We start from the raw sequence: 57,671 nt of genomic DNA, 5'->3' as shown, positions 1-57,671 counted from the left end.
TTTTCCGTAATTCCCAAGTAAAAGGTTTTTGAAGTCTCCGGGTGCATTTCTGAAGAGCATGAGCAGTTCCTCCTGCTCATCCTTATCCATCGCATCAAAATCCAGAGTCTTTTCTTCAACGAATTTTGTCATGAGTTCGATTATATGCTTTACTCCTGCATCTCCGCGCTCCTTTGCATATCTGTTCACTATGCCGCTGCATGTAACCCACGTAATCTGGGAGCCGGGCGTGACATCAAAATACTTCACAATCCTGTTATAAAGTGACATCAGTTTCAGTATCGCAGGCATGAGATGAAGAAATTCGGCCTTTTGTGCCTGCTCAAATGAACTCGGGAATGCGCCTCCCGGCATCTTGTGGAGCGTCACTGTGTGGTCGTATCCCTTGAAAGGTGATTCAGCCCATTCGTAGTGTCCAATCCATTCCCTGACCTTTTGTACTGCTTCCTCAGCCTCTTTTCTGTCAATATGAACGGGGATGCCTGATTGCTCAAAATATGCCTGCACACTAAGAATGGGCGAATGCCCATAAAACCGCACAAGGGAATCTTCCTGCACATCAAATATCTTTGCACCTGCCTTTGCCGCAGCTAAAAATGCAGGGATTGCAAGCCCATCTGTTATATGCCGGTGGTAATTGATAACAAGCTCCGGATATTTCTGCTTTATTGCATCTATAAGGTTCCCTATCCTGTTGACATCTCCTACTCCGGCCATATCCTTAATGCAAAGGACTATCTCGTCAATTCCACCGCACAGACCGATAATGTCGCGCACAACGCCGAGATAATATTCGTTTGTTGCCCAGTCTGCTACAGTAAAGGATATTGTGGGCTCAAAGAGCCTTCCCCTTTTCATCACGACTTCTGCAACAGAACGCATGTTCCTTACATCGTTTAAGAAAGAAAAACATCTCCATACATCTATATCAACTTTTGATACAACATGCTCGATAACATTTTTAGGATAGGGTCTGTACCCGAAGAGATTTGTCTCACGTATAAGCGTCTGAAGAAGGACATTTGGCATCAGTTCCCTGAGGATATCTATCTCTTCAACAGGGCTTTCCCTCCTGTTCATTATCCCAACATGCCATCTTGCGCCGCCATGACATTCAGCGCTGAATAGTCCCATCCGGTTGTAGTATGGAGCAAGAGTCTTGAGGTCATATATCCTGTGCCTGTTCTTAAAATCAGACTGTCCTGCATCACGCATCCCCACAGATGTGAGGCATACACCCCTGAGAGAGCGCACTGCCTTCACAATCTCTTTAGGAGTCATCCCGGGCTTGACTAAAATGTTATTTTCTTTTTTCTTCTCTTTTCTCATTTTTAATTTTTAATTTTTTACTTTCAACTCTTAACTTTTTAATCACATCCACTGCCGAGGTCCAAGCGCAGATATCTCTGCAACATATCTTGCAACCTTTAATCCCTCATCTTCGCTGTTCTTCTCCTTAAACATGGAAATAAGTTCATCCATATGCTCCTCAATAAATCTTGTGGAGAACTCTCCCTCTATGAATTTGGGGTGCCTTATTATGCTCAGCAAAAGAGGGGCAAGGGTCTTCACTCCCTCTACCCGCAGGTTTCTGCTCAGGGAACGATCCATAACCCTTATTGCATCAGCCCTGTCTGCTCCTGCTGTCATTAACAGCATGAAAAGAGAATCATAGTACGGCGGGATATCCGCTCCCTCATACACTCCTGATGCTACTCTGACAGCCGGCCCCATTGGAACCTGCAGCCTTGTAATCGTACCGAATGACGGGCTGAAAGTCTTTGGGTCTTCTGCATTCAACCTCACCTCAAGAGCCCACCTGTTCGGTCTTATGTCAGACTGCCTGAAAGGAAGTTTCTTATTCATGGCAACATCAAGCATAATGCCCACTATGTCAAGGCCTGTTATAAGCTCTGTTATTCCGTGTTCAACCTGAAGCCTTGTATTCACCTCAAGAAAGTAAAACTTCTTCGAAGGCGCATCAAAGATGAACTCAACCGTACCTGCACTCGTATATCCAATCTCCCTCATAAGCCTTACAGCAGTTATACATATCTCCTGTCTCAGCCCCTCGTCCATGCTTGGAGAAGGCGCTTCCTCAATTATCTTCTGGTTTCGCCTCTGAAGGGTGCATTCCCTCTCAAAGAGATGAACTACATTCCCATAGTTGTCTGCAACTATTTGCACTTCAATATGCCTGCCCCGCTCAACGTATTTTTCAACGAGTATTGTTTCGTCTCCAAATGACTTCTTTGCCTCGGAACGTGCCTGTGAAAATGCCTGTGGAATCTGTTCATTGCTCTCTACCTTCACCATGCCCTTGCCGCCGCCTGCAGCCGCCTTTATCATAATCGGGAAACTTACATCCTCGTCGTTCATCCATTTCTTAATCTGTTCGACATTTGTTACATTGCTAATGCCCGGGATAGTAGGCACATTCGACTTTTGTGCAAGCGCCTTTGCCTTAATCTTGTCACCCATCATTTTAATGACTTCAGGAGAAGGCCCTATCCATATAAGTCCTGCATCTATCACCTTTTTCGCAAACTCCGCATTCTCTGCAAGAAAGCCCCATCCTGAATGTATTGCATCCGAACCGCTTCTAAGGGCAGCATCTATCATCTTATCCATATTGAGATAGGACTCTATGGGCGGCGCCTCGCCTATATGCACAGCAGTATCAGCCATGAACACATGATGGGCAAGCCTGTCAGGGGTGCTGTAAACAGCCGTGGTAGGAATTTTTCTGTCCCTGCATGTGTGCATAACCCTCACCGCAGGGACGCCGCGATTTGCAATCAAAACTTTCCCGATTTTTCTTTCCATAGTATTCCTTATAATTTGAAGTTATATATATAAATAATTCGCTTTAAAAATTAAAGGCTTTCAGTCCTTGCCTCCGAAATGGCTGAGTGCGATAAGCGCTGCAGAGACAATGGCAATCAAGATTAAATATTTACTTCTTTCAAGAATCCTATCCATACTTCAGCGCCATCCTTTCTTGATTTTGTAAGTTAGTCTTAACTCTTAACTTTCAATTCCAAACTTTAAACTGTTTTTCATGGCGGAGAGGGAGGGATTTGAACCCCCGGTGAAGTTGCCCCCACAACGGTTTTCGAGACCGCCCCATTCAGCCTCTCTGGCACCTCTCCATAACAACAGTTATCAGTGAGTAGTTTTTAGTTTAAAACAAAAAAGCAATTGAAGAATAGATGTATGGCAGGAATCTATCTGCGTTCCTTAAAAAACTTTATCAACACCTCTGCACATTCATCCTCAAGAACCCCTGAAACAACCTCAACCTGATGGTTAAGCCTCCTGTCATTCAGGAGTTTATAAAGGCTGTCAACTGCTCCGCCTTTTTCATCTTTACAGCCGTAAACAAGTCTGCCGAGCCTTGCATTCACCATTGAACCTGCACACATAATACACGGCTCTTTTGTCACATAGAGTGTGGCTTCACCTAACCGCCAGCTACTGCCCTTTTCTGCTCCGATTCTTATTGCAATAAGCTCTGCGTGCGCAGTAGGGTCTTTTGATGATTCACGGGTATTGTGCGTCCGGGAAATAACAACATCTTCAATAACAAGAACAGCTCCTACAGGGACCTCACCCTCAGAAAAAGCAAGACTTGCCTCTTCAAGCGCCAGCCTCATGAAAAATACATCTCTGTCGGTAATCATTGAAACCTTTTTCTGGCGCGCCCAGAGGGATTCGAACCCCCAGCCTGCGGATTCGTAGTCCGACGCTCTATCCAGTTGAGCTATGGGCGCATTGCCGGATTATCACTTCTTCACAGGCTCTTTAAGCATAATATTAAATCTTGCATGCTCAAACGGATGCATTGATTGGAGTTCTTTGCGGGACCACAGCCAACCCCATTGCTTTCCGGGAGCAGGAAATATTTGTTTATCACCATCTGTTACCTTTATACCGACAGCAGGATTATTAAGATTGGCTGAACCTGAAGTTATTTTACTTCCATCCATAATAAAATCAGGAAGAAAATCTCCAACAGTCACCTTCAAGGTGGAACCCGGTATTTTCCAATCGCTGTTGAGTTTAACCGTATATTCCTCTGTTTTTTTTGTCTCTTTATTCTCAACAATAAATTTTACTGAATCCCACTTGCCTTTTACATTCGCAGGGACAACAACCTCAAGCTTTCCACCTGACATCATCTGATGCCCCTGTGGCGCTGCCTGTTCTTGTGGAAGCACTCCCATCCCTTGCGGCACCGCCGGCGCCTTAGGAACAGGCTGTTGCTCTTTCTTTTTACAGCCTGCGAAATATACCAGCGCTAAACTTAACATTACAGCTATTACAATTTTTTTGTTCATATAACCCCCCTCAATCAAATTAAATTATAAGTTATGAGTTATAAGTTAAGAGTTCCTAAAAACTTTTAACTTTACACTTTTAACTCTTCACTTTTGTATCTGGCGGAGAGGCAGGGATTCGAACCCTGGGTAGAGGTTTTGGCCCCTACAACGGTTTAGCAAACCGCCGCCTTCGACCTGCTCGGCCACCTCTCCAAAAAATAGTTATAAGTTTATAGTTAAGAGTTGTAAGTTAGAAGTCAAGGGTTTCTGAAACTTTTAACTTTTCACTGTTTTTACAGAGCTTTATATTACCAGTCTGAAATTGAACTTGTAAACCCCATTAGAGGGTCTGAGCAAGGTAAAGGTCACCAGTTCTCAAAACCTTTTTTGATGGACCAGACTCTGCCTGTGACCGGATCATAGGCAAAAGGCAGATCAAAGGAATCAAGTATATTTTTATCTTTATCAAGAGAATACGGTTCAAGATACTTAGCCTTAAATATAGTATTATCTTTGTACGGTATGACAAAATGGCTTGTAACCAGTTCCTTGAGGCTTTCAGGATATCTGCCATTTTTTATCTTAAAGAACAGAATCGCCTGTCTCAGGTTATTTAATTCTGTCTTAAGCGCAACTTTTTTTGCCTCCTCTATGATAGTCTCATAGCGGTCCATCACCACCACGACCAGAATGCTGATGACTATAAGGACCAGCATGGACTCAACAATCCCGCTGCCTTTTTCATTAAAGCGCTTCAAAAATACTTTCCTCACCCTTGTTTCTTTTTACTCCTGTAATCTTCAATGGCTTTTTTAAGCGCATCCGCTCCTAAATTAGAGCAGTGCATCTTCTGTGCAGGCAGTCCGCCCAATTCATTTGCAACTGTATCCTTTGATATTGCTAACGCCTCATCAATCGTCTTGCCTTTAACCATCTCCGTAATCATGCTGCTTACCGCAATCGCAGCCCCGCATCCGAACGTCTTGAACTTTGCATCGACTATCCTGTCGTCCTTCACCTTTATAAAAATCTGCATCACATCCCCGCACGTAGGGTTCCCCTCTGTGCCGACACCGTCAGCGTCGGGTATCTCTCCCACATTCCTCGGATTTGTAAAATGGTCCATTACTTTTGCACTGTACATTCTCCACCCTCTCCTTTCATTCCCCATCCTTTTGAATAGGGGGACATCTCTCTTAATCTTTTTATCACCTGCGGAAATTCAGAAAGCAGGTAATCCATGTCTTCCTCTGTATTGCTCGTCCCGAGCGTAAAAACAATCGAGCCCTGAGCCAGATTTGAAGACACGCCCATTGACAGCAAAACAGGCGATGCCTTCAATGCCTTTGACGAACATGCAGAACCGGAAGCGGCATAAATGCCCTTTGCCGCAAGAAGCAGAAGCATTGCCTCGCCTTCTATAAATTCAACTGTAAAACTCGCATGTGCCGGAAGCCTGTTTTCGGGATGTCCTGTAAGATAAATGTTTTCAATGTCTGATACGCCCTTAATAAGTTTATTCCTTAATTTCTTAGCCTGCTCCATTCTATCAGCCATCTCATCTTTTGCAAGTTCTGCTGCCTTGCCCATTCCGACAATTGCAGGGACATTCTCTGTGCCTGCCCTTCTTCCGTTTTCCTGTATCCCTCCGTAGATGAGCGGAACTATTCTCATGCCCTCTCTCACATAAAGCGCGCCCGCGCCTTTAGGCCCGTAAAACTGATGCGCTGCCATGCTTAAAAGGTCCACGCCGAGTTCTTTCACATCAACAGGGATATTTCCTGCTGCTGCAACTGCATCCGTATGAAAGATTATTCCTTTTTCTTTTGCAATCCTGCCTATCTCTTTTATAGGCTCTATAGTCCCAACCTCACTACTTGCATGGATTACGGATATGAGCGTTGTCTCTTTTGTTATAGATTTTTTTACCATGTCGGGGTCAACTATCCCATATTTATCCACAGGAAGAAAAGTCACTACAAAACCCATCTTTTCAAGAAACCGCGCAGAATTAAGAATTGAATGGTGCTCCATCTTAGAGACAATTACATGCTTTCCTTCATTCTGCCTTGCAAGCGCAATGCCTCGTAGCGCAAAGTTATTTGCCTCGGCGCCGCTTGATGTAAAGATTATCTCTGATGACTTTGAATTAATGAGCGATGCAACCTGCGCCCTTGCGTTTTCTATTGCCTCTTTTGCCTTTGTGCCAAGGCCATAAAGGCTCAGGGGATTTCCGAAGTCCTCCGTGAAATAAGGCATCATGGCGTCAAAAACACGGCTGTCAAGAGGGTTTGTCGCAACATGGTCAAAATAGCACTTCCTCATTTTCGCTTCACCTTCTTCCTGATATAAAATTTATAAAAATCTTCTGTCTCACTCATCCCTAAAAATTCATTTCCCGTTTTTTCACACCAGCCGGGAATATCTTCAAGCGCACCGTCATAATCAGTCATTATCTCCAGTATCTGCCCGTCATCCAGTTCCCTGATTTTTTCCTCAAGTTTAAGCAGATGCATCGGACACATCATATAAACTATGTCTGTTGTTACATCCGCCTTAACGTTCTCTACAAACTTCATATCACTTTTGACTTTTAATTTTTAACTTTAAATTCTTCTTAAAAAGCGTTCCTGTAATTAAGTCCTTCAATGTGACAGTCCTGAGAAAGGCATCTATCTTCTCGCCAAGGGATTTCCAAAGCATATACGTTACGCATCCATCAACCCGCACGCATCCCTCCTCAGGGTCAAGACAGGAAGTTATGGCTACCGGGCCTTCAAGTTCATTAAGGATAGCGCTGATGCTTACGTCTTCAGGTTTCTTGCTTAACACGTAACCGCCGCCCGGCCCTTTAACGCTCCGTATAAGCCCCCCATTTTTAAGTTTATTAAGTATCTGCTCAAGATAGGCGACAGAAACAGCCTGTCTCTCAGCTATCTCTTTTATGGGAACAGGTTTATTGCCATGCCCTCTCGCTATTTCAAACATCGCCCTCACCCCATACTGTCCCTTTCTGGATAACCTCAGCATAAGAAAATCTTAAAATACCTTAGTAAAATTGTCAAGTATTAGAAAAGGCTTTGTCGTTGCAAGATGCTAATGTCATAAAAATAACAATTAAAACGGCGGCATCTGTCATGCTAAACTTCACTTTTCTTATGTTATACTTAGTTAAATGCCCATTGAAGATAAGCGAAGATTAAATGAAAAGAAGTTTCCAAACTGGGGAATATTACCTAATGGTGGCAGAAGATATTGGCTTGAAGTAACCGGAAAACATGGGTGGAAAGCGAGATATGTTAAAGAAGTAGATTCCATGGAAGAAACAGTTAAGTTTTATCAGGAGATATATGACGGTAATGGCAATTTAATAGAAATCCATGAAAAATTTCCTGTGGACAAAGGCCATAGGAAAATAAAGGAGGGATAACGATGGTTTTAACGAGAAAGATACTTGCAGAAATGCTTATAAAATACATAAACAGGGGAATAGACATATCAGGCATTGTTACTTGGGCGGAGGATATGATGAGGGAAGCTGACTTTGAAAGCAGCAGCTTTGAACTTATTAGAGACATTCTTGCCCGCATAGGACTTGCAGATGTCCGCGAGTTCGGTCTTACATGGGACGATTGTTATGACTACCTGCACAAACTGGGATATGATGTAAAGGTAGAGCTGGTAGAGGTGTAAATTTAACCCCATTTCTTGTTTTTTGCCTGCTATTCCCTCGCTGGGTTATGTGGTGTAGAATTTCCGGAGCTACGACATGAGCTATTCTTGCCGCGCAGCTATGTTACGTTCCTTGAAGCATTCACGCAAGAATTAAATATGGTGTCCCCTGAATTAGACCATGGAATTAGGCATTATGAATTTGCTTACATTTCTTTATTTTCGACTTCGCGACTAATATATTGATAATAAATGTATATTGCGCTCAGAGAGTAAAAAAAGAATGCAAATCCAACTATGAGAGCAACAGATATGCTTCCAGAAAGGACGTATATTATCAAAGAAAAAATCAGACTTGATATTATCCAGAAAACAGTTCTTTTTAATATTAGTTTCTTTATCCTATTTTCCATTTTTCCATTCTCGTCCAACTTAAGTGTAATCTCTATTCTTTAATGTAAAACTATCTTTGCCACATCAACTATATCGCCGTCTTTCAGTTCATGTCGCCCCTCTGCCGGAGCGCCGTTAATCTTAAGCTTCTTACTGCTTTCAGAGGGACTGATAAAGTTTTATCTTCTCTATGAGCCATCGGCAAACAAATATATAAGCGCCACAGTTATATTATCCTTACCGCCGTTTTTATTGGCAATATCAATAAGTGCGCTGCATACTCTGTCAGGTTCATCAGAAACAGCAACTGTAGAAAGGATAACATTGTCAGAAACCATAGTTGTAAGCCCGTCACTGCACAGGACAACCCTGTCGCCATCCATAAGGTCTATTTCGTCAAGGTCAACTTCCACAGACGAAGCGCTGCCGAGAGCCCTTGTAATGATATTTCTTGCCTCTGAACCTTCTGCCTCTTCTTTTGTGAGCAGTCCGCTTTTTACCTGCTCAGACACTATTGAATGGTCGTCAGTAAGCTGGATAATTGAACTTGTCCTGATAAGATAAACCCTGCTGTCGCCTGCGTGCGCTATGCTCATTTTACTGCCGTCAAGCAAGGCAGCGGCAATTGTCGTTCCCATGCCGCGCCATTTAACATTGCTCTGTGATGCCTCATATATCGCCTGATTGGCGAGCCTTATGCCTGAGGCAATCCTGTTTGATGCGTCAGAAAAACTTCTATCATAATCACCAATAAAAGGTTCATTCCCTGCAGACGAGCGCTTAACATGATCCCTTATTGTCTCAACTGCCATCCTGCTTGCAACCTCTCCTGCCGCAGCCCCGCCCATGCCGTCTGCAACAATAAAAAGGCGCAAATCATCGTCAACGCAAAAATTATCCTCATTGTTTTGCCTTGAAACACCCTTGTCTGATTGTCCTGCTGCAAGAAACTTCACTGTTTAACCTGCTTTTTCATATATGAATTATTTCTTTAACCCACTATCCCCTTAAAGTCATTTTCGCTGACAGGCCCCAGCGCTGTAAGCGCAATCTCACTCCCGCTTGTCAGTTTCTCCGCGAGTTCTTTAACCTGTGCGAGGCTTATGGAATTTATCTCTTTTATTATTTCCGAAGGCGAGTAATACCTGCCGTAATACATCTCCTGCCGTGCAATATTCTGCATCCTGCTGCTCGTTGATTCAAGGCCGAGGATAAGATTGCCCTTAAGCTGAGCCTTTGCCCTTTCTACATCAACATCCGAAAGCATGTCTGCCAAACCTCTAAGTTCTTTCAGCACAAGCTCTATCACCTGCAATACTTTCTTTTTCCCTGTTCCCGCATAGACAGCCAATACCCCTGTATCAGCGTATGATGATATATATGAATAAACAGAATACGCAAGCCCTCTTTTCTCCCTTATCTCATGGAAAAGCCGTGAACTGACGCCTCCGCCGAGAATTGTATTCAGAATGAACAATACATACCTGTCTTTGCTTGCCTGCGGCATGCCTTCAACGCCGAGACACAGATGAACTTCAGAGAGCTCTTTGCTGTGAACTCTGAGCTTGCTGCTAAACAGAGGCTGCAGTTCCTTGTCTGGCTCTGACCCTTTCCTGAGAGAACTAAAATTATGATTCAGCGCATCAAGAAGCCTGTCTGTTTCAAAATTTCCTGCGCATGATATAACAATGCCCTTTGTCCCGTAATGTTTTTTTGTGTGGCTGACAAGGTCTTCCCTTATGAACGATTTAATCGTCTCTCTCCTGCCGAGTATGGGCTGCCCTATGCCTGCACTGCCCCATATTGTCTGGTTGAAGAGGTCATATATGTAGTCGTCAGGCGTATCCTCAACCATCTTTATCTCTTCTTTGATAATCCCCTTTTCTTTCTCAATATCTTCTTCCGGGAACGTAGAGTGAATGAATATATCAGACAGGAGTTCTATGCCCTTATCAAAATATTCATCAAGGACTTTGATATAGAATGTTGTGCTTTCCCGCGAGGTAAATGCATTCAGGTCGCCTCCCATCGAATCAGTGTCAACGGCGATATCTCTTGCAGAACGTTTCTGCGTGCCTTTAAAAAACATGTGTTCAAGGAAATGAGATATGCCGTTTTTCTCAGGCAGTTCGTTCCTGGAGCCGACCTTAACCCATACGCCGAGGGCAACAGAACGGACATCCTTGACCTGTTCCATAACTACCGGTATGCCATTTTCAAGATACGTTTTTTTAAACATAATGTCCTTTCTTTAGGCACAATGGACAATAAGTAATGGCTTGTTCGCTTCAGAGCAATTTTTGATAGTAGAATAAAAGATAGGGCATGGTGTCCGAGCGGCTTATTTTGCCGATAGTCCTACAGTAAGCTATATAAAAATCATGAGGCAAAATCCTCGGAGCCCCGATACTATCGGGGCGAGAATGAGCGAGAATACTATGCCCTGTCTTTAAACTGAACCCTATTCCTTTACGGCATCCTTCTCCCGCATAGCCTCTTTCCTGCTAAGACGGATTTTGCCGGTTCTGTCTGCTTCCAAGACCTTTACAAGGACTTCTTCTCCCTCTTTGAGCACATCAGTGACCTTATCTATTCTCTTGAAGTCTATCTGCGATATGTGGAGAAGGCCTTCGGTGCCCGGCATTATCTCTACAAATGCTCCAAAATCGACAATGCGCTTTACCTTCCCGATATATATCCTTCCAATTTCCGCCTCCGCAATAATTCCGTTGATTATCTCTATCGCCTTCTGGGCTGATGTTTCATCAGCAGATGCAATGTTTATCACGCCTGCATCATCAATGTTTATCTTAACCCCTGTCTGCTCTATTATTCCCCTTATCACCTTCCCGCCTGTGCCGATGACATCCCTTATCTTTTCTTGTTTTATCTGCATTGTATATATCCTCGGCGCATGAGGAGAGAGTTGTTCTCTCGGTGCCGATATTGCCTCTTTTATTTTCGAGAGGATAAAGAGCCTTCCCTGTTTTGCCTGCTCAAGCGCCTTCTCCATGATAGAGTAATTTATACCGCCTGTCTTCACATCAAGCTGAAATGCCGTAATGCCGTTCTCTGTTCCTGTAACCTTGAAATCCATATCGCCGAGATGGTCTTCCAGCCCCAGAATATCCGTAAGAACAATATTTTTGTCGCCTTCCTGCACCAATCCCATTGCAATGCCTGCAACCAGAGCCTTTATCGGAACGCCTGCATCCATAAGCGCCAGCGTGCCGCCGCATACTGTCGCCATTGAAGACGAGCCGTTTGATTCAAGGATGTCTGAAACGATTCTTATTGTATAAGGGAATACTTCCTTAGAAGGGATTACAGACTTAAGCGCCCTTTCTGCGAGAACTCCATGTCCTATCTCACGCCTTCCCGGTGAACGCAGCGGCTTTACCTCTCCAACGCTGAAAGGAGGAAAATTATAATGGAGTATAAATGTCTTATAGCTCTCTCCCTCAAGCGAGTCAATCTTCTGTTCATCATCAGCGGTGCCAAGCGTTGCCACAACAAGCGCCTGTGTCTCGCCCCTCACAAAGAGTGCAGAGCCGTGAGCCCTCGGAAGCAGTCCCACCCTTGAACTTATATGCCTTATCTCATCGGGTTTTCTTCCGTCAGACCGTATCCCCTTTTCTATAATCATCCTTCTTACAAGGTCTTTTTCAAGTTTAAAAAAAGCGTCGGCTATATCTTTGCTCATATTTTTCTCAGGCGTATTGAAATGCTTTACAGTTTCATCCAGAATCAGGTCCAGTGTATCCTGCCTCACCAGCTTGCCCGGTATTTTTACCGCTTCTTTCATCCTTTCAATCACATGTTCCTTTACTTTAGCCCTCAGCTCTTCATCAACCACAGGAGGAGTTACCACGCGTTTCTCCTTACCAACAGCATTCCTGAGGTCTATCTGCACTGCAGCAATGCGTTTAATCTCTGCATGAGCATAATCTATCGCCTTAAGAAGCGCTTCCTCTGAAACCTCAGATGTTGCTCCCTCAACCATCAGAACAGAATCTTTGGTTCCCGCGACAACCAGGTTCATGTCAAGTTTCTCTAATTCCGATAAATCCGGATTTATAATGAAATCTCCGTTAATCCTCCCGACTCTAACAGCAGCGACAGGCCCGCCAAACGGGATATCGGAAATCATCAGCGCAGCAGACATGCCGGTTATTCCGAAGACATCGGATACATTCTCATCGCCGTATGAAAGAACAGAAACAATCCCCTGAGTTTCACAAGAAAACCCTTTAGGAAACAATGGACGTATAGGACGGTCTATAAGACGGGAGGTAAGAACTTCCTTTTCGCTCGGCCTGCCTTCCCTCTTAAAAAATCCTCCGGGAATCTTTCCTGCAGAATAAGCCTTCTCCTGATAATCTATAGTAAGGGGGAAAAAATCAAGTCCTTCTCTTGCGTTTTTTGCTGCGACTGCCGTCGCAAGCACTACCGTATCACCATACCTTAAAACAACCGATCCATCCGACTGCTTTGCAATCTCACCTGTTTCAATAATCAGCTTCTTTCCTTTAATCTCAATCTCAAATGTAGTCATCTATCCTCTCTTTTCTATTTTCTAAGCCCTAACCGCTCAATCACCTTCGCGTATCGTTCCTTGCTTGAGGCCTTCAGATAATCAAGCAGCTTTCTCCTCTGACTGACAAGTTTAAGAAGCCCGCAGCGTGAATGGTGGTCGCTTTTGTGGGTTCTGAAATGTTCTGTAAGATAATTTATCCTCTCACTCAGAATAGCCAGCTGAACTTCCGGAGAGCCGGTATCCTTTTCGTGAACTTTGTACTGTTCCATAATCGTCTGTTTCTTTTCTTTATTGAGAGGCATTAACTCACCACCTTCCTGTTTTTTGGTAAGTTAAAGGATAACATAACGTCTTTAATTCTGTAAACCCTGTTAGAAATAGAGGATTAAACCCTGCAAGACTTAGTGCTCTACAAAAGCGAAACAGGGATAATCCGAATTTTTCTAATCGACAAGACAATTAGATATTCTTTTGGGGGGCTGTGGGGTCAGGCTTTCTTTTGTGCATTTAAAATGATATAATTTTCAGCAAGATGGCACGGAAACCTCGCATACAATATGAAGGCGCTTTCTATCACCTCATTGTCAGAGGCAACCAGCGGCAGGATATTTTCTTAGACGACAATGACCGGCTCACCTATCTCGAAAAACTGAAAATTTATAAACAACGCTGCGCTTTTGAACTCTATGCTTATGTCCTCATGGACAACCATGTCCATCTCCTCATGGAGACGCCTAAAGCTCCGGTATTACGCATCATGCAGATGCTTAACTTCACGTATACGCAGTACTTCAATAAGAAATACGGCAAGGTGGGACATCTTTTCCAAGGAAGATACAAATCATATCTTTGCGATAAGGATGCTTACCTTTTGGCGCTTATTCGATATATCCACATGAATCCAGTACGCGCCGGAATAGTTAAGAATATTGATGCCTACAGATGGAGCAGCCATAGGGATTATGTGGCAGGAGGTTCCGGACTTGTTACTACTACGCAAGTATTACGGCTGTTTTCCGGTACGTTACAGACGGCAAGAAAACTTTATGGTGATTTCATGGGCGAAGAGGCAGCAAGCGATAAAAAGGGCATTTATCAAGTAGTTGATCAGCAGATAGTGGGTAATGATGAATTTATAGAAGCTGTGGAGCGGAGACTGAAGCGTAGCGCTCAACCATTGAGAAAGATTTCTATGGAGCGATTAATAAGAATGGTAGAAGAAGAAACCGGGATTGACAAGGCGACTATAGTTTCAAGGAGGAGAAGCAAGGCTCTGAGGATTACGAGAAGCGTCCTCGTGGCAGTAGCGCGAGAAATGGGATATACTATGACGGAGTTGACAGGGCTTTTAAAAAGAGACATATCGATTTTATCGAAACTGTCTAAAAACGCTACGGAGGATGAGTGTCAGGCATTGCATGAGCGCATCAGGATGTTAAATGCACAAAAGAAAGCCTGACCCTATCTACTCTCCTATCTACTCTCTGCTCAACTGCCGCATTATAAGTTACGAAATGAAACAGACATAATATGGCAAGGAAAGCAATCATAATTGGCGCAACATCAGGAATAGGAAAAGAGTTAGCCAAGGTAATGTCCCAAAATAATTATATTGTTGGGCTTGCCGGAAGACGTACTCACTTGCTTGATGAACTTAAGGAGAGTCTTCCGAACAATTCTTTAATCAAGCGCATTGATGTAGCGAAGGCTGATGAAGCAATAACTCAACTGAACGACCTTATTTCTGAAATGGGAGATGTTGATCTTATTGTAATCAGTTCAGGGGTTGGATTTATCAATGACGATTTGTGCTGGTCTAATGAAAAAGAAACTATTGATGTCAATGTCGCTGGTTTTACCGCTATGGCAAATGTTGCTATGCATTATTTTATATCAAACGGTTCAGGTCATTTGGTAAGCATATCGTCAATAGCAGCTCTCAGAGGTGATAGTAGTGCACCAGCCTACAACGCATCAAAAGCCTTTATTTCAAATTATATGGAAGGCTTACGAAAAAAGATTTCAAAATCAGGGATACCTATTGTCGTAACGGATATTCAACCTGGTTTCGTAGATACTGCTATGGCAAAGGGTGATGGTCTTTTCTGGGTGGCATCTCCTCAAAAAGCAGCACAACAAATTTATAAGGCAATCGAAAGAAAAAAGAAGCATGCTTATATCACTAAACGATGGAGACTTATTGGCTGGTTAATGAAAACCATGCCAGAATTTATCTATAACAGAATGTAGCATATGGAAAGGAACTTATAACAACCAGATGCACGTGAACGAGTGCCACAGGACACTTTTCAGATGAGCGGTGACTTGAGGTTTGCAAATCGTCTTTTTGCTCTTTAACATCTTTGGAGTGGCACTCGTCAGTGATCAGGACGTTCTCCCCTCGCTTCGCTCGGGGAGAACCATGAGTTCGAGACAGATGCCCTTCGGGCACTGCTCAACAGCCGCATTAAAAGCGCCGATATTGCTCATTTTTTTAAAATGACACAATTCTGGGGACACTATACACAAATTATTGACATGCGAACGAGGTTAAGCAGGGGGCTGGGGGGCTGTGGGGGGCTGTGGGGTCAGGCTTGAATTAATGAATATAGCCATAGTATAATTTGTCATGGCAAGACCTCCTCGCATACAATTTCCAAACGCCTTTTACCATGTAATTGTAAGGGGCAATCAAAGACAAGCCATTTTTTTAGGCGACAGCGACAGGATAGCTTATCTTGACCTGTTGAAACGGTACAAACAGAAGTGCGGCTTTATCCTCGACGCCTATGTTCTGATGTCCAATCATGTTCACCTGCTCATAGAAACCCCTGATGCTCCTATATCAAAAATCATGCAAATGCTCAGTTTTACCTACACTCAGTATTTCAACAGAAAATACGGCAAGGTCGGACACCTTTTTCAGGGGCGATACAAGTCGTATCTTTGCGACAAAGACGAATATCTTTTGGCACTTCTCAGGTATATCCATCTGAATCCTGTTAGGGCTATGCTTGCCGCAGCACCTGATGAATACAGATGGAGCGGACACAGCGATTACATAAACCGTGGAAGCGGGCTTATAGATGTTGACAGGGCATTGCGTCTTTTTTCTGAAAACAAATCTCAGGCAAGGCAGTTATACAACCGTTTTGTTAATGAGGCTATCAACTCCGGCAAGAACGATTCATTTTATAAAGCCACAGAGCAGCAAATATTAGGTGATGAGAAATTTATAGAAAAAGTGGAAAAAGAAACGGATCGGGCAGTGAAACCAAGGAGGAAGCCGTCAGCAGGGGCGCTATTCAATGCGTTGGAAAAGGAAACAGGCGTAGGGCGTGATGAGATTATTTCAAGAGGCAGAAGCGCGAAAGCTGTCTTTGCGCGTGGCTTGCTGGTAAGCCTGTGGAGGGAGTGCGGCTTGAAAATGACTGATTTGCAGCCGATTCTCAACCGTGATCTTTCTACACTGTCAAAATCGTCAAAAGTGGCTAAAAACATAGACGGACAAAAGGCTATAAAAAAATTAATGAGCAGTTTATATTCACTTTTTGTTCTCTTTTTGTTCTCTTTTTGTTCTCTTTTTGTTCTCTTTTTGTTCTCTTTTTGTTCTCTTTTTGTTCTCTTTTTGTTCTCTTTTTGTTCTCTTTTTACAATGACACAATTCTGGGGACACTATACACAAATTATTGACATGCGAACGAGGTTAAGCATATCTTTCACGTAGAGACGGAAACGGGGCCTGCTGATGCCCTACCTAAAAAACTGCTGTAACTGAGAAAACCCTTGACACATTATCGTTAAAACTTTATTCTTACAATGTATAAATGAAATAACAATATTTGCTGTCATTGCGAGCCGAAGGCGAAGCAATCTCAAAGTTTAGATCCCTCGCTGCGCTCGGGATGACAGACAGAGGTATTATGAAAAAACCATGGGCCGGAAGGTTTACCGGAAAAACATCAAAGGCCGCAGAGTATTTCACAGAATCAATATCATTTGACCGGAGGCTGTGGAAATACGACATTGAGGGAAGCATTGCCCATGCAAAGATGCTCGGCAAACAGAAAATCATCTCTCAGAAAGACTCAGCATCAATCATCAACGGCCTGAAGAACATCGCAGGAGAAATTGAAACAGGCAGATTCAGATTTGCAGTTGAACTTGAAGATATTCACATGAACATTGAGGCGGCGCTTATAAAAAATATCGGGGATGCAGGTAAAAAACTCCACACAGCACGTTCAAGAAATGACCATGTGGCCCTGGACCTGAGACTCTATCTTAGGGCTGAGACAAAGGAAACAATAGCGCTCATTAAAAATCTGCAAAAGGCACTGCTCAATGCCTCGGAAAATAACATCGGTATTATCATGCCGGGCTACACGCATCTGCAAAGGGCGCAGCCTGTTCTCCTGTCGCATCATCTCCTTGCCTATGTTGAGATGCTCCGTAGGGACAGGGAACGCTTTGAAGATTCTCTTAAGAGGATAAATGTCCTTCCTCTCGGCTCATGCGCGCTGGCAGGGACATCCCTGCCGGTTGACAGGCCTTATGTGGCGAAGCTGCTTGGATTTAAAGCCATTGCTGAAAACAGCATTGACGCTGTCTCGGACAGGGACTTCGCAATAGAGTTTTTAACAGATGCCGGCATACTCATGATGCACCTGTCCCGCTTTGCAGAAGAACTCATCCTTTGGTCCACAGAGGAGTTTTCATTTATTGAACTGCCTGACGCGTTCACAACAGGCTCAAGCATAATGCCTCAGAAAAAAAATCCTGATGTTGCGGAATTAATAAGAGGAAAAAGCGGAAGAATATACGGAAACATGATAGCGCTCATGACAGTGATGAAGGGGCTGCCCCTTGCATATAACAGGGATATGCAGGAAGACAAGACGCCTGTCTTTGACACCGTGGACACCGTCAAGTCATGCCTGACAGTCCTTGCACAGATGATGCCTCAGATAAAATTTATGAAGGAGAGAATGCGTGAGGCCGCAGGCAAAGCATATTCCACTGCAACAGATATAGCCGAATATCTCGTAAAAAAAGGCGTTCCATTCAGACAGGCGCATGAGATAACTGGGAAAATTGTCCGTTACTGCATTAAGAACAAAAAACAGCTTGGAGAAATTTCTGTCACCGAATTCAGGAATTTTTCTAATATTATTTCAAAAGACATCTACTCGCGCCTCAGCGCTGAAGATTCTGTAAAGGCAAAGAACTCAAGAGGCGGAACTTCTCCATCGGAAGTGAAAAAACAGATTAAGAGCCTGAAGCAGTTGATAAAATGAAGATATCCAGAATTCTTGCTGTTTACTGTTTACTATTTGCTGCTTACCTCATGCTTGTCTCCTGCGGCAAAAAAACAGCGCCTACACTCAAGGCATATGAAAAACCATCCGCGCCTGCGGCTGTTAAGGCAATACACAGAGAAGACAGAATTATCCTCTCATGGTCCTACACTTCAAAAAAAGAAAATCTGAAAGAATTTTATATTCTCAAGACAGAAGACAGCAGTTTTCAGAAAATAGCGTCTGTAACCAAGGAGGAAAGTTCCTACACAGATGTTAACTTTAAGACAGACACTCTTTATAAATACAAAGTCGTTGCCGGAAGCCTGAAAAAAGTCCTCAGCGACGATTCAAATATACTCATAATAAAGCCTGAAGTTGTCCCTCCTGCCCCGAAAAATATATCATTCAAGGTTGGCAATGATGCCCTGAACGTTTCATGGGACAGCGCAGGAGAAACCGTGCTTTATAACATTTACAGAACCGCTGAGAAAGGCAAATACAGCATCAACCCCATAAATAAAGAGCCGCTGACAGCGCCAAAATATTCTGACACTCTGGAAACAGACAGGCCTGTTTATTATACAATCCGCAGTCTTCTGAACAAGGAATTCCGGAGTGAAGGACAGGCATCAGTGGAAATAACAGTTGACCCTTCAACCTTTATCCCTTCAAAGCCTCAAGGGTTTCAAACAGTTGTCGCAGATGATAAAGTCGTTATTTCATGGAAAGAAAATCCTGAGCTGTGGGTGACAAAATACAGGATTTACGATAAAGTGAATGAAAAAGATGGATTCAAACTCGTAAAAGAATCCGTGACCCCTGCGTTTACCTTAAGAGAGAAAACAGGGACAAAGCACACATACAGGGTAACTGCTGTCGGACCGCTTAAAGAGAGCGAACCTTCAGAGACAGTTACATTTGATTTTTAGATTATGGGAAATCACAAGGCAGGACATGGTATCTTCGCTCATTCTCGGGCTGACGCCCTCCGAGGAATTTTGCCTCATTATTTTTCTTGTTTAAGTTTCAGGAATATCGGCAAAATAAAACCGCTCAAATACCATGTCCTGCCTGTGATGTTCAGACCAATCAGAGAGGAGCAACTATATGCCTAAAATAACCATTCAGGACTTTTTAAAGAAAAAATCAGAAAAGAAAAAAATAACAATGCTTACAGCATACGACTACCCGTTCGCACAGATAGTTGATGAGGCAGGCATTGATGCAATACTTGTTGGAGACTCTCTTGGAATGGTGGTTCAGGGGCTTGAGAACACGCTTCCTGTCACGATGGATGAGATGATATATCACACAAAGATGGTATCAAGGGCTGTAAAGAATGCAATGGTCATAGGAGACATGCCGTTCATGTCCTATCAGGCAAGCGTAGAAGATGCTGTAAGGAATGCAGGAAGGTTTCTGAAGGAGGCAGGCGCATCAGCAATAAAGATTGAAGGCGGAGCTGAAGTGGCAGAACACATCAGGGCCATGACAAAATCAGACATACCCGTTATGGCGCATATAGGACTTACTCCTCAGTCAATACACAGGATGGGAGGATATAAGGTTCAGGGAAAGACAGAGGAAGCGCAGAAAAAACTGATTGAAGAGGCGCACATAGCAGAAGATGCAGGAGCATTTTCACTCTTGCTTGAAGCCATTCCAATGAACCTTGCAAAAAAAATAACAGCAGAGCTTTCCATCCCTACAATAGGCATAGGCGCAGGCCCGTTCTGTGACGGACAGGTGCTTGTTCTTCATGACGTCATCGGGTTATTTGAAAGGTTCGTTCCAAAATTCGTAAAGAGATACGCTAATCTCAAAGAAGAGGCGCTGAAGGCAATAAAGGCTTACAAAGAAGACATAGAAAAAAGCGCATTCCCATCCGAAGAGCAGAGTTTTAAATGAAAGAAGGATTGAACCCGATTCTTTTGCTAAACACAGTTTAAATATAAAGGCTTTAAACAAAATGCGTATTTCTGCCATACGGTACAAGGCAAAAAATGTTATCAAGGCATTTCTGGCCGCAAACCTTCTTTCCCTCCGCAGTATAGCCGCTGCAGAAGAGAATGCTTCCAGTGTCAATCCTGTTATAGAACAGATAAAGAGCACGTTTCATTTGCTTTTCATTATCATTATCATACTGGCAGTTGTTGTTCTATTCTTTATCGGAAGGTTTATTTACAGGAACACTATAGGAAAAAAACTTCAGACCACATTGATAGAGGATTACAGGAAGGCGGCAGAGGCGCTAAAAAAAGAGGGCCGGTATGTTTCTGCTGCAGTTATTTTTGAAAATAGATTGAAGGACTTTGAGAGTGCGGCTTCATTATACGAAAAAGGCAGCGATTTTAGAAAAGCCGCTGAGCTGTATAATCTTCTTGGCATGAACGAAAAATCAAGGGAAATGTATTTAAAAGACAACAATTTGGATGCAGCTGCTCAGAGTTTCATTATAGATGGTGATTTCGAAAATGCTGCAAAGATATACGGCCAGGCCGGGAAAAAACTTGATGCAGCCATTGCGCTGGAAAAGGCGGGAAGGAGATTGGCTGCCTCAAGGGCATACCGTGAGGCAGGGAAATACAAACGCGCAGCTGAGCTTCTTGAGAAAGAGGGCATGACAAAAGAGGCTGTAGAAATGTTTGGACTTTATCTCATCGGAAAGGAGATAGATTCAACTAATATCAATGACTTTTATGCCTACGCCTCTAAACTTGAAAAGTCAGGCAAAACAGAGAATGCCGTCAAGGTGCTGGCCCTCATAGATAGATTCAATCCTGCCTATCTTGATGTAAGAGAGCGTCTTCATACTCTTACCTCTTTCCAAGGAGATAATATATCACTTGAAGGAAAAACAACACTCAGGGGCATGATAAAAGGGAGCAAAATCGAGCCAAAGCACTGTTTGAAACTTTGGCTGCAGATACTAAAAACACTCCAGAATGCGTACAAGGCGGACAGAGAATTAGGTCTCATTTCACCTGAAAATATCATAATCGACAGCAGCAACAATATGTCTCTGCTTCAGAGTATTCCATCCTCGGCATATACGTCTCCGGAAAAATTGAAGGGGATAGAACTTCAACCCAGCGCTGATGTTTATTCGCTTGGGATAATTCTTTATGAGATGCTTACAGGGAGTCTCGATGGGTTGGGCTATCAGAGGGTTACCGACATTAATCCTGAACTTCCTGATTGGCTCGATGAGATGATTATTAAATGCATAAAAAAGGTAAAAGAAGACAGGTATCAGCGCATAGAGGAGATATTAGAAGACATAAAGTTGCTTTCAAGAAGCAAAAAACAGGAATTGTAGCGGAAACAGATAGAAACTATTTTGTTGCTAATTATCCGCATATATGTTATTTTTAAAGCAGAGTTTCAGAAGTTTTTAGACCATTAACGGCTGCAAAGACTTTTAGCTTTGCGGTTGTTTTATTTGTGCCCTTCTGAAAGCTGAAAGGATACTTCAGGGGGCTCTGCTTTTTGAGAGGGAATCATAATGAACAGTAAGCTAAAGAATTCCGAACGTCTGCAAATAAAGCAGCAGAAAGCTGATTCAGGCCTGATGTCTGAACGCTATCCGAACGTTGCATCTGTCATTGTCGCCATGAACTACTATAGTGGAAGCAGCGAACAGGTGATTATGCAGCGCACAGTCAATTTCTTTCCTAACAGCAATACATATTTTAAGATGGAATGCATGAAACGTGATTGCATAGACGGAGGCTTTAACCTGGAGTCTGTTATTGCTAAAATGATGAAAGGCCGACTTAAATCAGGCAAAGGCGAACTTGCCTGCGCTGGAAAAGATTCATCAGGCCACGCACGGATAGACTACAAGATTTCCATAAAGTACAACAAAACTTCCCGTTAGGACAAAAAGTGTTGGTTTAATTTGAACGCCAGCCTGACAATAAGTTAATCCCGAATTTCTTCAGGCTATCGGTGAGATCAAACAACGGAAGCCCTACAACATTCAGATAATCTCCCTCTATCTTTTTCACAATCGCAGCTCCGCGCCCTTGTATCGCATAGGCGCCCGCCTTGTCAAGCGGCTCCTTTGTTGCCGCATATGCGGCAATCTCCTGAGCAGTCATTTTTTTAAGCCATACCTTTGTCTCCACTGAACGGGTGATTTTCTTCCCTGTCCCTGTGTCAAGAATCGCGTAACCAGTGATGACTGAGTGTGACTTGCCGTTGAGCATCGTAAGCATTTTTCGAGCCTCTTTAGATGTATGCGGCTTCCCTAAAAGTTTTCCTTTGAAAACTATAAACGTATCTGCCGCTATTATCAGCGCATTTTTGTATTTGCCCGCGACAGCCCTCGCCTTTTCGAGCGAAAGGCATTTTGCGAGATTATGGGGCTTGATTGCATGATCAAGAGTTTCCTCATAGTCAGATGGTTCAACCCTGAACCGCAAGCCTGTGAGCGCAAGAATCTCTTTTCTTCTTGGAGATGCTGAGGCAAGAACGATTTTTTTCATGAATCTCCCGTCATTATGCATACTGTCCCGCTGCGTAGCCTGACGCCCATGCCCAGTGAAGATTATATCCGCCAAGATGTCCTGTGACATCTATGACCTCACCGATAAAATAGAGACCGGTGACTTTCTTTGCCTCCATGGTTTTGGACGACAGTTCGTCTGTGTCAACCCCTCCAACTGTGACCTCAGCTGTCCGGTACCCTTCTGTTCCGGCGGGTTTTATAATCCACTCATGGAGTAGACGGGAAGCATCAAGCAGTTCTTTATCATTATATTGACAAAGCGGTCTTGAGGGAAGATAGAATTCACACCATTTATGCGCAAATCTTTTGGGTAAATAACGGCTGAGCATGTTTTTCATTTCTATCCTGCTTTGGCGATTGGACAGAAACATGCTGCGGGCATCAATATCGGGCAGAAGATTTATAATGATTTCTCCGCCATGCTCCCAGTATGAAGATGCCTGAAGAATGGCAGGGCCGCTCAGCCCTTTGTGCGTAAATAACATTTCTCCTCGGAATTCATGCCCTCCACACTTTATCACAGCCTCAAGCGATATCCCGCTTAGCTCACCAAATTTTTCGCGATCGTTGCGTGAGAATGTGAGCGGGACGAGCGCCGGTTTCAGCGGGACGATGCGAAGCCCGAACTGTGCGGCAATGCGATGGCCAAAAGTCGTTGCCCCAAGATTCGGATATGAAAGTCCTCCTGTTGCTACAACAAGGGATTCAGATGCTATCACTCCTGAATTCGTTCTTACGATGAACCTGTTCTTTTTGGCAATCTCTTCAATTTTACAGTTCAACCGTATTTCAACACCAGCAGAACTGCATTCCTTTTGGAGCATGTCCACAATCTGCCATGCACTGCCGTTGCAGAAGATGCATCCATTTTCTTTTTCTTGATAGCTGATGCGGTGTTTTTTTACGAGTGCAATAAAATCCTGCGGAGTAAACCGTGCAAGGGCGGATTTGCAGAAATGGGGGTTTGCAGAGAGGTAGTTCTCCGCCTGAATGTGCAGATTCGTAAAATTACATCTGCCTCCGCCGGAGACAAGAATCTTTTGGCCTATCTTTGAGGCATGGTCAAGAATGATAACCGGCCTGCCGCGCTTTCCTGCGCTAATAGCGCACATCAGACCCGCCGCCCCCGCGCCTATAATAATCACATCACTCTTCATTCACCGATATATTACAAAAAAAGAATAAATGCTGTAAGGTTTGAAATAGGTCAAAAGAAGAGAAGCAGCAGAGTACAAAAGTTTCAGAGTATCAGAGCAAACAACGATCCTCTTTACTCTTTCCGTATCTTCGGCCTTTTATTCACATCGAGCACTTTTTTGCGTAAACGAATGGACTGGGGCGTAACCTCAACAAGCTCGTCCTCTTTGATGAACTCAATCGCCTGCTCCAGGCTCATGATGCTGGGCGGAATAAGTTGCAGCGCCTCATCGGCATTTGACGCCCTGATATTGGTGAGTTTCTTTTCCTTGATAACATTTACGTCAAGGTCATTATCACGCGAGTTTTCGCCGATAATCATGCCTTCATAAACAGAGGTGTTCTCTTTTATAAAAAGGCCTCCGCGAGGCTGGAGATGAAAGAGAGCATAGATTGTAGATTTCCCTGCTCTGTCTGAGACGAGCGCGCCTGTCTGTCTCTTCGTGATCACGCCCTGCCACGGCTCGTAGCCGTCAAAAAGGTGATTAAGCAAGCCTGTTCCCCTTGTGTCTGTGAGGAACTGCGACCTAAAGCCTATGAGCCCGCGTGACGGTATCCTGAATTCAAGCCTCACCCTGCCGTAGCCGTTGTTCTGCATCTTCTGCATCTTCCCGCGTCTCATGCCAACCTGCTGGGTCACTACCCCAACATATCCTTCAGGCACGTCTATGACAAGGATCTCCATTGGTTCATGGACGACCCCCTTAATCGTTTTTGTGATTGTCTCAGGCATAGAGACTGCAAGTTCATATCCCTCTCTTCTCATCATCTCAATAATGATGGCGAGCTGGAGTTCTCCCCTTCCCATGACTGTAAAGGAATCGGTTCCTGAAAAATCAATTTTTATGGCAACATTGTATAGAAGCTCTTTTTCGAGCCTGTCACGAAGATTTCTTGATGTAACATAATCACCTTCCTTTCCTGCGAAAGGAGAGGTATTGACCTGAAAGACTATGGAGATAGTAGGCTCATCAACGGTAATGCGCGGCAACGGCATTGGTGTTTCGGCGCTTGTGATCGTATCGCCAATGGTTATTCCCTCTATACCGGAAAGCGCTACGATGTCTCCTGCACGGGCTTCTTTTGCGGCAATACGTTCGAGTCCCTGAAAAGTGTAGAGAGATGTGACCTTTGTCTTTGTTAGCTCATTATCTCCCTTGACCATTGCAACCATATCACCTATTTTCACTGTACCTGAGAATATTCTGCCGATTGCCAGCCTGCCTACATAATCGTCGTAGGCAATGTTAGTAACAAGAATCTGCAGAATATCGTTCCCGTTGTCCTCTGGCGCCGGAATTGTCTTTAATATTGTTTCGAAGAGAGGCTGAAGGTCTGCCGTCTCATCCGCCTTGCCGGACAAATCGGACATGTCTGTTTTTGCAGTGCCTTTCTTGGCATTCGTATACAGCACAGGAAATTCAAGCTGTTCTTCAGTTGCATCAAGATCTATAAAGAGATCATATACCTCGTTCATTACCTCCTGAATCCGGGCGTCAGCCCTGTCTATCTTGTTGATTACAAGGATCGGAGGCAACTCCAACTCAAGCGCCTTTTTAAGAACAAAGCGCGTCTGCGGCAGCGGCCCCTCGGATGCATCGACAAGGAGCAGCACGCCGTCAACCATCTTTAGTGTCCGCTCAACCTCTCCGCCGAAATCAGCATGGCCGGGAGTATCGACAATGTTTATCTTCACGCCTTTATACTCGACCGCTGTGTTCTTTGCCATGATTGTGATTCCGCGTTCGCGCTCGAGGTCTATAGAGTCCATGATACGCTCCTGCATTTTTTCAGGGGTGCGAAAGATTCCCGCCTGCTTAAGCATCCCGTCAAGAAGGGTTGTCTTCCCGTGGTCAACATGGGCGATAATCGCTATATTTCTAATATCCTCACGTTTCATATCCGTTTATTTCTCCATTTTGATATTCTTTGGTTGCTGCAGGGAAATGGCCTCCGGCAATACAACGCAGGGTTTTATTATAATCTAATCATTGTGATAAAAGATAGTTGCGAAGGGACAATGCCGGAGTAATAAAAAATAAAGGCGCACATTTAGAAGGTATCAATTTTTTCAGATAAAAATGTTACACTATCAGTTAATATGGGAAGGGCAAGAATTCTTCTCGTTGAAGACAGTAGAACTCAGGCAGAAACCGCAAAGGATTTTCTGGAGAAAAACGGCTATGAGGTTATACTGGCCGAAAACGGTAAAACTGCCATCAAGTCAGTAAAGACCACTTCTGTTGACATCATACTGTTAGACCTCGAACTGCCGGACATGAGCGGTAACGAGGTGTGCCGCTGGCTTAAGCAGAGTGAGGATACCAAGGGAATTCCCATAATCATGCTTACAGTCAAAGGGGAAGTGACAGACAAGGTTGCCGGACTTGAGGCTGGCGCTGATGATTATCTCCCAAAACCGTACAATAATGTGGAACTCAATGCCAGGATATATTCATGTCTGAGAACAAAAGCCTTGCAAGATGAATTAAGACAGAAGAATCTCCAGCTTCAAAACCTGTTAAAGCAGCTTGAAATTATGGCGATTACAGACCAGCTGACAGGACTTTATAACAGAAGACATCTTGAAACCATTTTGAAAGAAGAATTTAAAAGGACCTTCAGATACAAAACCCCTCTTACCTGCATGATGATAGACATAGACCATTTTAAGACTATCAATGATACATTCGGCCATCATGCCGGAGATGCAGTTCTTAAAGAGACAGCAAAAATAATAACAGAAAACGCAAGGGAAATAGATACTGTTGCAAGATGGGGCGGTGAAGAATTCATTGTAATTTTACCTCAGACAAAAAAAGAAGAAGCAATGCATCCTGCATCAAGGATACTCACGTCAATTTCAGAACATAAATTTACAGGTATCTCTGATGAAAAGATTACTGTAAGCATCGGCGTTGCGAGCATACCCCATCTTTCCTTAGATATAGACAGTAAAGAAAAACTGATTCAGACAGCTGACTGCGCCCTTTACGAGGCAAAGAGAAAAGGACGCAACAGAATAGAGATTGGCTGAAGCCAAAACAATGTACCTGAACGGACTCTGTTTTATCACCGGCAGAAAAGAATCCTGTCTGACTCTAAAAGAGAGCGTCACTGTTGTCCTCAGCTCCGGTGTTAGATGTATCCAGTATCGGGAAAAAGATAAATCACGCAGAGACATCTACAGAGAGGCATTGATTTTGAGAAAATTGACAAATGAATTCCGCGCCGTATTTGTCATAAATGATTATGCTGACATTGCCCTTGCAGTAAATGCAGACGGCGTTCATCTCGGGCAGTCAGACCTGCCTTTAAAAGAGGCGCGAAAGATTCTTGGCACAGAAAAAATGATAGGCGTATCAACGCACAGTATTGATGAGGCAATTGAAGCCGAGGCAGGGGGGGCTGACTACATAGGCTTTGGACCGATATTTCACACAGCGACCAAGGACGCAGGAAAACCAAAGGGCGTCGCAGCTCTGAGAGAAATCAAAAAACTAATTAAAATTCCTGTTGTTGCTATCGGCGGGATAAATATTGGGAATCTCAGGTCGGTTATTGATTCAGGCGCAGACGCGGTTGCCGTCTCGTCCGGAATCATTCAGGGCGATATAGCTGATAATGTAAAACGCTTCTTAGAAGTTCTTTACAGAGAAAATCAGATTGTTTAATATAATTGTTAAATTTAAAAATTCAGAATGATAAGGAGAAATCCATGAAGAAATTATTTGTGCTGTTACTCACACTTATAGTATCAACCTTGATATTTTCCGGATGTCAGAAAAAAGAAGACGTTATAAAAATCGGCGTTGCAGGCCCGATGACAGGCGATCAGGCAAAGATGGGAACCGATTTCAAGAACGGCGTCACGCTTGCAGTTGAGGAATGGAATGCCAAAGGCGGAGTGCTCGGCAAGAAGATTGAGATAATGGTTGAGGACGACCAGCATGAGCCCAAGCAGGCAGTTTCTATTGCAAACAAGATTGTGAATGCAGGCGCAGTTGGAATAATCGGACATTTCAATTCAAGCTGTTCAATACCCGCGTCAGACGTTTATAACAGGGCCGGCATTCCAATGATTTCCCCGGGCTCAACAAATCCTCTGCTTACGGAAAAGGGATACAAAGGTGTCTTCAGGGTATGCGGAAGGGATGACCAGCAGGGAAAAGTAGGAGCAGAATTCGTAATAAACAAGCTCAAGCTTAAGAAGATAGCGATAATCCATGACAAGACAACATACGGACAGGGGCTCGCGGATGAGTTCAAAAAGTTCATAACAGACAAGGTTGAGGTTATCTATTACGGCGGAATCATACAGGGTGATAAGGACTTCAAAACAGTCCTCACAGCAATGAAAGACAAAAAACCTGAACTCATATATTTCGGAGGCATTTATCCGGAGGCAGGGCTTATTGTAAGGCAGGCAAAAGAGCTTGGCATTAATGTTCCGCTCATGAGCGGCGACGGCACAATAGACCCAAAGTTTATAGAGATTGCGGGCGCAAAAGCAGCAGAGGGCACTTACCTTACATTCAGCCCGGATGCAAGAAAGATCCCGACTGCAAAGACATTTATTGATGCTTATGAGAAAAAATTCGGCGAGATAGGGCCTTATTCAATATATGCATACGATGCGGCAAACGTAATGCTCACAGCGATAAGAAAAGCCGATACAAAAGACGGCAAGGCTATTATAGAGAAACTTCACTCAATGGAATTTAACGGCGCAGTCGGCAAAATCAAATTTGATGAAAAGGGCGATGTAACCGTCGCGCCTTATGTTGTATGGATTACAAAAAACGGAAAATTTGAGGAATACTGGAAGCCGTAACTACTCCTTATACCCCACAACAGATATCCCTGCCTCATCAGCCTCCTTTATAATCTTCTTGCGCTGAAGGAGAATGCTCTTGTCTGCCTCTATTGCAAGGACACGGGCATTGACCTCTATCATGGACTTCAATGTATTCATGCCGACAACGGGAACATCAAACCTCATATCCTGCTTGGGCTTCGCAACCTTAATAACAACTGCGCCTTCTCCTGCAAGCTTACCGCCCCTTAAAATCGCCTCATCTGTCCCCTCTATCGCCTCAACAGCCATAACAGCCTGATCTTTCACAACAACAGTCTGCCCTATGTCCAGACGCCCGATTTCTTTTGCCATCTTCCATCCGAAGGCAATGTCCTTCCATTCGCTTTCGGAAAGCCTCTCCTCTGTGAGTATTCCCTCCGGCGTCATGAGAGATGAACTGAAATCAGTTGTGTTAAGAAGTTTGATGCCGTCTTTTTCAAGTTCCTTTGCAATTGCAAGGAGGATGGAATCATCACTTTTGTCTTTGAGGGAAAAAAGCAGCTTCACTGCCCTTAAATCAGGAATTACTTTACTTTTGAAGATCAGAGACTTGGGAACCTTCCCTGCCATCACAGCCTCTTTAATGTGGTTCTTCTTGAGGGTGTCTATTATCTCACCAAGCTTGCCTACGCTTATTCTCTTAACGCTATCAACATGGTCTGAAAGATTCTTGTCTGCCAAAGGTTCAAGTCCGATGGCAAAGACACGGTATCCCTTCTCCCTTGCCTCCTCAGCAACAAGCTTCGGCAGTTCACCCATCCCTGCAATCAATCCAAGTGTTTTCATAACTGAGAGTTAAAAATTAAAAGTTAAAAGTTGTAATTTTTAATTCTCAACTCCTAACTATTAACTTTACGCTATCTGCATATTCCCCTTTTATTCTTCTCAATAAACTCCACAAGGTGTTTCATCTCATCTGTCTGGGGCAGTTCTTTATGAACCTTTTTGAGAGCATCCTTCAGCGTATGTTTCTCCCTGAACAGTATCCTGTATGCCTTCTTAAGATCATTGATTGTTGAATCAGGAAAATTGTTCCTCTTAAGCCCGATTGAATTAAGCCCGAACAGCTTTGCCCTTGGGCCTGACGCCATTGTATAGGGAGGTATATCCTGTCCCACACCGCTGAAGCCCCCCACCATGGCATAAGCGCCAATCCTTGTAAACTGATGAATTGCAACAATACCACCAATAAATGCATAGTCCTCCACAACAACATGTCCTGCAAGTGTGGCCAGGTTTGCCATGGCAGTATTGTTACCAATTTTGCAGTCATGCGCTATGTGGACATAAGCCATCAGGAAATTGTTGCTGCCGATTTCAGTTATTCCGTCTCCGCCGACTGATGCCCTGTGGATTGTTACATATTCCCTGATGATGTTATTGTTTCCTATTTTTACGCCTGTTTTTTCATCTTTGTATTTAAGATCCTGCGGCGGAAGCCCGATGCCTGCAAAAGGATGGATTGTGCAGTTTTCGCCAATCTCTGTATTGCCTTCTATTATTACATTTGATATTAACCTGGTACCTTTCTTCAATCTGGCGCCCTCGCCTACAATGCAGAAAGGGCCTATCTGCACCCCTTCATCTATTAATGCCTTTGGATCTACGATTGCCGTTTTATGTATTCCGGTCTCCATTATTTTTCCTTTGCCATGACCATTGCCGTAAACTCCGACTCCGACACAACCTTCTCATCAACAAGAGCATGTCCTGAAAATCTCCATACATTGCCTCTCTGCTGAAGCACTTTAATCTCAAGCTTTATCTGATCTCCGGGCACAACGGGTTTTCTGAACTTTGCCTTTTCTATGCTCATAAAATAAACCGAACTGCCCTGCATTCCTGAACTGAATGCAAGCACACCTGCAACTTGCGCCATTGCCTCAACAATGAGAACGCCGGGCATTATCGGGTTTCCCGGAAAGTGCCCCTGAAAGAACGGCTCATTAACAGTTACATTTTTTATTCCAACAGCTCTCACATTCGGCTCCATCTCCACAATCCTGTCAACCATAAGAAAAGGATACCTGTGCGGAACCATGTTTTGTATTCCCATAATATCCATCATCTCTTTTCTCTCCTTTCAATATTTTCAATTTTATCTTCAACTTCTTTTATCTTCTTATTAAGCTCAGGGAGTTTTGCAAATATTGCCATTGCCTTAAGCCAGTCCCGATGAGGAATCATGGGCGAGCCTGAATAGATGCCTTTTTTGACATGTCCCATTGCTCCTGACTGCGCTCCAACCATGACACCGTCATCAATCTTTGCATGGTCGGCAACGCCGACCTGCCCGCCCAAGATGACATAATTGCCTATCTCAGTGCTCCCTGCAATGCCGACCTGAGCTATGACAATAGAGTTTGCTCCTATCTTTACATTGTGTGCAATCTGAACAAGGTTATCTATCTTTGTGCCGCTGCCTATTATGGTATTGCCTGTCGTTGCCCTGTCTATAGTAACATTTGCTCCTATCTCAACATCGTCTCCGATGATAACGCCTCCGACCTGGGGGATTTTATAATGTATCCCTTTCTCCATCACATATCCAAAACCGTCAGAGCCTATTACAGCTCCGGAATGGATTATCACCCTGTTTCCTATCTTTACATTCTCTCTGATTGTGACATTTGGATAAATTATGCACTCATCTCCAATGGAAGAATTTTCACCTATGAACACACCGGGATATATCACTGTCTTACTGCCTATTGATGCCCTGTCAGAAACAAACGCCAGTGGATATACAGATACATTTTCCCCTATTTGGGCTTTATCAGATACATATGCCTTATCACTTATGCCTGACGCTATAAACGGCTTTACATAAAAATGTTCAAGAAGCCTTGCGAATGCATACAGCGGGTTTGAAACCTTAAGCTGAGGTTTTTTTATCTCAGGGACAGTATCTTTTACTATTACCGCTGACGCCTTGCTCTCAATGCATTCACTGGTAAGTTTGGCTGTTGCGAGAAATGTAATATCCCCGTCTTCTGCATCAGATATTCCGGCAGCCCCTTTTATTTCTATGTCAGGGTTGCCTGCAAGCTCTCCACCAAGCAGTTCTGCAATCTCCCGCAATTTCATTCGAAATCCTTTCACCCTTTTATTTTTACAGGTGAGTCCCTACAAAACGATAGAGAAAGAATACCATATAGGAGATTTGCTTGACAACAAAGATTAAATGTTATTTTCTCTCATATATATTGCCCTTCCAGAAATCATCTTGTCCCTGAGGGGTAAAAACATCTCCCTGAGGATAATTACTCGTAAGGAGGCTGGGGTTGTATTGAGGCAATCCGCCTGAGGCGGAACGGGTCTGTTTTTGAGCTACAGAGCAGTAGAACAGCGGTCCAGTAGTCAAAAACAAGTTTCACTAAAAACTACTGCTCTACTGAGCTGCTGCGCTATTGCTCTAATGTTAAGGTAGTTTAATATTGCCGAAGGACAAGCTCAGCCTCCTTATACATAATAAAGGGGGGAGAGGGGCTTCCGGGGGGACGGAAGCCCCTTTTGGGGGGAAACACCTATATTACTTTTTGAACTGTTTTTCTCATAAATGCAGGCACATCAAGCGGATCCTCATAAGGCATGAGTGCCGGTATGTCCTGCTCACATCTGGCAGGCAGAGGCAATGCCGAATAGTCAGGCTTAAGGCTCTTTGCAAGAACCCTGTCTGCGCCCTTAAAATTTGAGAGTTCTTTTACAGGATTCCACTTTTTGACCTGAGGAAGTTCTACCTTCTCTTTCCTTTCCTGAAAACCTGTTGCAATCACAGTTACCCTGACCTCATCTTCAATGTCTGGATTAATCACTGCTCCGAATATTATATTCGCCTCATTATCTGCAAGGTCATAGATAAAGCCGGCGGCGTCCTGAACAGAACTCTGCGACAGATTAAGACCTCCTGTAATATTGAGAATAATTCCTTTTGCGCCTTCAGTTGAAGAATCTTCAAGCAGAGGATTTGAAATAGCCTTTCTCGCTGCTTCAAGCGCGCCTCCGTCTCCTCTTCCAAGACCTATACCCATTACAGCCCTTCCTGCGTCTGCCATTACAGCCTTCACATCGGCAAAATCAAGATTTATAAGCCCGGGTATTAATATCAAATCCGATATTCCCTGAACAGCCTGTCTGAGGACATCATTCGCCACGGCGAATGATTTTAGCATCGGCGTGCCTTTTTCAACGACAAGCCCTATCCTGTCATTTGGAACAACGATGAGGGCGTCAACACAGCCCTGAAGCTCTTTCATGCCTATGTCAGCATTGATGGCCCTTTTCCTTCCTTCATAGAAAAACGGTTTTGTAACAATAGCAACCGTAAGCGCGCCTAATTCTCTTGCAACGCTTGCGACAACAGGTGAAGCGCCTGTGCCTGTTCCTCCGCCCATCCCTGCTGTTATAAATATCATGTCAGCTCCTCTTATAGATTCTGCAATCGCCTCCCTGTCTTCAAGAGCTGCCTCCCGTCCTATATCAGGGTTTGAGCCTGCTCCGAGACCTTTTGTAATCTCCAAGCCTATCTGCACCTTTGCAGTGGCAAGCGAAGTCTCAAGTATCTGGCTGTCGGTATTAACTGCTATGAATTCAACTCCGTGGAGGTTAGAGGCTATCATGTTATTAACGGCATTGCCGCCCGCGCCTCCTACACCTATAACCTTAATGTTTGCTCCCTGCCCTCTCACTTCTTCCATTTCAAACATAAAACACCCCCTTTTTATTTTTAGTTAAAAGTTTAGAGTTAACAGTTAAAAGTTTTCGGAAAAGAATTTGAACCTTTAACTTTTCACTTTCAACTTTTAACTTGTTTATATTCATATCCTCTGCCTCATTGACACTGCCTTGCCTCTCAACTCATGACCATTAACACCAAACAGATTTCTTACCCATTCCTTCATCCGGTCAAATATCCCGTTAAACATATCTCCATTAATCCCGAAAGCGTTCGGGACAGGCTCTCCATCTATGCTGTGGAGAATGAGGCCTACCCCTGTTGAATACATCGGATTATTTACCCCGTTTAGAAATTGAAGATTTCTAACGGGGTTTCCATCGCCCTGCAAATCAGGTAAATGTGAAATATGGTTTGACTCTATTCCATCAGGCATTCCGATTCTCACCGAAAGTCCCAGATTTGCCTCCATTAACCTGTCAAGCCCTGCAAGCAGGGATGCTCCGCCTGTCAAAATAACCCCGGACAATCCGGGCTCAAGTCCGGAACTGTTTTCTATTTCACGCCTTATCAGTTCTGTAAGTTCCTCACACCTCGGCTGGATAATCTCTGCGATATACCGCCTCGGTATTTTCCTTACCTGTTTGTCTGCGCCTGCAACATCCATCTCTTCTGCCTCGTCAACCATAGTTGTAACTGCACAGCCGTATTTTTTCTTTATCCTCTCTGCCTCCTGTACAGGGATTCTCAATCCAATGCCTATATCATTCGTAAAATGATTGCCGCCAAGCGCAAGAACCGCTGTGTGCCTGAGGCTTCCATCTTTATATATCGCGATGTCTGTTGTTCCTCCGCCTATATCAACGAGCGCGGCGCCGAGGTCTTTCTCGTCTTCCGTAAGCACTGCCGCTGCAGAGGCAATGGGCTCAAGCACAATATCAATGACATCAAGGCCTGCCCTCTCACAGCACTTAAGAAGATTCTGCACAGACGACACCGCGCCTGTAACTATATGAACCTTTACCTCAAGCCTGACCCCTGCCATGCCAACCGGGTCTTTTATCCCATCCTGTCCGTCAAGTATAAATTCAGTAGGGATTATATGAAGAACCTCTCTGTCAAGCGGAACATATACCACGCTTGCAGAATCTATGGCGCGCTCAACATCCTGAGGCTTTACTTCTTTCCCTTTTATGCCAACTGCCCCGTAACTCTCAAAACCCTTTATATGCCCTCCGGCAATCCCGACATAAACAGACTTTATTTCAATGCCTGCCATTGCCTCGGCATTTTTTACCGCTTTCTTTATTGCATCAACAGTTGACTCGATATTTATCACAACGCCTTTTCTCAAACCAGTTGACGGCGCCGAACCTATGGCTATAATATCAGTCTTGCCGCCTCTAACCTCGCCTACAATGGCGCATATTTTTGTTGTGCCGACATCAAGCCCGACAACAATATTTCCTTTTCGTCCAAGCGGATCTCTTATCCTCATCTTATGACCTCGTTTATCGGTTTAACTATGACCTTGTTTGCGAATCTGAGATCAATATAATCAACAGGAATTCCCCTTCGCATTATCTCATCTTCAAGCTCAAGCAGCCTCTGAAGTTTCTCCTCATATTCTCCATGCCCGACTTTTACGAGCATGCCGTCAACCTGCATGGAAATATCCTCTGGCCCTGCTCCACGCGGTATTATGATCTCTATGCGATCCTTCACAGCGATGAAACCTTTATCCTTCATGGTCCTTACAAGATTCAATACCTCAGAAAATACACTGCTGTTTTTGAACGGGTCCCCTGAAATTACCGGCAAAAACGGTATGGCTTCTCCCTTTAACTCTTCAAGCCTATTTCCCTTATCATCAATAAAGAATGTGCGGCCGTTCCTCTCAAGAAGCGCATAGGGCGTTGACTCCTCAATCCTGACCGTAAATCTGTGCGGAAAATCCTTTCTGAAGCTGACTGCCTTTATCCATGGAGATTTCAAAAGCCTTGCCTCAAGTTCTTTTGATGATAATCCAAAAAGGCTCTCATTTCCGTTAATTCCCATAATCGCCTTTAGCTCGCTCTCGGAGATATGTTTGTTGCCTGAAAACACGATTTCTTTTACAGGGAACAGCGTCTTGCGTGCAGTATCAATGGCATACTTAGCGCCCCAGTATGCGCCTGTTATAAGCAAAAACAGCGCAAACAATTTAAGCAGACAGCGCCGTTTTTTAATCCTGGGCGCTGCTGTTTGCTTATTTATCCTTCTGTTATTCCTCATAATGCCTTCTCTGCTCTCTTTCAATTGCGTCTTTAAGAATCTCCTCCACAAGCGCAGGGAAATCAAACCCCGCCTCCTTTGCAATCTTCGGCAAGAGGCTTGTTTCTGTCATGCCCGGTATTGTGTTAACTTCAAGCACATAGGGATTGCCGTCATTATCAATCCTCAAATCAACCCTTGTCGCTCCTGAACAACCGAGCGCTCTGTTCGCTGAAAGGGCAATATCTTTTGCCTTCATATACAGTGCTTCATCTATTTTAGGAGGGAGTATATATTCAGTTAAACCTGCTGTGTATTTTGCCTCGTAGCTGTAAAATTCAAGTGATGTCTTTACCTCAACACCTCCGAGCGCCCTGTCATTAAGAATCCCTACATGGACTTCCTTGCCCTCTATATATTTTTCTATGATTATCTCGCTGCCGTATGAGAACCCGGTCTTGAGCGCGCTTTCAATCTGTCCTTTATCTCTTGCTATGCTCACCCCAACGCTTGACCCTTCACATACAGGTTTGACAACCCACGGCATTTCAAAGCTGATAGCTGATAGCTGACAGCTGACAGCCTTCTTATCAAGAACTATGAATGGCGGCGCTGGAATTCTGTGATAAAAGAATATCTTCTTTGACGCCGCCTTGTTCATTGCAATCGCCGAAGAAAGGACATCAGACCCTGTGTAAGGAATTCCCATAACTTCAAGAAGCCCCTGTATAGAGCCGTCTTCTCCCCAGCCTCCGTGAAGAACAAGAAATGCTATATCAATCTTCTCCTTTTTCAACACCTCGCATATGTTTGACGCCGCATCTATCGCAACAGCGGTATACCCGAGTTTTTTCAGGGCATTGAAAACCGCACTCCCGCTTCTCAGCGAAACCTCTCTCTCTCTGGATATGCCGCCCATTAAAACGCCTATCTTTCTATCAGTCAGCATAAGTATTCAAGTGACCAAAAAATAGACATAGAACTATAAACGCTTGAATTACCTGTCATTGCGAGAACTCGAAGGGTTCGTGGCAATCTCATCGCAAAAGGCGAGATTGCTTCGTTTCACTCGCAATGACAATTTTCTATGTCTATTTTTCGGGTATATCATTCCTTCCCCACTATCCTTATCTCCGGCTCAAGCTCCGTGCCGAAAACTTTCATAACCTTTTTTTTTACCTCATCCATAAGCTTCAAAAAATCCGATGCCTTCGCATCGCCTTTATTGATAAAAAAATTTGCGTGCATTCTGCTTACTTCCACATTTCCGACTCGCATGCCCTTGCAGCCTGCTTCATCTATCAGCCTTCCTGCGGATGCGCCTTCAGGATTCCTGAATACGCACCCTGCCGACATTTCTGACAGCGGCTGTGTTTCGCGTTTCTGCTTAAGGAAAGAATCTATCCTTTTTGCTACGTCTTCTTTAACGTCCTTTTTCAGCCTCATGTTTGCGCTCAGGATAACAGTATCTTCAGGTATCTTTGACGCCCTGTATTCAAGCCCGAGTTCAGAGGCGCTCATCTCGTATATCCCCTTATCAGGGTTCATCATCCTCACAGAGACAAGCGCATTTTTTATTGAATAGCCGAAGGCCCCCGCATTCCCTGCGATTGCACCTCCGACAAAACCGGGTATGCCGGCAAGGCCTTCAATGCCGGAGTATCCTTGCTCTTTTGAAAAACTCACAAGCTTCTGAAGCGGGGTTCCTGACTCGGCAAAAAACATGACCATATCCTTCTCTTCCTTTGCAATGTCACTGCGCCTGAAATTCTTTAATGAAATAACCGCTCCATATATCCCTTCGTCTTTCACAAGGATATTAGTGCCTCCGCCAACTGTTACAAAAGGGATGCGTTCTTCATTCAGCGCCGCAAGAGTGTTTTCCAGAGACACTGTGTCACGCGGGCATGCAAAGACATCTGCCGGGCCGCCTATTTGAAGATATGTATGCGCCTTCATAGGCTCCTTGAACTTCACCTCGCCAGAAAAGCTGTCCGGAGAGATTATTTCTTGCCATAACTGTTTATCGATAATGTTTCTCATTTCACTCTTAACTCTTAATTCTTAATTCTTCCAATATCTCCTCGCCGAGTTTCCAGACATCTCCTGCGCCGAGAGTGAAAACCACGTCTCCGTTTTTCAATCTCATAAGAAGATTATCCATGAGTTTCTCTCTGTCGTGAAAATAAGCGGCATCCTTATGCCCTGTTTTTTTGATGCGGTCAAGCAGCGCATTGGAATCAATGCCATTTATCGGTTTTTCACCCGCAGAATATATGTCCATCAAGCAAAGAATGTCAGCTTCAGAAAAACAGGATGTAAACTCATCCATAAGGTCTTTGGTCCTCGTATATCTGTGAGGCTGGAATATAACAAATAATCTCCCTGCGCCCTGCCGGGCCAGAAGGCCATCTTTTGCCGCATTCAGAGTCGCTTTTATTTCGGTAGGATGATGTCCATAGTCGTCAAAAACTTTTATCCCTTTTTCCTCTCCTTTTAATTCAAATCTCCTCTGTATCCCGCTGAATTTTTTCAGAGCCTCTTTTATTACGCCTGTCTCTATCTTCAATTCCCTTGCAGTTACTATTGCTGCGAGACTGTTGAGGATGTTATGCACGCCGGGCACAGGCAGGCTGAAATTGCCGAGATTTTCCCCTTTATACACGACGTCAAAACTCACTGTCATAAACCCTTTCTTTATATCAGCAGCATACACATCAGAGTCAGGCGAGAGTCCGTATGTGATATATCGCCTGTGCACATAAGGCAGCAGTTTACAAAGCTCCTCATTTTCAATGCATACTATCGACACTCCATAAAACGGGACTTTATTTATGAAAGACAGAAAAGCATCTCTCAATGAATCCATTGTCTTAAAGAAATCCATGTGTTCCCTGTCTATATTCGTCACAACTGCGATGGTCGGAGAAAGCCTGAGGAATGAACCGTCGCTCTCGTCAGCCTCTGCCACAAGGAAATCTCCCTGCCCCAATCTTGCATTGCTTCCTGTAGACCTGAGCTTTCCTCCTATAACAACTGTAGGGTCAAGGCCGCTGCTTGCAATCACTGTTGCGATTAACGAAGTCGTTGTTGTCTTGCCATGCGCGCCTGCTACCAGTATCCCGTATTTCATCCTTGCAAGTTCAGCGAGCATCTCAGCTCTCGGGATTACAGGGATTGACTTTCTTTTTGCCTCCATCACCTCGGCATTGTCCTTAGAAACAGCAGAGGATATAACCACAACATGGGCATCATCAACATTTTCCGCTCTGTGTCCGATATCTACCTTTATGCCGAGGCTGTTCAGCCTGTTTGTCGTATCAGACTCCTTAACATCCGAGCCTGTAACTTCGTAGCCGAGGTTATGAAGAACCTCTGCTATCCCGCTCATCCCTATTCCTCCGATGCCGACAAAGTGGATTATCCTGTATTGCTCAAACACGCCCGCTCCTTCTAAATTAAAAATTAAAAATTAAAAGTGTGCAATTAACGAATTCCTTATTTTTGAATTTTTCTTTTTGCATTTTTATTTTCCTTCGCAAGGCTTATCGCAATATCAACTACTCTCTGAGCAGCATCCGGTCTGCCAACGGATCGGCTTTGCTTTTCCATCTCATGCCTCAGATATTTATTCTCGTAAAGCTCTCTGATATGTTTTGCAAGGATTTCTCCTGTTACTTTATGGTCCAGTATCATCCTTGCGGCCTTCATCTCAAGCAGCTTGCCTGCATTAAGCTCCTGATGATGTCCTGCTGCATAGGGATACGGAATTAAGATTGCAGACTTGCCGATAGCGGTGAGTTCAGCAAGGGTTGTTGCGCCTGCTCTTGATATTACGAGGTCTGCAACTGCGTACGCCTCTGCCATCTGATATATAAACGGCGTCACCGTACCCATGAAACCCCACTTCCGGTAAGACTCCCTGACGTGCTCGTAGCCGTGGTCGCCTGTCTGGTGCAGAAACTGTATCTTCTCCTTGAGATCCAACATATGATTAAAGGAATCCACCACTGCGCGGTTTATGTTCCTTGCGCCGGAACTGCCGCCAAAGACGAATAGCGTAAACTTATTTCTATCAAGTGAAAAGATGTCATAGGCTGCGTCCCTGCTTCCTGTCAGAATGCGCATCCTGATAGGGTTCCCTGTAAAAAATGTCTTGGCCCTCGGGAAAAACGCTAGGCTTTCCTGATACGTTACCCCTATGGCGCCGACAAACTTCCCAAGTATCTTATTCGCAAGTCCGGGCACAGAATTCTGTTCTACTATCATTGCGGGTATTGACATCATGGATGCCGCAAGCATTGGGCCTACAGACGCATAGCCTCCCACGCCTATCACGATATCAGGAGATACCGCCTTAAGAATTCCGTAAGAGTCAACAATTGAAAACAGCATCTTCCATAAAGCTCTAATCTTCCTCAGCAGAGATACGCCGACAAAGCCTTCTGCCTTCAGAAATTTTATCGGATACCCTTCACGCGGAATAATCCTCGCCTCAATTCCGTGTTCCGTGCCTACGAATATCACTTCTGTCTTATCCTCTCTTCTTTTTAATTCCTCTGCTATGGCTATGCCCGGGAAAATGTGCCCTCCGGTGCCTCCTCCTGCGATAATCACCCTCATAGCGGCAAGTGAAAAGTGAAGAGTGAAAAGTGAAAAGTTTTCAGAACTTTCAACTTTAAACTTTCAACTTTCAACTTAAAATTGTTTGTTCCCATATACCGCCCTTAACGCCTTTTTTCTCATTACCAGTTCTTTTGTCCTGTCAACGACTCTTCTGCTGTCTTCCCCTTTTGAAAGATTAAGAAGAATGCCTACTGCCGCCATATTCACGAGCAGAGCTGACCCCCCATAACTTATAAACGGCAAAGGAAGCCCCTTTGTAGGAATCATCCCTGTTACAACAGAGAAATTTATCAGCGCCTGAAGCGCAATCATTATTGAAAGGCCAAAAGACAGATAATATACAAAGCTGTCCTTAGCCTTGTTAGTCACGGCTATCCCCCTCACAAACAACATCACGAACAGCAAAATAATTACACCCGCGCCTATCAGTCCGAGTTCCTCGCCGACAAGCGAAAAAATAAAATCAGTATGGGTTTCAGGCAGGAATAACAGTTTTTGTTTGCTTTCACCAAGACCGACTCCTTTAATGCCTCCGCTGCCGAGGGCAATAAACGATTGTATAAGTTGAAAGCCGCTTCCCTGAGGGTCCTCCCATGGATTAAGGAAAGATGTAACACGCTTCCATCTGTACGGTTCTTGCACAAGCTTTACTATTACAGGAATTGCGAACACTGTTAGGGACAGCAGATATCTCATCCTTATGCCTGAAAAGAACAACATGGCAAGTGTAATAATACCGAGGCTTATAGCAGCGCCAAAGTCAGGCTGTTTGAGAAATATGGCCTGAAACACTGCCATAACTGCAATAGGTTTTGCAAAAGAGACAAAGCTGTCTGTCCTGTAATTATATGCCGACATATATTTAGCAAGGAATATAACCATTGAAAGTTTGACCAGCTCGGAAGGCTGAAAGGTTGACGGCCAGAGTCTTAACCATCTTTTTGCTCCGCCTGCCGATATTCCCATTCCCGGCACAAAGACAAGAACAAGAAGCAGAAAGGAAAATATAAGCAAAGGCACTGCTGTCTTATTCAGAGTCTCAGTCCTCAATCTGTAAGCGGAAAACATTGCCGCAAATCCGAGCAGCATCGTAAACAGATGCCTCTTAAAATAAAAAAACTGCGTCACATCTTTTTTTGACATGGCCGGGGATACAACTGCCGTTGAACTGTATATCATGAGCGCCCCCAGGCCCAGCAGGAAAAACGTGATTAACAAAAACCATCTGTCATACGTTTTATTCATCTCAGGATAAACCCTTCACAATCTTTTTAAACTGCTTTCCCCTGTCTTTGTAATCCCTGAACATATCAAAACTTGCGCATGCGGGAGAGAGGAGCACAACATCGCCTTTTGACGCTGATTTTCTGGCTAGCATCACAGCTTCTTCCAGATTATCCGCAAATATGGTCTCTGTCAGTCCGCCGAGAAATTCTTTTATTTTTTCCCTTGCCTCTCCGATGAGAACGAGTTTTTTTACTCTGCTTTTTATGAGAGAACTCAGAAGAGAAAAATCTCCGTCTTTGTCTCTTCCGCCTGCAATCAGGATTACAGGCCTTGAAAAACTCTCAAGCGACTTTACCACCGCATCCACATTCGTGCCTTTTGAGTCATTGATGTAATCCACGCCTTCAAATTCCCTGACAAGTTCAAGACGGTGTTCAAGCCCCTCAAAATCTTTTAAGGCGCTTACAACTGCCTCTGCCGGACATCCTGCAAGGAGAGCCATGGCCGAAGCAGCCATGGCATTCTCCATGTTGTGAACACCTTTAATGTTTATCTCATCAGCACGAATAAGTTGAGAGTTAAGAGTTAAGAGTGAAGAGTTGAAGTTAGAATAAATAACTCCGTCTTTAAAGTAGACCCCTTCTACCGCTTTCTTACGGCTGAAGAAATATACATCAGGTAATCTTGAATCTTGAATCTTGAATCTTGAATCGTATAATCTCATCGTTTCTATGTCATCCGCATTAAGGACCAGGAAATCTCCTTCCCTCTGGTTTGCGAATATCTGCGCCTTTGCGTCTTTGTATTTTTCCATTGAATGGTATCTGTCCATATGGTCAGGCGTGATATTGAGGATAGCTGCTCCGGCAGGCCTGAACATCTCTATTGCCTCCAGCTGAAAACTTGACACCTCAACGACCACGTAGTTAAGAGTTGAGAGTTGAGAGTTAAGAGTTATCAGAAAATCATCATCGGTTTTCTGACTTCTGACTAATCCAAATATCTCTTCTGTCAGGGCATTCCCTATATTCCCTCCCAGAATTGTCCTGAAGCCTCCTTTATTTAACATCTCGTTTAATAATGTTGTAGTGGTTGATTTCCCATTAGTCCCTGTTATTGCCAGAAATTTTGAACTTTGAATTTTGAACTTTGAATTTATCACTTGATACGCAAGTTCAAGTTCGCCGATAATCCTTATCCCCATCTCCTTTGCCTTCTTCAACGGCTGGATGTCAGGCGGCACACCGGGGCTTAGCACTATCATATCCACGCCTCGCAGTATCCCATCAGGATGCCCGCCAAGACTGAGCCTTACCGCAGGCAGAAGCCTTTCAACATATTTTATTAACGCTTCCTTTGGTTTACTGTCAGTAACCGTTACCTTTGCGCCAAAACGTGCAAGCAGATTTGAAGCGCCAACACCGCTCTCTGCAAGGCCGAAAACAAGTATATTCTTATCCTTTATTTCCATATGCCACGTTTTTAGCAATACCTTGATCCTTTGCTTTTTTGCTCTCCTTTGCAGGACTATCATTGTCCTTTTTAGTGGTCTTTGCCTTATTCAGCTTCTTTTTTGATGTAACTTTGGCAGACCTTTCTTTATCAGTTTTCTGATACGACTTTATTTTTGCAGTCTTCTTATAATCCGCCTTTGTGAAATAAACAACCGGCTGCTCATTGCTTGCAATAACGGCAAAACCTTTTGTTTCGAGCTTCTCTGCCTCATTCCATAAAAGCTCCCTGCTCTGCGCTCCAAGAAGAGCGACTATCACCAGCTCGCCTTCTTTTTCACCGGCGTACACAAAACAATGCCTTGCCGCTTTCGTATATCCTGTTTTGCCGCCGACTGCTCCGTTATCAGACCATAGAAGTTTGTTCGTATTTTCAAGGGCTATAGTCCTGCCCTGTTTCGTGGATATCTCTGCCTCTTTCTTGCCTATAATCTCTTTTATCACAGGATATTTAAGGGCATGTCTCATTATCTTTGAGAGGTCATATGCTGTTGTATGCTGGCCTTTCCCGGGAAGTCCTGTAGTATTTATAAACTTTGTATTGGATGCTCCGATTGCAATAGCCTTTCTGTTCATAAGCTGCACGAATTTTTTCTCCGAGCCGGCAACAACCTCTGCAAGCGCAAAGGCGGCGTCATTTGCCGACCTTATAAGCGCTGCGTAAAGAAGAGTCTCTACAGTCAAAGTCTCTCCTGCCCTCAGTTTAGTCTCCTTGAGCGAAGGCACATTCGCCGCTGCCTCGCTGATTGTCACTGTATCGCTCATCTTAGCCCTGTCAAGAACAACCATGGCAGTCACAAGTTTAGTTGTGCTTGCAGGAGGCAGTTTCAGATTTGGATTTTTTGCAAACAGGACCCTGCCTGTTGAAGCCTCCATAACAAATGCTGCCTTTGAGGAAATCTCATCAGCAAGGCAAGTTGAAAGTTGAAAGTGAAAAGTGAAAAGTGAAAAAAATAAAATGAAAAAAATTCTTTTCTTAACTTTTAACTCTAAACTCTTAACTCTTAACTTTGTTTTCATAATCACCTCAGCTTTAATGTTGCAAGGCTCAGAAGAGCCAGCATTATTCCGACTATCCAGAATCTGACTATAACTTTCGGTTCAGGCCATCCCTTGAGTTCAAAATGATGGTGTATTGGAGCCATCCTGAACATCCTCTTTCCTGTTAACTTGAACGCTGCGACCTGAAACACAACCGAGAGCGTCTCTATGACAAAAATTCCTCCCACAACCGCAAGCACTATCTCCTGTTTTGTTATTACAGCAAGCGTTCCGAGCACGCCGCCGAGAGACAGAGAGCCGACATCTCCCATAAACACATCCGCCGGATATGAGTTATACCAGAGGAAACCGAGAGATGCTCCAAGAATAGCGCCGCAAAATACAGTCAGCTCTCCTGTGCCCGGGATATAAAGAACCTGCAGGTATTGTGAAAATTTGAAATTGCCGGATATATAAACAAGTATCCCTGTGGCAAGCACCGAAATCCCGACAAGGCCCACAGCAAGGCCATCTATGCCGTCCGTGAGATTGACTGCATTGGAGGACCCTACGATAACAATAATAGAAAACGGCACATAGAACCATCCGAGATCAAAAAGCCATTTTTTAAAAAACGGAATGCTCAGAACATCATTGTAAGGGTCTTTAGGGTTCATGTAAATAAACATGCTTATCGCTAAGGCAAGAAGCGCCTGCGCCCCGAATTTATAACAGCCGCGCAGCCCTTTAGGATTTCTCTTTACAACCTTAAGATAATCATCGATAAAGCCTATCGTTCCGAAACCCACAAGAGAAAAAATCATTGTCAGTATATATTTATTGGTAAGGTCGCCCCACAGGAGAACGGTGACAAGTATAGAGATTATTATGAGGACTCCGCCCATCGTGGGGGTCCCTGTCTTGCCAAGATGCGTCTGAGGACCGTCATCTCTCACCTGTTGCGTTACACTGAACCTGCCGAGCCTTTTTATAACCTTCGGCCCGAGGATAAATGTAATAAGCATTGCCGTAAGAACTGCAAGCGCGCTCCTGAATGTTATATATCTGAAAACATTCAGCGGTGAAAACCATGTGTTCAGACTGTAAAGAAAATTATAAAGCATTCTCTGCCTCTTTATTTACCCCGTTTAGAGATACATCTCTAACGGGGTTTATTTCCAAAACTTTTTCCATCCCCATTCCCCTTGAACCCTTCACAACGATTGTGTCGCCTTCCCTGCAGAGCCCCGTCAGTATCCTTCCTGCTTCTTCCGAAGTAGAGACACTGAAGGACTGCCTTCCTGTTTTGACAAACTCTGAATGTGTTATAGCCATCAAAGGCCCGACCCCTATAAATATGTCTATCGGAAGCGCTGACATCCACTCTCCGATTTTTCTGTGCGCCTCCTCTGCATACGCTCCAAGTTCAAGCATATCCCCGAGAACAGCGATAGCCCTTCCTTTCTTCATCTGCCTGAGGCGGACAAGTTCTTTTATTGCCTCTTCCATTGATGCCGGGTTAGCATTATATACATCGCTTATAACTGTTGCTCCGAATAATTCCTTAATCTCAAGCCTCATAGGAACGCCTTTAAAAGATTCGAGCCCGGTTTTAATATCGCGAGGATCAATATTGAAGACCTGTCCTACAGCCGAAGCGGCAAGCGCATTATAGATATTAAAAGCTCCGGGTATATTCAATTTTATCTCTATGCAGTTACTTTCACCAAAACAGAGCAGAAAATCAGAGCCTCTATCCTTCATTCTGATATCTTTTGCAAATACATCAGCCTTATTCTCCATGCCGAATGTAATAACTTCGCCCTGATATCCTGAAACCCCATGCATAAGGAATGTGTCATCAGCTCTTACTACAACTTTTTTCACAGTATCAAGGAGTTCAAGCTTTGTATTTCTGACTGCTTCAAGACTCCCAAAACCCTCAAGATGTCCAGATCCTATGTTTGTCACAACACCGCAATCAGGAGCTGCAATCCCGCACAATTCTCTTATGTCTCCTGGAGAGCTCGCACCCATCTCAAGAACGCTAAATTCATCATCAGGACGAAGCTTTATAAGACTCAGGGGAAGGCCAATCTGATTATTGAGATTGCCTGTATTCTTATGAACCCTGTATTTTGTGCTCAGGATTGATGCTGTCAATTCTTTTGTCGTTGTCTTTCCGTTTGTCCCCGTTATGCCTATAACGGGAATATTGCTTCTCATGCGAACATAACGGGCGATATCCTGCAGCGCTCTGAGAGTGTTTTTCACATATATTATCGTCTTGCCTTTCAGGTGCTCTGCCGGAGGGAAATTCACCAGCGCTCCGCTTCCTCTTTCAAGCGCCTTATAAATAAAATCATGCCCGTCAAATCTTACGCCGCGCAATGCAACAAATATCTCTCCGTCTCCTATTGTCCGTGAATCTATGGATACGCCCGTAAACGGATGGAAGTTGCTGTTTTTATAGACAATGCGGCCGCCTGTTGCATTGATAACATCTTCAACTGTCAAAATCGCCATAATCTCCTTATCGCTTTCTCCGCTATCTCCATGTCGCTGAATTTATGCCTTAAGCCTTTTATCTCCTGATAATCCTCGTGGCCCTTTCCTGCAATCAGGAGTATATCGCCTTCTTCTGCAGCCTCCACCGCCTTTTGAATAGCCTTCTCCCTGTCGGGTTCAATTGTATAATTCATCCTCAATGCGCCCTTCTCTATCTCTTTTATTATCTCCATAGGTTCTTCGCTGCGTGGATTATCAGAGGTTATCACAACATAATCGCTCAGTTTTGTTGCTATCGCTGCCATTCGCGGCCTCTTTCCCCTGTCCCTGTCGCCGCCGCAGCCAAAGACAGTAATAATACGTGGACTGTTCGGAGTTCGGAGTTCGGAGTTTGAAAACTCCCGACTCCCGACTCCCGACTGTTTTATCAGTTCTCTGGCAGCGCATATCAGCCTTTCAAGCGCATCTTCTGTGTGAGCATAGTCAACTATGCAGAGAAAATTCTGTCCGAAGTCAACCTTTTGAAATCTTCCCTTTACAGAATCCATATTCTTTATTCCGCTTATTATCATATCCCACGGCACATTCAGGCTCACGGCAGCGCCTATGGCAGAGAGTATGTTGTAGACATTGTAAATACCTATAAGCGGAGACTGAACATTGTATGTCCTGCCGTTGAAATTAATATCAAACATAAGTCCGTCAAATGAGTTTTTAATATTCTCTGCAACAATATCCGCTCCTGCTTCAATGCCGTATGTCAGCACATCTTTAAGTCCGGAGTTCGGAGTTCGGAGTTCAGAGATTAATCTTCTTCCCCATATATCGTCAAAATTTATTACAGACGTCCCGTCTTTCAAAAGAAGTTCTTTAAACAGTCTTTCCTTTGCCCTGAAATATTCCTCCATCGTTATATGAAAATCCAGATGGTCTCTTGTAAGATTTGTGAAAACTGCAACACTGAAACCCGTATAGTCCACCCGCTTCTGAGCAAGCGCATGGGATGATACTTCTGTCACTACATGGCTGCACCCCGCTGAAACCATCTCGTTCAATACAGCCTGAAACTCAAGCGCCTCAGGCGTGGTATGAGGGGCGTCATAATGCCTGTCTTTCACGAGATAATTTATAGTGCCTATCAGCCCGGCATCTTTTCCCCATACCTCAAGAATGGACTTTATAAGATACGTTGCCGTTGTCTTTCCATTAGTTCCAGTTACGCCAATGACAGTCAACTTATCGGACGGCCTCTCATAAAAATTATTGGAAAGATACGCGAGAGACTTCCTGCTGTCACTGACTTTGATAGCTGTAAGCTGATAGCTGTCAGCTAAAAGCTTATTCTCATGTTCTTCATGCACTACTGCAACTGCGCCTTTCTTAACCGCATCACTGATAAAATCATGGCCGTCACACTTTTCGCCCTTTGCGGCAACAAAGACATCGCCTGCCTTGACCTTTCTTGAGTCATAGGCGATTCCCGTTATCTCAATATCCGTGCTGCCTGTCATCTCTTTTATCTCCATATCTTTTATAAGCGCCTTCAAGTTCATCTATCCCAGCTTTCATAAATGTTGTAACGGCTTAATTTGTCATTGCGAGCCGAAGGCGCGGCAATCTCTATAGGGAACAAGGATTGCTTCTTCGCTTCGCTCATCGCAATGACAGAACTGGAATCCTGCCTCTCCAACTCATCTCCTCTCAACCACCAAAATATTCTTTTCTCCGACATCTTCCCTCGGCACATTAAGATACGAAAGCGATTGTTTTGCAATCTCTTTAAAAACAGGAGCGGCAATAACCCCTCCGTAAATCTGCCCCTTCGGCTCATAAATAACAACAATCATTGCTATCATGGGATTGTCTGCAGGAACGAACCCGACAAATGAACCAACATATTTTTCCTTTGAATATCTCTTTGTCCTGGGGTCTATAATCTGCGCTGTCCCTGTTTTGCCTGCAACGTGATTGCCCTCAACAGAGGCGCTTTTGCCTGTCCCGCCTTCCTCTGCGACTGTCTTTAATATATCCTTAAATATTTCTGCTGTCTTTTTTGAGATAGCCCTCTTGTTTCCCTTGGAGTTGAATGAATACACAGGGACCTCATCCGGAGACCTTATTTCCGACACTACATGAGGTGTAACAAGAACGCCTCCGTTTGCTATCGCTGAGTAAGCCCTCAGAATCTGAAGCGGCGTAACTGCAACCTCCTGACCTATTGATATTGCTCCTATAGACCCGGCCGACCACTTTTCAGGCAGCCTTATCCAGCCTGATACTTCGCCAGGCAGGTCTATGCCTGTTTTTTCTCCAAAACCAAAGAGCTTTGCATACTTATATACATTTTCCTTTCCAAGCTGCATGCCTATCATTGTGCTGCCGACATTTGAAGACTTCTGTATCACCTCTTTGAATGTGAGCACGCCGTGTTTATGCGCGTCATGAATGACAGATCCGCCAATTGAAACAGCGCCCTTACTACAGTCAAATTTTGTGTCTAATTTTACAATCCCCTCTTCAATAGCTGCGGCGCCGACAATTATCTTGAAGGTAGAGCCCGGCTCATAAATGTCTGTTATGGCCCTGTTTCTTTTTTCAAAGTCCTTTGCATATGCTGCGGAATTTGGATCATAGGCAGGCCTGTTTGCAAATGCCAATAGCTCGCCTGTGAATGGATCCATCATTATTATGGTTGCGGCAGACGCCCGCCATTGCGCCATTGCATTATCAAGCTCTTTTTCAGCTATATACTGAAGCCCTTCATCTATTGTCAAAAACACATTGTTGCCTTTTGACTCTATATCCACGCCTGCAGAAAGCGTCCTGCCTCTTGCATCCCTCATAACAAGGATCTTTCCTCCGGGTGTTCTTAAAAATTTATTGTATTTTAGTTCAACGCCTTCAAGCGCCTGATTATCAATGCCAACAGCGCCGATAACGTGAGAAGCAAGCTTGCCTTTCGGATAAAATCTCTTTGCATCGGGCATAAAACCAAGCCCTTTTATATCCATTTTTTTTATTTTTTCCGCTGTTTCAGTATTAAGCTTTCTTTCCACCCAGACAAACCTACCCTTGGAAGAAAACTTTGCAAGCATTGCCTCGGGCTTTTTCCCTATAACTCCTGAAATGTCATAAGCCGCAGTCTGCGGAGAGACCATTGCTGCAGGGTCGCAAAACAATGACTCCACCTCAAGATTCACCCCAAGCTCCCTTCCCCTTCTGTCAAATATCAATCCGCGCCTTACCTGTATATCCTCTTGTTTGATTTGTTGTATCCTGGCCCTCTCGGAAAACCTGCCGTGGTTAAGTACCATCAAATCCACAAGACGCAAAAATACCGCAACAAAACCAAAGATTATTGCGGTATTAAGAATTATCGCTCTTTTCCTCATTCATCCCTTCTTAATTACAGGCTAAGGCCCTGACAACTGCCTCCCCTCTAAAGATGCCTTGAACGGGGTGTTCTTCCCATCCTTTTTCACATAGACTACTTTTATCCTGTCAGGGAAAACCAAAGCCCCGAGCCGCTCGGGGCTGCCCTTGCTTTTAACGCTCTGTATTGACAGAAGGCCTGCCTTTTCTGCCATCAGAGTCTTTCTGTCCCTGAGGATTTCCATCCTCCTGTGGTCCAGCGCGGCAATACCGTATTCTGCGGTCCTTACACTGGACCTCAGCCATACAATTGAGAAGATGCCGAACAAAATAAGCGCTACAGACAGAGGGACCAGGAAGAAAGAAAAAATACCGCTTCGGTTCACATGACTCATATTTTTTCCGCTCCTCTTAATTTTGCGCTCCTCGCTGACGGATTGAATCTTACTTCTTCGTCTGAAGGGGCCATGGGTTTTTTGGTTAACATCCTTAATCCACCCTGTTTATGTCCATCCCTTATAAAGTTCTTTACTATCCTGTCCTCAAGCGAATGATATGAAATAACACACAGCCTGCCTCCGCTCTTAAGAATGCCTGCCGCCTCATTAAGCCCTTTTCTGAGTTCATTGAGTTCATCATTCACAGCAATCCTCAACGCCTGAAAGGTCTTTGTTGCAGGATGATGCTTCCCCCTTTTCCTGTAAACCCTGTAAACAATATCTGACAGTTCAGCGCAGGTATCTATTTTCTTTTCGGCCCTGTAATCAATAACTGACCTTGCTATTTTCCGTGAGAGTTTTTCTTCGCCGTACTCCCACAAAATTCTGCTTATCTCTTTTTCAGGATATTTATTGACAATGTACGCTGCTGTAATTTCCTGTTCCCTGTCCATCCTCATATCCAAAGGCTCTTCTGAAAAAAAACTGAAACCTCTTTCAGCGGTCTTGAGATGAAACATGGATGTGCCGAGGTCCAATAAAATCCCGTCCACTTCTGAAATGCCTGCTTCCGCAGTTAGCCTGCTGATATCAGAAAATTTCCCCTTCTTCAAGGTAAGCCTGCTATCGGGAATTCTTTTCATTGCCATATCCAGAGCCTCTTCATCCCTGTCAATGCCGAGAAGCCTTCCATTGCCGATATGCCTGAGTATTTCTTCTGCGTGACCGCCAAGCCCGGCTGTTGCATCAACATATACTCCCCCTGATACTGGTTTCAGCAACATAACCACCTCCCTTAACATCACAGGGAGATGAATAACCTTCACACTCACCGCCTCTAAAGCCCGTAGCTTACAAGTCTTTGTTCAACAGCCTTTTTGTCTATCTTCGCAGGGTCCACCATTGCATCCCATTCTTTCCTGTCCCAGAGTTCTATCTTGTCTATTTGTCCGACAACAACTATCTCTCCGTTTATGCCTGAGTCCTCTCTGTGAGCAACAGGAATAAGCACTCTCCCCTGCTTATCCAGTTCAATCTCAACAGCGGATGCAATAACCTTTCTCATGAAAAACTTTACTGCCTCATCCATCTTTGGCATGGCCCTCACCCTTTCTTCAAGCCTGTTCCATTCCTCTTGCGGGTATAAATGAAGGCACTTATCAAAAGCAGCATTGACGACGTAAAGTTTCGGGCTGTAATTAGCGGAAATAATTTCCCTGAAAGGCGCAGGTATGATGATTCTGCCCTTTGAGTCTACCGAATAGTAATATTTTCCCGAAAAAGAAGGCATCTTCCCTCCACCTTCTACCACTTTTTACCACTAATATAGGGGTTAAGGGGGGGCTTGTCAAGAAAAAAATTAATAAAATTAAGTGGTGTCTATATTTTGTGCCTGTGGAGGGCAGCCACCACTATATAGTGTTGCGAGAGGATTATTGCTAAATGAATTTTTCTACTTGAATATAACAACGATGAGGAAAAATTAAAGCCTGAACTATGAATCGCTTTTTTATAAACTTCTACAAGTTACTCTCCTCGGCAAGTCATGGACCGAATTAGTGAGCATGTACAACTGATAACAAAGCTCATGGATAGCGTGGCAGTTTCGCGCTATCCATGAGCTTTGGCGTTGCATGGTAAGCTGTGCTTAAAGAAAACAATCAGCGCCTTCACACCTGCAGAGCCTTTTTTGATTCAAATTCTTTTACGAGCGCCTCTATCTCTACGGCGTCTAATGTCTCTTTTTCAAGAAGCGCCTTTGCAAGGGCGTCAAGGAAATCAAAATTCTCAGAAACAATAGCCTTTGCCCTTTCATACGCTTCAATGACTAAGCGTTTTACCTCTTCGTCAATGTCCGTAGCAGTCTTTTCGCTGTAGTCTTTATGTTTTGCTATCTCTCTTCCGAGGAATATCTGCTCGTCTTTCTTGCCGAATGTCAACGGCCCGAGCTTTTCGCTCATGCCCCATTCCGTAACCATCCGCCTTGCAAGCTCGGTAGCTCGTTCAAGGTCATTGCCTGCGCCTGTGGTCATATGCTTTAAGGCAATCTCTTCAGCCGCCCTTCCGCCAAGAAGAACTGTAAGCGCCTTTAAGAGATAGTCCTTTGAATATGTGTATCTGTCGTCTATAGGAAGCTGCTGTGTTACGCCGAGCGCCCTTCCGCGGGGAATGATGCTCACCTTATGTATAGGGTCAGTTCCCGGAGTAAGCTTTGCCACAAGCGTATGCCCTGCCTCATGATAAGCAGTGTTCTTCTTTTCTTCCTCGCTTATTATCATGCTCTTCCGCTCAACACCCATGAGAACTTTATCCTTTGCGAACTCAAAATCAGACATATCAACATTGCTCTTTGATTTCCTTGCGGCAAGAAGCGCAGCCTCATTTACAAGATTCGCAAGGTCAGCGCCTGTAAATCCGGGCGTCCCTCTCGCAATAACCTCAAGGTTAACGTTTTCATCTAACGGTATATTCTTGGTATGCACCTTTATTATCTCGAGCCTTCCCTTAACATCAGGCACAGGCACGACAACCTGCCTGTCAAATCTGCCCGGCCTTAGAAGCGCCGGATCAAGCACATCAGGCCTGTTAGTGGCTGCAAGTATTATCACGCCCGCGTTCCCTTCAAAACCATCCATCTCAACCAACAGCTGATTTAATGTCTGTTCTCTTTCGTCATGCCCGCCGCCGATCCCTGCTCCCCTGTGGCGGCCGACAGCGTCTATCTCATCAATAAAGATTATGCACGGCGCGCTTTTCTTTGCCTGTTCAAATAAATCCCTCACTCGTGATGCGCCGACTCCTACAAACATCTCGACAAAGTCAGAGCCTGATATTGAAAAGAACGGAACTCCGGCTTCTCCTGCAATTGCCTTTGCAAGCAGGGTCTTTCCTGTGCCCGGAGCGCCTACAAGGAGCACGCCCTTGGGTATCTTGCCTCCGAGTTTTGAAAATTTCTGGGGCGACTTGAGAAAATCTATTACCTCCTGAACCTCTTCTTTTGCTTCTTCTACCCCCGCCACATCGGCAAAGGTTATCTTTACAGCCTTATCAGACACCAGCTTTGCCTTGCTTTTCCCGAAGGACAGCGCCTTATTTCCTCCTGTCTGCATCTGCCGCATAAAGAATATCCATATGAGCACAAGAAATATTATAGGCCCCCACGAAAAGAAGAAATTCACATACCACGGATTCTGGTCAGGAGGCTTTGCGGTAATCTTCACTCCTTTTGCCTTCAAATCCTTCACAAGGTCAGGGTATACGGCCAGATATGTTTTAAACTTTTTCCCGTCCCTCAAACGTCCTGTTACATAGTTTTCCGTTATAACAACCTCTTCAACGCTCCCTGCGTCAAGCTTTGCTATGAATTCGGAGAATATCATTTCCTCTTCAACCTTCTTCGGCGCATTCAGGAGATTAAAGAGGAGTATTGTCATCACTATCATCAGCATCCAGACAAAGACATTTCTATACTTGTTCAAACCTTCCTCCTTGAATATATTCCCGATATTTTACCACATTATCTAAAAGCTCAGCACGTCATCAATTTTCACAATACTCTTCTGAACTTCCACCAGCTTCTTAATCCCGTCTCCGGCCAGGTCTATAAGCCTGTCATGTATCTTTCTTGAAAATGGGATTCCCTCTGCCGTGCCCTGCACCTCAACAAAATTCCCGCTGCCTGTCATAACGACATTCATATCAACCTCTGCCATGGAATCCTCGGCATAACTCAGGTCCAGAACAGGCTGTCCATTCACAATGCCTACGCTGACAGCCGCAAGATAATCTTTTAACGGCATCCTTTCCAGTATCCCGGTTTTAAGAGCATTTCTGAGCGCATCCGCAAGACAGATAAATGCGCCTGTTATGCTCACTGTCCTTGTACTGCCGTCCGCCTCTATTACATCGCAGTCTATCCATACCGTCCTTTCACCGAGCATGCCAAGGTCCACAACTGACCTTAATGCCCTTCCTATAAGCCTCTGTATCTCGTGCGTCCTTCCTCCAATCCTTCCCGTGCTTGACTCGCGCACTATCCTGGTATGAGACGACTTCGGCAGCATTGAATACTCTGCGGTTACCCATCCTTTTTTCTGATCCTTCAGGAACTGAGGGACTTTTTCTTCTATTGACGCCGTGCAGATAACCCTGGTGTTTCCCATCTCAATAAGCACAGAGCCGTCCGCTGTCCCTACAAATCCCCTTGTGATTTTCAATTTTCTCAAGTCTGTGTTTGCTCTATTGTCAATCCTCATCTATCCTCCAAATTTATATTTCTATCTTTTCTATATGTTCTATTTTCTGCTGAAGAAATCTTTCTCCTACTTTTACAAACCGCTCAGGAGAATCGGTGACATAAAATTCCCTTAATGGTTTTTCCTTCAGTTTTCTCTCCATGCCGTATTTTTTTAATGTCCCGGCTGTTCTCTTAGCTGTCTCAACAGCAGAATCAATAAGCCTTATATCAGAGCCTATAACCTCTGAAATAACCTTCTTAAGCAGGGGGTAATGCGTGCATCCCAAAACAAGCGTATCCACGCCCTTTTCTTTCACTTCTCTTAAGTATTTTTCCGCAACCAGCATTGCAATTTCTCCTTCTGTCCACCCTTCCTCAACCAGAGGGACAAAGAGAGGGCATGAAAATCCGAATACCTGCACACTGCCGTCAATCGCTTCTATTGCCTTCTTATATGCGCTGCTTCTGATAGTCGCCTCCGTTCCTATTACGCCGATTTTTTTATTCCTCGTGCTCTTTACAGCCTCGCTCGCGCCCGGCTCTATAACGCCGATAACCGGAACAGACACGCTTTTCCTTATTGCTTCAAGACTGACAGAGGATGCGGTATTGCACGCAACAACAAGAAGTTTTATGCCCTTTGACGCGAGAAACTGCGCATTCTCAAAAGAATACCTTGTCACGGTTTCGGATGACCTTATACCGTAAGGCACTCTCGCTGTATCTCCGAGGTATATTGTGTTTTCATCCGGCAATACCCTGAATATTTCCTTGAGGGCAGTAAGCCCGCCCACTCCGGAATCAAAGACTCCTATAGGACTGTTGTTATTTATCTCATTCATCGGGAGCTAAGATTATTCTCCTTGTCTCCTGTTCGCCTCAGCGAATCAGACAAGTCTGAAGAAACTATATCCTTTAACGGATAAGAAAGATATAAATGCCCTCCGAGGCTTTCCATTTCTCTCCCCTCAATCAATATTTTCACATCAGTTATATCATATACATTAGATATAAGGCTCTCATATAACCCTCTCAGCAGCAGAAACTCTGCTGCCGCATCACCGCCAAAGTTTCTCCTGAATTCATCTGACAGGTCCACATAGAGCATACCGTCATCACCCCTGTATAAACCTATAAGCTTTGTATCTTTGGGTATTTCCGAAACGCTTACGTTAACAGGGCCTTTAAGAAATTCGCTTATCACCGCCTCTGCAACCGTCATCTGAATTGTCTTTTTCTGCGCCTTCCTCTCCTCCATCTGCAATCTTCCGTTCACAGGATAGTAAATCCTGAGAGTAAACATGTCTTCCACTGTGCTGATGGATCTTTCTTCTGTCACTTTCTCAGGCCTCGCCTGCGAAGGAAACTTTTTTGAGAAATAAAAATAGCCTCCTGTCATGCCTGCCGCAAAAAGCAGGAGGAAGGCCGGTATCCACAAATATTTTTTACTGGCCATAATAAGAAAATCCTTTTATGATTGCCTCCGCAAGCCTTGCGCGGGTCTTCTGGTCATAATTCATAACCTTAAATGACGGAATTTCTATTAAGACAGCAGGCGCGGCCGCAGAATTAAGTATCGGCAGGGGCATCTCTCTTCGTATGACATTAAGATTAAATTCCTCTTTTACTGCCTTTGCTATTCCATCGCCAAGCGCCCTGCTTTTCTGCAAATATTTTTGCTGTCTCAAACTTAACGAGTACAAAGCCACGGCAGGGTCATAACCTGCATCGCTGATCTTTGGAACGTATAAAGCAAAGCCCTCTCCTGATGAAACATGGATGCTTACAAATATTTCAGCGAATTTCTGGTTTGTGAACACTGCCCTGTCTTTGATAGACATAAACTGGTCACTCTTCCTCGTAAGAAAAACCTTTTTGCCCTTCTTTATAAGCAAACTTTCAATCTCCCTCGCAATAGAAAGAACAATATCCTTTTCTTTAAGATCAGCGCCTGCAATGCCGAAATCATATCCTCCATGCCCCGGATCAATGACATAAATTTTCTGCGCCGGCACAACATCCGGCTGCGGTTTTATATCTGCCGCCGCCTTTGGCGCTATGTCTATCACAAACCTCGCAGGAGAAGAAAGCCTCAAAACTTTTATATCGAAAGGCTCCTTAAGATTAACGGTCAAGATTCTTTCCTTTATGGAAGTATCCAGATTAATGCCTTTTCTGGAAGCGATGTTAAAAGCTGAAGGGAACTCAATATTGAGCTGCAGGCCTGATACAGCGGCATTTGCCTTCTTCAGGAATGCTTCTTCAGACTCAAATACAAGGCGAAGAACTCCGTCCTGTTTGCTTATCCTCATATTTACATCAGTCTTCGGCTGAGCAAAAGCGGCGGCAGCCATCACAAAAAAGACTATTGCGATAAACACTGATTTTTTCATAGCATATACATTTTCCATATATGGAGGATGTTTTGCAACCTTCAGCAAAGTCAAGTTGACTTGTTCAGGCAATATCAATTATTTTATATACTTAGATTTAGAGTTAAGAGTTTAAAGTTAGGAGTTAAGAGTTTAACTTTTAATTTCTAACTTTTAACTTTTTACTTGTTTTGGGGAGTCGTCCAACGGCAGGACGGCAGCCTCTGGAGCTGTTTATAGGGGTTCGAATCCTCTCTCCCCAGTAAAAACAAAGTTAGAAGTTGAAAGTTAAAAGTGAAAAGTTTTAAAACTCTTAACTCCTAACTTTTAACTCTAAACTTCTGAGTATGGTCCCATCGTCTAGTCCGGTCTAGGACGTGGCCCTCTCAAGGCTAAAACACGGGTTCGAATCCCGTTGGGACCGCCAACAGAAGATGCTGCAACAGAGATTTTATCCGCCTGAGGCGGATTCATCTTATCTTCAGCCCCTCGGAAAATGGGAAAAATGGAAAAATGGGACGGTTCTATTTTTCATCATCTTCATCCTTTCTTGGCCTCCCTTTCGGCTTTATCACTGCTTCAACTTTATATTTCTTAGTCACCTTTTCTATAAAATCTTCACTGCCGTATAACACCCTTTTATTCATCTCGCCTTTCATTGCTTCTTTCTCCTTAATCAT

At 44.1% G+C, this 57,671-nt stretch carries 56 protein-coding genes and 5 tRNA genes (1 of these 61 running past the window's edge); 15 read left to right on the top strand and 46 right to left on the bottom strand.

Annotation, left to right across the window (positions count from 1 at the left end; genetic code table 11):
- The 12 genes from HY035_05890 to HY035_05835 form a co-directional block, all read right to left on the bottom strand.
- Window positions 1-1,329: the 5' portion of a biotin attachment protein gene (locus tag HY035_05890; GenBank protein ID MBI3377915.1), read on the bottom strand. It extends 708 nt beyond the left edge of the window; the window shows 1,329 of its 2,037 coding nt (coding positions 1-1,329); it begins with the start codon at window positions 1,327-1,329; its stop codon lies beyond the left edge, outside the window.
- Between the two features lie 42 nt (window positions 1,330-1,371).
- Entirely contained in the window at window positions 1,372-2,826 is a 1,455-nt protein-coding gene (locus HY035_05885; protein MBI3377914.1) for an ATP-grasp domain-containing protein, read from the bottom strand.
- Between the two features lie 236 nt (window positions 2,827-3,062).
- Window positions 3,063-3,152 (bottom strand) — tRNA-Ser (locus HY035_05880).
- A gap of 75 nt (window positions 3,153-3,227) precedes the next feature.
- A complete protein-coding gene (locus HY035_05875) occupies window positions 3,228-3,683 on the bottom strand; it encodes a nucleoside deaminase (GenBank protein ID MBI3377913.1) in 456 nt (151 codons plus the stop codon).
- Window positions 3,684-3,696: 13 nt separating this feature from the next.
- Window positions 3,697-3,773, bottom strand: a tRNA-Arg gene (locus HY035_05870).
- A 12-nt stretch (window positions 3,774-3,785) separates the two neighbouring features.
- Window positions 3,786-4,340 carry a hypothetical protein gene (locus tag HY035_05865; protein ID MBI3377912.1) on the bottom strand — a complete coding sequence of 185 codons (555 nt, stop codon included), beginning with the start codon at window positions 4,338-4,340 and terminating at the stop codon, window positions 3,786-3,788.
- A 100-nt stretch (window positions 4,341-4,440) separates the two neighbouring features.
- Window positions 4,441-4,535: transfer RNA gene (locus HY035_05860), tRNA-Ser, on the bottom strand.
- A 152-nt stretch (window positions 4,536-4,687) separates the two neighbouring features.
- Entirely contained in the window at window positions 4,688-5,080 is a 393-nt protein-coding gene (locus tag HY035_05855) for a type II secretion system protein GspG (protein MBI3377911.1), read from the bottom strand.
- Between the two features lie 11 nt (window positions 5,081-5,091).
- Complete coding sequence (gene nifU / locus HY035_05850) at window positions 5,092-5,466, bottom strand: Fe-S cluster assembly scaffold protein NifU (GenBank protein ID MBI3377910.1); 375 nt, start codon at window positions 5,464-5,466, stop codon at window positions 5,092-5,094.
- Window positions 5,448-6,647, bottom strand: a complete 1,200-nt coding sequence (locus HY035_05845) for a cysteine desulfurase (GenBank protein MBI3377909.1) — start codon at window positions 6,645-6,647, stop codon at window positions 5,448-5,450. The genes nifU and HY035_05845 overlap by 19 nt, the downstream gene beginning before the upstream one ends.
- On the bottom strand, window positions 6,644-6,901 hold the full coding sequence (locus tag HY035_05840) for a sulfurtransferase TusA family protein (GenBank protein ID MBI3377908.1): 258 nt from the start codon (window positions 6,899-6,901) through the stop codon (window positions 6,644-6,646). Before HY035_05840 ends, HY035_05845 begins: the two co-directional genes overlap by 4 nt.
- Before the next feature lies 1 nt (window position 6,902).
- A complete protein-coding gene (locus tag HY035_05835) occupies window positions 6,903-7,352 on the bottom strand; it encodes an Rrf2 family transcriptional regulator (protein MBI3377907.1) in 450 nt (149 codons plus the stop codon).
- A 145-nt stretch (window positions 7,353-7,497) separates the two neighbouring features.
- Here HY035_05835 and HY035_05830 point away from each other — a divergent pair, with 145 nt between their 5' ends.
- Window positions 7,498-7,752, top strand: coding sequence for a hypothetical protein (locus tag HY035_05830; protein ID MBI3377906.1), 255 nt, complete (start codon window positions 7,498-7,500; stop codon window positions 7,750-7,752).
- A gap of 2 nt (window positions 7,753-7,754) precedes the next feature.
- On the top strand, window positions 7,755-8,015 hold the full coding sequence (locus tag HY035_05825) for a hypothetical protein (GenBank protein ID MBI3377905.1): 261 nt from the start codon (window positions 7,755-7,757) through the stop codon (window positions 8,013-8,015).
- Between the two features lie 185 nt (window positions 8,016-8,200).
- Here the strand turns inward: HY035_05825 and HY035_05820 are convergent, their stop codons facing one another.
- The 5 genes from HY035_05820 to rpsO all read right to left on the bottom strand — a co-directional run bounded on the left by HY035_05820 (window position 8,201) and on the right by rpsO (window position 13,226).
- Window positions 8,201-8,407 (bottom strand): hypothetical protein, encoded by a 207-nt coding sequence (locus HY035_05820; protein MBI3377904.1) that lies wholly within the window; start codon window positions 8,405-8,407, stop codon window positions 8,201-8,203.
- 168 nt (window positions 8,408-8,575) lie between these two features.
- Window positions 8,576-9,343: a Stp1/IreP family PP2C-type Ser/Thr phosphatase gene (locus tag HY035_05815; GenBank protein MBI3377903.1), complete on the bottom strand. Its 768-nt coding sequence runs from the start codon at window positions 9,341-9,343 to the stop codon at window positions 8,576-8,578.
- 35 nt (window positions 9,344-9,378) lie between these two features.
- Window positions 9,379-10,626, bottom strand: coding sequence for an insulinase family protein (locus HY035_05810; protein ID MBI3377902.1), 1,248 nt, complete (start codon window positions 10,624-10,626; stop codon window positions 9,379-9,381).
- Window positions 10,627-10,848: 222 nt separating this feature from the next.
- Window positions 10,849-12,942 (bottom strand): polyribonucleotide nucleotidyltransferase, encoded by a 2,094-nt coding sequence (pnp, locus tag HY035_05805; GenBank protein MBI3377901.1) that lies wholly within the window; start codon window positions 12,940-12,942, stop codon window positions 10,849-10,851.
- Window positions 12,943-12,956: 14 nt separating this feature from the next.
- Window positions 12,957-13,226: a 30S ribosomal protein S15 gene (gene rpsO / locus HY035_05800; protein ID MBI3377900.1), complete on the bottom strand. Its 270-nt coding sequence runs from the start codon at window positions 13,224-13,226 to the stop codon at window positions 12,957-12,959.
- 230 nt (window positions 13,227-13,456) lie between these two features.
- On the opposite strand from rpsO, the gene HY035_05795 reads away from it, so the two are divergent.
- From HY035_05795 to HY035_05760, 8 genes are all read left to right on the top strand, one after another.
- On the top strand, window positions 13,457-14,383 hold the full coding sequence (locus HY035_05795) for a transposase (GenBank protein MBI3377899.1): 927 nt from the start codon (window positions 13,457-13,459) through the stop codon (window positions 14,381-14,383).
- A 71-nt stretch (window positions 14,384-14,454) separates the two neighbouring features.
- Window positions 14,455-15,174, top strand: coding sequence for an SDR family NAD(P)-dependent oxidoreductase (locus HY035_05790; GenBank protein MBI3377898.1), 720 nt, complete (start codon window positions 14,455-14,457; stop codon window positions 15,172-15,174).
- A 379-nt stretch (window positions 15,175-15,553) separates the two neighbouring features.
- On the top strand, window positions 15,554-16,651 hold the full coding sequence (locus tag HY035_05785; protein MBI3377897.1) for a transposase: 1,098 nt from the start codon (window positions 15,554-15,556) through the stop codon (window positions 16,649-16,651).
- A 196-nt stretch (window positions 16,652-16,847) separates the two neighbouring features.
- Window positions 16,848-18,221: an argininosuccinate lyase gene (gene argH, locus HY035_05780; protein MBI3377896.1), complete on the top strand. Its 1,374-nt coding sequence runs from the start codon at window positions 16,848-16,850 to the stop codon at window positions 18,219-18,221.
- Window positions 18,218-19,153, top strand: coding sequence for a fibronectin type III domain-containing protein (locus HY035_05775; GenBank protein MBI3377895.1), 936 nt, complete (start codon window positions 18,218-18,220; stop codon window positions 19,151-19,153). The genes argH and HY035_05775 overlap by 4 nt, the downstream gene beginning before the upstream one ends.
- A 178-nt stretch (window positions 19,154-19,331) precedes the next feature.
- A complete protein-coding gene (gene panB, locus HY035_05770; protein ID MBI3377894.1) occupies window positions 19,332-20,132 on the top strand; it encodes a 3-methyl-2-oxobutanoate hydroxymethyltransferase in 801 nt (266 codons plus the stop codon).
- 61 nt (window positions 20,133-20,193) lie between these two features.
- Window positions 20,194-21,543 carry a hypothetical protein gene (locus tag HY035_05765; GenBank protein ID MBI3377893.1) on the top strand — a complete coding sequence of 450 codons (1,350 nt, stop codon included), beginning with the start codon at window positions 20,194-20,196 and terminating at the stop codon, window positions 21,541-21,543.
- Between the two features lie 186 nt (window positions 21,544-21,729).
- A complete protein-coding gene (locus HY035_05760; protein ID MBI3377892.1) occupies window positions 21,730-22,104 on the top strand; it encodes a hypothetical protein in 375 nt (124 codons plus the stop codon).
- A gap of 16 nt (window positions 22,105-22,120) precedes the next feature.
- Here HY035_05760 and maf read toward each other — a convergent pair whose 3' ends face one another.
- The 3 genes from maf to typA form a co-directional block, all read right to left on the bottom strand.
- Window positions 22,121-22,714 carry a septum formation inhibitor Maf gene (maf, locus tag HY035_05755; GenBank protein ID MBI3377891.1) on the bottom strand — a complete coding sequence of 198 codons (594 nt, stop codon included), beginning with the start codon at window positions 22,712-22,714 and terminating at the stop codon, window positions 22,121-22,123.
- Between the two features lie 13 nt (window positions 22,715-22,727).
- Window positions 22,728-23,894, bottom strand: coding sequence for an NAD(P)/FAD-dependent oxidoreductase (locus tag HY035_05750; GenBank protein ID MBI3377890.1), 1,167 nt, complete (start codon window positions 23,892-23,894; stop codon window positions 22,728-22,730).
- Between the two features lie 113 nt (window positions 23,895-24,007).
- Window positions 24,008-25,834: a translational GTPase TypA gene (gene typA, locus HY035_05745; protein MBI3377889.1), complete on the bottom strand. Its 1,827-nt coding sequence runs from the start codon at window positions 25,832-25,834 to the stop codon at window positions 24,008-24,010.
- Between the two features lie 201 nt (window positions 25,835-26,035).
- On the opposite strand from typA, the gene HY035_05740 reads away from it, so the two are divergent.
- Genes HY035_05740 through HY035_05730 form a run of 3 tightly spaced genes read left to right on the top strand, consistent with a single transcriptional unit; the run spans window position 26,036 to window position 28,768 of the window.
- Window positions 26,036-26,971 (top strand): diguanylate cyclase, encoded by a 936-nt coding sequence (locus HY035_05740; GenBank protein MBI3377888.1) that lies wholly within the window; start codon window positions 26,036-26,038, stop codon window positions 26,969-26,971.
- A complete protein-coding gene (gene thiE / locus HY035_05735; GenBank protein MBI3377887.1) occupies window positions 26,964-27,608 on the top strand; it encodes a thiamine phosphate synthase in 645 nt (214 codons plus the stop codon). Before HY035_05740 ends, thiE begins: the two co-directional genes overlap by 8 nt.
- A gap of 44 nt (window positions 27,609-27,652) precedes the next feature.
- Window positions 27,653-28,768, top strand: a complete 1,116-nt coding sequence (locus HY035_05730; protein MBI3377886.1) for a branched-chain amino acid ABC transporter substrate-binding protein — start codon at window positions 27,653-27,655, stop codon at window positions 28,766-28,768.
- On the opposite strand, the gene lpxI is transcribed toward HY035_05730, so the two are convergent.
- The 26 genes from lpxI to HY035_05600 form a co-directional block, all read right to left on the bottom strand.
- Window positions 28,769-29,578: a UDP-2,3-diacylglucosamine diphosphatase LpxI gene (lpxI, locus tag HY035_05725; protein ID MBI3377885.1), complete on the bottom strand. Its 810-nt coding sequence runs from the start codon at window positions 29,576-29,578 to the stop codon at window positions 28,769-28,771.
- A gap of 71 nt (window positions 29,579-29,649) precedes the next feature.
- Window positions 29,650-30,429: an acyl-ACP--UDP-N-acetylglucosamine O-acyltransferase gene (gene lpxA, locus HY035_05720; GenBank protein ID MBI3377884.1), complete on the bottom strand. Its 780-nt coding sequence runs from the start codon at window positions 30,427-30,429 to the stop codon at window positions 29,650-29,652.
- The gene (fabZ, locus tag HY035_05715) at window positions 30,429-30,860 is read right to left on the bottom strand and encodes a 3-hydroxyacyl-ACP dehydratase FabZ (GenBank protein MBI3377883.1); all 432 of its coding nucleotides are present in this window, start codon (window positions 30,858-30,860) and stop codon (window positions 30,429-30,431) included. The genes lpxA and fabZ overlap by 1 nt, the downstream gene beginning before the upstream one ends.
- On the bottom strand, window positions 30,857-31,879 hold the full coding sequence (gene lpxD / locus HY035_05710; GenBank protein MBI3377882.1) for a UDP-3-O-(3-hydroxymyristoyl)glucosamine N-acyltransferase: 1,023 nt from the start codon (window positions 31,877-31,879) through the stop codon (window positions 30,857-30,859). Before lpxD ends, fabZ begins: the two co-directional genes overlap by 4 nt.
- 440 nt (window positions 31,880-32,319) lie before the next feature.
- Entirely contained in the window at window positions 32,320-33,498 is a 1,179-nt protein-coding gene (gene ftsZ, locus HY035_05705; protein MBI3377881.1) for a cell division protein FtsZ, read from the bottom strand.
- A 111-nt stretch (window positions 33,499-33,609) separates the two neighbouring features.
- Window positions 33,610-34,965: a cell division protein FtsA gene (gene ftsA, locus HY035_05700; protein MBI3377880.1), complete on the bottom strand. Its 1,356-nt coding sequence runs from the start codon at window positions 34,963-34,965 to the stop codon at window positions 33,610-33,612.
- Window positions 34,962-35,741 carry an FtsQ-type POTRA domain-containing protein gene (locus tag HY035_05695; GenBank protein MBI3377879.1) on the bottom strand — a complete coding sequence of 260 codons (780 nt, stop codon included), beginning with the start codon at window positions 35,739-35,741 and terminating at the stop codon, window positions 34,962-34,964. Before HY035_05695 ends, ftsA begins: the two co-directional genes overlap by 4 nt.
- Window positions 35,731-36,669: a D-alanine--D-alanine ligase gene (locus tag HY035_05690; GenBank protein ID MBI3377878.1), complete on the bottom strand. Its 939-nt coding sequence runs from the start codon at window positions 36,667-36,669 to the stop codon at window positions 35,731-35,733. Before HY035_05690 ends, HY035_05695 begins: the two co-directional genes overlap by 11 nt.
- Window positions 36,670-36,827: 158 nt before the next feature.
- Window positions 36,828-37,763: a UDP-N-acetylmuramate dehydrogenase gene (gene murB / locus HY035_05685; protein ID MBI3377877.1), complete on the bottom strand. Its 936-nt coding sequence runs from the start codon at window positions 37,761-37,763 to the stop codon at window positions 36,828-36,830.
- A gap of 7 nt (window positions 37,764-37,770) precedes the next feature.
- On the bottom strand, window positions 37,771-39,162 hold the full coding sequence (locus HY035_05680) for a UDP-N-acetylmuramate--L-alanine ligase (GenBank protein MBI3377876.1): 1,392 nt from the start codon (window positions 39,160-39,162) through the stop codon (window positions 37,771-37,773).
- A 56-nt stretch (window positions 39,163-39,218) separates the two neighbouring features.
- Window positions 39,219-40,343, bottom strand: coding sequence for an undecaprenyldiphospho-muramoylpentapeptide beta-N-acetylglucosaminyltransferase (gene murG, locus HY035_05675; protein ID MBI3377875.1), 1,125 nt, complete (start codon window positions 40,341-40,343; stop codon window positions 39,219-39,221).
- Between the two features lie 75 nt (window positions 40,344-40,418).
- Window positions 40,419-41,591: a putative lipid II flippase FtsW gene (gene ftsW / locus HY035_05670; protein MBI3377874.1), complete on the bottom strand. Its 1,173-nt coding sequence runs from the start codon at window positions 41,589-41,591 to the stop codon at window positions 40,419-40,421.
- Between the two features lies 1 nt (window position 41,592).
- A complete protein-coding gene (murD, locus tag HY035_05665) occupies window positions 41,593-43,044 on the bottom strand; it encodes a UDP-N-acetylmuramoyl-L-alanine--D-glutamate ligase (GenBank protein MBI3377873.1) in 1,452 nt (483 codons plus the stop codon).
- Window positions 43,028-44,104, bottom strand: coding sequence for a D-alanyl-D-alanine carboxypeptidase (locus HY035_05660; protein MBI3377872.1), 1,077 nt, complete (start codon window positions 44,102-44,104; stop codon window positions 43,028-43,030). Before HY035_05660 ends, murD begins: the two co-directional genes overlap by 17 nt.
- 2 nt (window positions 44,105-44,106) lie before the next feature.
- Window positions 44,107-45,189 (bottom strand): phospho-N-acetylmuramoyl-pentapeptide-transferase, encoded by a 1,083-nt coding sequence (locus tag HY035_05655; GenBank protein ID MBI3377871.1) that lies wholly within the window; start codon window positions 45,187-45,189, stop codon window positions 44,107-44,109.
- Entirely contained in the window at window positions 45,179-46,591 is a 1,413-nt protein-coding gene (locus HY035_05650) for a UDP-N-acetylmuramoyl-tripeptide--D-alanyl-D-alanine ligase (GenBank protein ID MBI3377870.1), read from the bottom strand. Before HY035_05650 ends, HY035_05655 begins: the two co-directional genes overlap by 11 nt.
- A complete protein-coding gene (locus tag HY035_05645) occupies window positions 46,579-48,126 on the bottom strand; it encodes a UDP-N-acetylmuramoyl-L-alanyl-D-glutamate--2,6-diaminopimelate ligase (GenBank protein MBI3377869.1) in 1,548 nt (515 codons plus the stop codon). The genes HY035_05650 and HY035_05645 overlap by 13 nt, the downstream gene beginning before the upstream one ends.
- Before the next feature lie 138 nt (window positions 48,127-48,264).
- Window positions 48,265-49,965: a penicillin-binding protein 2 gene (locus HY035_05640; protein ID MBI3377868.1), complete on the bottom strand. Its 1,701-nt coding sequence runs from the start codon at window positions 49,963-49,965 to the stop codon at window positions 48,265-48,267.
- Window positions 49,966-49,986: 21 nt separating this feature from the next.
- A complete protein-coding gene (locus HY035_05635; protein ID MBI3377867.1) occupies window positions 49,987-50,340 on the bottom strand; it encodes a hypothetical protein in 354 nt (117 codons plus the stop codon).
- The gene (rsmH, locus tag HY035_05630) at window positions 50,337-51,215 is read right to left on the bottom strand and encodes a 16S rRNA (cytosine(1402)-N(4))-methyltransferase RsmH (protein ID MBI3377866.1); all 879 of its coding nucleotides are present in this window, start codon (window positions 51,213-51,215) and stop codon (window positions 50,337-50,339) included. Before rsmH ends, HY035_05635 begins: the two co-directional genes overlap by 4 nt.
- A gap of 5 nt (window positions 51,216-51,220) precedes the next feature.
- Window positions 51,221-51,673 carry a division/cell wall cluster transcriptional repressor MraZ gene (mraZ, locus tag HY035_05625; protein MBI3377865.1) on the bottom strand — a complete coding sequence of 151 codons (453 nt, stop codon included), beginning with the start codon at window positions 51,671-51,673 and terminating at the stop codon, window positions 51,221-51,223.
- Window positions 51,674-52,052: 379 nt separating this feature from the next.
- Window positions 52,053-53,831, bottom strand: coding sequence for an ATP-dependent metallopeptidase FtsH/Yme1/Tma family protein (locus HY035_05620; protein ID MBI3377864.1), 1,779 nt, complete (start codon window positions 53,829-53,831; stop codon window positions 52,053-52,055).
- Between the two features lie 72 nt (window positions 53,832-53,903).
- A complete protein-coding gene (rph, locus tag HY035_05615) occupies window positions 53,904-54,638 on the bottom strand; it encodes a ribonuclease PH (protein ID MBI3377863.1) in 735 nt (244 codons plus the stop codon).
- A 13-nt stretch (window positions 54,639-54,651) separates the two neighbouring features.
- Window positions 54,652-55,461: a glutamate racemase gene (locus HY035_05610; protein ID MBI3377862.1), complete on the bottom strand. Its 810-nt coding sequence runs from the start codon at window positions 55,459-55,461 to the stop codon at window positions 54,652-54,654.
- Entirely contained in the window at window positions 55,458-56,075 is a 618-nt protein-coding gene (locus HY035_05605; GenBank protein ID MBI3377861.1) for a GerMN domain-containing protein, read from the bottom strand. The genes HY035_05610 and HY035_05605 overlap by 4 nt, the downstream gene beginning before the upstream one ends.
- Window positions 56,065-57,030, bottom strand: coding sequence for an N-acetylmuramoyl-L-alanine amidase (locus tag HY035_05600; protein MBI3377860.1), 966 nt, complete (start codon window positions 57,028-57,030; stop codon window positions 56,065-56,067). Before HY035_05600 ends, HY035_05605 begins: the two co-directional genes overlap by 11 nt.
- 153 nt (window positions 57,031-57,183) lie before the next feature.
- Between HY035_05600 and HY035_05595 the strand changes: the two genes are divergently transcribed.
- Window positions 57,184-57,254 (top strand) — tRNA-Gln (locus HY035_05595).
- A gap of 86 nt (window positions 57,255-57,340) precedes the next feature.
- Window positions 57,341-57,418, top strand: a tRNA-Glu gene (locus HY035_05590).
- The last annotated feature ends 253 nt before the right edge of the window (window positions 57,419-57,671 follow it).

Source organism: Nitrospirota bacterium (assembly GCA_016195565.1).
Taxonomy (GTDB): domain Bacteria; phylum Nitrospirota; class Thermodesulfovibrionia; order Thermodesulfovibrionales; family UBA1546; genus UBA1546.
Note: the sequence above shows the minus strand (reverse complement) of the source record. Positions and strands in the feature narration are given on the sequence as shown.

Excerpts from the sequence above, each read along its gene's own strand:
- HY035_05885 (MBI3377914.1), bottom strand. The coding sequence starts at position 2,826 with ATGGAAAGAAAAATCGGGAAAGTTTTGATTGCAAATCGCGGCGTCCCT.
- HY035_05875 (MBI3377913.1), bottom strand. The coding sequence starts at position 3,683 with ATGATTACCGACAGAGATGTATTTTTCATGAGGCTGGCGCTTGAAGAG.
- HY035_05865 (MBI3377912.1), bottom strand. The coding sequence starts at position 4,340 with ATGAACAAAAAAATTGTAATAGCTGTAATGTTAAGTTTAGCGCTGGTA.
- nifU (MBI3377910.1), bottom strand. The coding sequence starts at position 5,466 with ATGTACAGTGCAAAAGTAATGGACCATTTTACAAATCCGAGGAATGTG.
- HY035_05845 (MBI3377909.1), bottom strand. The coding sequence starts at position 6,647 with ATGAGGAAGTGCTATTTTGACCATGTTGCGACAAACCCTCTTGACAGC.
- HY035_05840 (MBI3377908.1), bottom strand. The coding sequence starts at position 6,901 with ATGAAGTTTGTAGAGAACGTTAAGGCGGATGTAACAACAGACATAGTT.
- HY035_05835 (MBI3377907.1), bottom strand. The coding sequence starts at position 7,352 with ATGCTGAGGTTATCCAGAAAGGGACAGTATGGGGTGAGGGCGATGTTT.
- HY035_05830 (MBI3377906.1), top strand. The coding sequence starts at position 7,498 with ATGCCCATTGAAGATAAGCGAAGATTAAATGAAAAGAAGTTTCCAAAC.
- HY035_05825 (MBI3377905.1), top strand. The coding sequence starts at position 7,755 with ATGGTTTTAACGAGAAAGATACTTGCAGAAATGCTTATAAAATACATA.
- HY035_05820 (MBI3377904.1), bottom strand. The coding sequence starts at position 8,407 with ATGGAAAATAGGATAAAGAAACTAATATTAAAAAGAACTGTTTTCTGG.
- HY035_05810 (MBI3377902.1), bottom strand. The coding sequence starts at position 10,626 with ATGTTTAAAAAAACGTATCTTGAAAATGGCATACCGGTAGTTATGGAA.
- pnp (MBI3377901.1), bottom strand. The coding sequence starts at position 12,942 with ATGACTACATTTGAGATTGAGATTAAAGGAAAGAAGCTGATTATTGAA.
- rpsO (MBI3377900.1), bottom strand. The coding sequence starts at position 13,226 with ATGCCTCTCAATAAAGAAAAGAAACAGACGATTATGGAACAGTACAAA.
- HY035_05795 (MBI3377899.1), top strand. The coding sequence starts at position 13,457 with ATGGCACGGAAACCTCGCATACAATATGAAGGCGCTTTCTATCACCTC.
- HY035_05790 (MBI3377898.1), top strand. The coding sequence starts at position 14,455 with ATGGCAAGGAAAGCAATCATAATTGGCGCAACATCAGGAATAGGAAAA.
- HY035_05785 (MBI3377897.1), top strand. The coding sequence starts at position 15,554 with ATGGCAAGACCTCCTCGCATACAATTTCCAAACGCCTTTTACCATGTA.
- argH (MBI3377896.1), top strand. The coding sequence starts at position 16,848 with ATGAAAAAACCATGGGCCGGAAGGTTTACCGGAAAAACATCAAAGGCC.
- HY035_05775 (MBI3377895.1), top strand. The coding sequence starts at position 18,218 with ATGAAGATATCCAGAATTCTTGCTGTTTACTGTTTACTATTTGCTGCT.
- panB (MBI3377894.1), top strand. The coding sequence starts at position 19,332 with ATGCCTAAAATAACCATTCAGGACTTTTTAAAGAAAAAATCAGAAAAG.
- HY035_05765 (MBI3377893.1), top strand. The coding sequence starts at position 20,194 with ATGCGTATTTCTGCCATACGGTACAAGGCAAAAAATGTTATCAAGGCA.
- HY035_05760 (MBI3377892.1), top strand. The coding sequence starts at position 21,730 with ATGAACAGTAAGCTAAAGAATTCCGAACGTCTGCAAATAAAGCAGCAG.
- maf (MBI3377891.1), bottom strand. The coding sequence starts at position 22,714 with ATGAAAAAAATCGTTCTTGCCTCAGCATCTCCAAGAAGAAAAGAGATT.
- HY035_05750 (MBI3377890.1), bottom strand. The coding sequence starts at position 23,894 with ATGAAGAGTGATGTGATTATTATAGGCGCGGGGGCGGCGGGTCTGATG.
- typA (MBI3377889.1), bottom strand. The coding sequence starts at position 25,834 with ATGAAACGTGAGGATATTAGAAATATAGCGATTATCGCCCATGTTGAC.
- HY035_05740 (MBI3377888.1), top strand. The coding sequence starts at position 26,036 with ATGGGAAGGGCAAGAATTCTTCTCGTTGAAGACAGTAGAACTCAGGCA.
- HY035_05730 (MBI3377886.1), top strand. The coding sequence starts at position 27,653 with ATGAAGAAATTATTTGTGCTGTTACTCACACTTATAGTATCAACCTTG.
- lpxI (MBI3377885.1), bottom strand. The coding sequence starts at position 29,578 with ATGAAAACACTTGGATTGATTGCAGGGATGGGTGAACTGCCGAAGCTT.
- lpxA (MBI3377884.1), bottom strand. The coding sequence starts at position 30,429 with ATGGAGACCGGAATACATAAAACGGCAATCGTAGATCCAAAGGCATTA.
- fabZ (MBI3377883.1), bottom strand. The coding sequence starts at position 30,860 with ATGATGGATATTATGGGAATACAAAACATGGTTCCGCACAGGTATCCT.
- lpxD (MBI3377882.1), bottom strand. The coding sequence starts at position 31,879 with ATGAAATTGCGGGAGATTGCAGAACTGCTTGGTGGAGAGCTTGCAGGC.
- ftsZ (MBI3377881.1), bottom strand. The coding sequence starts at position 33,498 with ATGTTTGAAATGGAAGAAGTGAGAGGGCAGGGAGCAAACATTAAGGTT.
- ftsA (MBI3377880.1), bottom strand. The coding sequence starts at position 34,965 with ATGAGGATAAGAGATCCGCTTGGACGAAAAGGAAATATTGTTGTCGGG.
- HY035_05695 (MBI3377879.1), bottom strand. The coding sequence starts at position 35,741 with ATGAGGAATAACAGAAGGATAAATAAGCAAACAGCAGCGCCCAGGATT.
- HY035_05690 (MBI3377878.1), bottom strand. The coding sequence starts at position 36,669 with ATGCTGACTGATAGAAAGATAGGCGTTTTAATGGGCGGCATATCCAGA.
- murB (MBI3377877.1), bottom strand. The coding sequence starts at position 37,763 with ATGAGAAACATTATCGATAAACAGTTATGGCAAGAAATAATCTCTCCG.
- murG (MBI3377875.1), bottom strand. The coding sequence starts at position 40,343 with ATGAGGGTGATTATCGCAGGAGGAGGCACCGGAGGGCACATTTTCCCG.
- ftsW (MBI3377874.1), bottom strand. The coding sequence starts at position 41,591 with ATGAATAAAACGTATGACAGATGGTTTTTGTTAATCACGTTTTTCCTG.
- murD (MBI3377873.1), bottom strand. The coding sequence starts at position 43,044 with ATGGAAATAAAGGATAAGAATATACTTGTTTTCGGCCTTGCAGAGAGC.
- HY035_05660 (MBI3377872.1), bottom strand. The coding sequence starts at position 44,104 with ATGAAAACAAAGTTAAGAGTTAAGAGTTTAGAGTTAAAAGTTAAGAAA.
- HY035_05655 (MBI3377871.1), bottom strand. The coding sequence starts at position 45,189 with ATGCTTTATAATTTTCTTTACAGTCTGAACACATGGTTTTCACCGCTG.
- HY035_05650 (MBI3377870.1), bottom strand. The coding sequence starts at position 46,591 with ATGGCGATTTTGACAGTTGAAGATGTTATCAATGCAACAGGCGGCCGC.
- HY035_05645 (MBI3377869.1), bottom strand. The coding sequence starts at position 48,126 with ATGAACTTGAAGGCGCTTATAAAAGATATGGAGATAAAAGAGATGACA.
- HY035_05640 (MBI3377868.1), bottom strand. The coding sequence starts at position 49,965 with ATGAGGAAAAGAGCGATAATTCTTAATACCGCAATAATCTTTGGTTTT.
- HY035_05635 (MBI3377867.1), bottom strand. The coding sequence starts at position 50,340 with ATGAGTCATGTGAACCGAAGCGGTATTTTTTCTTTCTTCCTGGTCCCT.
- mraZ (MBI3377865.1), bottom strand. The coding sequence starts at position 51,673 with ATGCCTTCTTTTTCGGGAAAATATTACTATTCGGTAGACTCAAAGGGC.
- HY035_05620 (MBI3377864.1), bottom strand. The coding sequence starts at position 53,831 with ATGCTGATGATAGTGATGACAATACTCCTCTTTAATCTCCTGAATGCG.
- rph (MBI3377863.1), bottom strand. The coding sequence starts at position 54,638 with ATGAGGATTGACAATAGAGCAAACACAGACTTGAGAAAATTGAAAATC.
- HY035_05610 (MBI3377862.1), bottom strand. The coding sequence starts at position 55,461 with ATGAATGAGATAAATAACAACAGTCCTATAGGAGTCTTTGATTCCGGA.
- HY035_05605 (MBI3377861.1), bottom strand. The coding sequence starts at position 56,075 with ATGGCCAGTAAAAAATATTTGTGGATACCGGCCTTCCTCCTGCTTTTT.
- HY035_05600 (MBI3377860.1), bottom strand. The coding sequence starts at position 57,030 with ATGGAAAATGTATATGCTATGAAAAAATCAGTGTTTATCGCAATAGTC.